Raw genomic sequence first — 57,671 nt, forward strand, 5'->3', positions numbered from 1 at the left:
GGGCGGCATCGGTGTCTGGGCGCGCGCCTGCCGGCGCCGCCGCCCGGGCGGTTCGGGGGGGGCCGGGGTCTGCCCGGGCGCTCCTGCGGCCCCCCGGCGGGCCCGCCGCCCCGCGGCGCCCCGGCAGGGCGTCCGGCATCCGTCCGCGCCCCGCCACGAGCCCGCGGACCCGTCTCCCGCGGACCGTCTCCCCCGTCAGAAAGGGCCTCTCCGATGGACCGTCCACCCCCGGCGCGCCCCGGCCGCATGCTGCGCTTCGGTCTGGCCGCGACCGCGCTCGGCGCCGTCGTGCTCTACAACTCGGTCGACGCCGCGCCGGTCGGGACGCCCACCACCACTGCGACCGCGACCACCGCCCCGGTGCCCGCACCCGCCGCGCCGATCCAGCCGACCGCCAGGGCCGCGCCCGGACTGCCGCGCTCCGCCCCCACCCGGGTCCGGATCCCCAGCCTCGGTGTCGACGCCCCGGTGACCGAGCTGACCGTGAACGCCTCCGGCCAGCTGAACGCCCCGCCCGTCGACGACAAGAACCTGGTCGGCTGGTACCGCGACGGCGCCGCACCCGGCCAGGCCGGCAGCTCGGTCCTGGCCGGCCACGTCGACACCAAGACCGGCCCGGCCGTCTTCCTGATGCTGCGGCTGCTGCTGCCCGGCAGCAAGGTCGAGGTGGAGCGCGCCGACGGGAAGGTCGCCGTCTTCACGGTCGACAGCGTCGAGACCTTCGCCAAGGACGCCTTCCCCGACGCCCGTGTCTACGCCGACACCCCGGACCCCCAACTCCGACTGATCACCTGCGGCGGCTCCTACGACCGCACCAAGAAGGACTACACCTCGAACGTGGTCGCCTTCGCCCACCTGGACGCCACCCCCTGACGCCCCGCCCCGCCGCCGCCCGCGCGCCGTGGTGGGTGGTGGGGGCCGCGCCCGCCGCCGACGGCCCGGTCGGCTCCTGACCCCGGCGGGCGTGCGCGGTCCGCCCGGGCGCCGGCGCCGCTCAGACGCGGATGCAGGGCCGGTCCGGCCGCGATGCAGCACGGATGCAGCGCGGATGCACCGGGAATGCACCGGGGATGCGGCCGCGATGCAGGACGGATGTTCGAGCGGTCGAGGCTGGGCGCCGTGACGACGACGACCCCCGCCGGGAACTCGACCGTGCTGTACGAGTACCGGCGCAGAGAGCTGATCGAGCCGGACTGGCGGCGATTCCCGCTGTGGAGCCAGGTCACCGCCGAGGAGTGGCGCGACCCGCAGTGGCAGCGCGCACACTGCGTGAAGAACCTGCGGCAGCTGCGGGAGGCGCTCGGCCCGGGGGCCGGGGAGACGTTCTTCGAGGACGTCGCCCGCGACCAGGAGCAGTTCGCGACCATGTCGCTGCTGCTGCCCCCGCACGTGATCAACACCATCAGCCCGCAGGCCCCGCCCACTCCGGACACCCTGTACGCGGACCCGGTGCGGCGCTACATGCTGCCGGTCGCCTCCGACCGCGACCCCGAGTGGCCCAGCCACCCGGTCGCCAGCCGGGACTCGCTGCACGAGGCCGACATGTGGGTGGCCGAGGGCCTGACCCACCGCTACCCCACCAAGGTGCTGGCCGAGGTGGTCGCCACCTGCCCCCAGTACTGCGGCCACTGCACCCGGATGGACCTGGTCGGGCCGGCCACCCCCGCCACCCCCAAGTACCGGTTCGCGCTCAAGCCCGGCGACCGCCTCGACCGGATCGTCGAGTACCTGCGGGCCACCCCGTCGGTGCGCGACGTGGTGGTCTCCGGCGGAGACACCGCCAACCTGCCCTGGCCCCGGCTGGAGGCCTTCCTGCTGCGGCTGCTCGACATCGAGAACATCCGCGACATCCGGATCGCCACCAAGGCCCTGGTCGGCCTGCCGCAGCACTGGCTGGCCGACGACGTGCGGGCCGGGATGGCCAGGGTCGCCGCGCTCGCCTTCGCCCGGGGCGTCAGCGTCGCCGTGCACACCCACGCCAACGCCGCCCAGCAGGTGACCGCCTCCGTCCAGGAGGCCGCCCGGGCGATGCTGGAGGCCGGTGTGCGCGACGTCCGCAACCAGGGCGTCCTGCTGCGCGGCGTCAACGACAGCGCGCCCGCCCTGCTCGACCTGTGCTTCGCCCTCCTCGACGGCGGCGGCATCACCCCGTACTACTTCTACCTCTGCGACATCATCCCCAACAGCGAGCACTGGCGGACCTCGCTCGCCGAGGCGCAGCGGCTCCAGGACGCCATCATGGGCTACCTGCCGGGGTTCGCCACGCCCCGGCTGGTCTGCGACGTGCCGTACGCCGGCAAGCGCTGGGTGCACCAGGTCGCGAGCTACGACCGCGAGTTGGGGATCTCGTACTGGCGCAAGCACTTCCTGACCGTGCTCGACGCCGACGACCCGCAGGCGCTGGAGCGGCTCCACGAGTACCACGACCCCATGCACAGCCTCCCGGAGTCCGGCCGGGAGCACTGGCGCAGCCGGTTCGACCCCGTCCTCTCGGTATTGGAGCGCAGCTCATGATGCTGTTCAACGACCCCACCGCCGGTGCGGCCTTCACCGCGGCGCACGGCCGGCTCCAGGAGCTGGAGGCCTCCGGGTTCGCTCCCGAACTGGTCCGCGAGGTGCAGCGGGAGAAGCTGGCCCTGCTGTGGGACCGCGCCGCCGAGGCGCCCTACTACCGGGACGCGCCGGGCGTCGCCGCCCGCGACCTGGAGGCGGTCGAACCGACCGCCAAGGACCGGCTGAAGGCGGGCCCCGCCGACTTCGAGCGCCCAGGCCTCGAACGGGTCGTCAAGTACTACGAGAGCTCCGGCTCCTCGGGCATCCCGACCCCGACCCCGCGGCTCGCCGAGGACGTCATCCACAACGTGGTGGGGGTCGCCCCGCTGTGGCGCCGGGCGCTCGGCGCCGACCCGCGCCGGATCGCCGTGCTGCTGCCCTCGGACGTCGTCCCGGTCGCCGACTTCGTCGCCGGGGTCTGCGAGTACCTCGGGCACGCCGCGCTGCGCTGCTACCCGTTCACCACCGGCATGTGCGACTTCGACCGGCTGGAGCGGCTGTTCGCCGGGTACCGCCCCGAGGTGCTGTTCGCCGCCCCCGGCGTGCTCACCCAGTGGACCCGGGTGCTCAAGGGCCGCGGCACGCTGGCCGGCGTCCGCGAGCACGTCAGGACCGTGATGCTGCTCGGCGAGGTCTCGCTGCCCGCCCAGCGCGCCAAACTGGCCGCCGACTGGCAGGCCGGGGTGTTCGACGCCTCCTACGGCAGCACCGAGACCGGCACCATCGCCGCGACCTGCGAGCGCGACCGACTGCACCTGCTCCCGCACGGGCACATCCTCGAACTGCGCGACGGCGACAAGCTGGTGCCCGCCGAGCCCGGCGCCACCGGCGAACTGGTCGACACCCCGCTGAACAACTTCGCCCGCCCGCTGCTGCGCCTCGCCACCGGCGACGTCGCCGACATCGCCGCCGAGCCGTGCCCGTGCGGACTGGCCCTGCCGACCGTGCACATCCACGGCCGCAGCTCCGACCGCGTCGAGATCGGCGGCACCGTCGTCGACGAACGCCTGATCGGCTCGATCGTCTACCAGGACCACCGGGTCACCGGCTACCTGATCCAGATCCAGGCTCCGGCCGCCCGGCTGGTCCTGGAACGCGACGTGGACGTGGAGGACGGTGACGACGCGCTGGCCACCGACGCCCGCGAGCGGTTCGCCGGCACCGGCATCCACTGGGACGACGTGCTGGTGGTCAGCCAACTGCCCGCCGTCACCAAGGCCGGCGGCAGCCAGAAGAACTGGAAGCGCACCAACGTGATGGTCGCCCGGTGATCCCCGCGACCCCGGGGCCGCTGCTCGCCGACGGCGGGGCCCGGCAGGGCGAGGCCGACCTGTGGTGCAGCTACGCCGCCGTGCGCACCCTGCACTGGCTCGGCGAGAAACCCGACCGGCCCGAGGACGCCGTCGCCTTCCTGACGTCCCGGCAGAACGCCGACGGCGGCTTCGCCTGGCAGCGCGGACTGCCCTCCGACGTCTGGGCGACCTACTACTGCGCCCAGGCCCTCGGCGACCTCGGCCACCCGCTGCCCGACCCCGACCGGCTGGCCGGCTGGCTGGCCGGCACCCGCACCACCGACGGCGGCTTCGCCATGACGCCCGGTCAGGGCGCCGACATCTGGGCCGTCTACTACGCCACCCGGGTGCACAGCGAGGTGCTCGGCCGCCCGGTGCCCGACCCCGCCGCGCTCGGCGACTGGCTCGCCGCCACCCAGCACCCCGACGGCGGCCTCACCTGGAGCCCGGGCGGCCGCGCCCCGGACGTGCGGGCCGGCTACTACGGCGCGCTCGCCTGGCGGGCCGCGGCCGGCTCCGCACCCGCCCCCTGGGACACCCCCGCGCTGGCCGGCTGGCTGCGGGACCAGCAGGACGCCACCGGCGGCTTCCGCTTCGCTCCCGCCTCGCAGCCCTGCGCCTGGGCGGCGTTCCGGGCCGTACGGGCACTGGAGGCGCTCGGCACCGCACCGCGCGACCCCGACGCGCTGCACCGCTGGCTGGACGGCCGCCGGCTGCCCGACGGCGGCTACGAACGCTGGCCCGGGTACGGACGGGCCGACGTGTGGTCCGCGTTCAGCGTGATCGGCGCGCTCCAGACGCTCGGCGAGCCGATCGGCCCGGACCACCGGGCCGAGATCGCCGACCAGGTCCGCGGCTGCCAGCTGCCGGGCTCCGGGTTCACCTACACCGAACCCGGCCGGGCCGGCGACAGCCTGGCCACCGCCGCCGTCACCATCCTCACCGCCCTGCGGCCCGCCACCGGCCCCGGCACCCCCGACAGCCTGGTGCGCTGGCTGCGCGGCGCCCACCTGCCGTACGAGGACGGCGTGATGTACATGCCCGGCCGGGGCGCCGAGGTGCGCTGCACGCTCTGGGCGGTGGAGGCGCTGGCCGCGGTCGGCGAGGGCCTGGACACCGCGCGGCTCGGCCGCTGGGTGCGCGGCCTGCAGAACACCGACGGCGGCTTCGGGTACTGGCTCGGCCGCGGCTCCGACCTGGTCTCCACGGTCAGCGCCGTCGAGGTGCTGGCCGCCGCCGGGCTCGCCCCCGCCGCCTGGACCGACGTCCCCGCGGTGCTGCGCTTCGTGGAGAGCTGCCGCCACCCCGACGGCTACGGCCAGGTACCCGGCGCCGAGCCCGCCCTCGCCGCCACCGCCCAGGCCGCCCGGGTGCTCGACCTGCTCGGCGAGCACGGCCCCGCCCGGGAACTCGGCGCCGGCCTCGCCCACCGGGCCGGACCGCTCGGCGGCTTCGGGCCGAGCGCCCGCGGCCTGCCCGACCTGCTGTCGACCTACCAGGCCGTGCTCACCCAGCGGGTCCTGGGCCTGCCGGTCGACCTGGACGGGCTGCGCCGCTTCCTGGCGAAGGTCCGGGTCGGCTCGGGCTTCGCCTGGAGCCCGCTCAGCCGGCAGCCGGCCGGCCTGCTGGCCGCCTGCCTCGGCGAGCAACTGGCCGCACTGGCCGCGAGCGACGCCGCCCCCGCCCGCCTATTGCGGCTCAACCTCTGACCCCGACGACCCGAAGGGGAGTCCCACCGTGCCGACCACCAAGGTCGAGACCCCGCTGTGCGATCCACTGTTCGAGCGGGAGGTCGCCAAGCGGCTGAGCTTCTGGTGGCGCCAGGAGGGCGCCGACCTCAACCACGTGCTGACCCGCTTCGCCGACCTGCCCGGCCACCGGGTGTTCAGCGGTCCGTTCCCGCTCGGCGGCGCCCCCGACGACGATTCGGCCGCCGCCCTGTTCGCCCTCGTCACCTGTGTGGTGTCGCGGGAGCGCGGCGCCGCCTTCCGGCGCCGCTACGCCCTCGCGGTCCGCGCCGCGCTGAGCACCCGCATCCCGGTCGACCGGATCTTCGTCTCGTTCGAACCCACCGACCCGGCCGACCACTTCACCCCGGGCACCGCCTGGGCCGAGCCCACCCAGGAGACCCCGTGAACGCCACCCCGGCCACCGGCACCGTCGCCCTGCGCGACAGCCTGCGCGCGGCACTCACCACCCTGCTGGGCCACCCGCTGGCGCCCGCCGACGACGAGGTCTCGCTCGCCGAGATCGTCCCCGAGCGCTACGACAGCCTCGGCGTGCTGGACGCCGTCGGCCTGGTGGAGAAGGAGTTCGGCGTCCCGGTCGACCTGGTCGTCGACGACCTGCGCTCCACCTTCTTCAGCGTCGCCACCATCGCCGCCCTCGTCGAACGCAAGCGGCGCGACGCGGCCGTCCTCGGACTGCTGCCGTGACCGTCCGCGAACCGGGCGCACCGGTCGCCTTCGCCACCTCCGGCTCCACCGGCCCCCCGCAGCAGTGGCTGCGCGACCCGGCCCAGATCGACGCCGAGGCACGCCTGCTGGCCGCCCTGTGCGCCGACGGCGGCACCGACGGCGTCCTGTCGTACGCCCCGCCGCGGCACCTGTACGGGCACCTGATGGGCCTGGCCGTGCCCCGGCTGCTCGACGTGCCCTGCCTACAGGCGGGGCTGACCGCGCCACTGGCCCGGACCGTGGCCCGCTGGCGCCGCCCGCTGATCGCCGCGGTGCCCGCCGCGTTCGCCGTCCTCGCCCGCTGCCTGCCCGAACTGGCCCGCGCCGAACGGGTCGTCCTGGTGCACAGCAGTGCGGTCCTGCCGGCCGGCGCCCGCGAGCTGGTCGCCGCACTGGGCGAACGGGCCCGGCTGGTCGAACTGTTCGGCTCCACGGAGACCGGGCTGATCGCCACCCGCACCGGCGGCGCGGGAGAGTGGACCCTCGCCGAGGACACCCGCTTCGCCCCCGGCCCACGGCGGCCCGGCCCAGGGCCGCTGCGGGTGGCCGGCCCCCGGCTGGCCCGCCGCCCGGGCGGGGAGGCCCCGGCCGCCACCGCCACCGGCGACCTGGTCACCGTGCTCGACGACCGGACCTTCCACTGGCACGGCCGGACCAACCGGCTGGTCAAGGTCAACGGCGTCCGGGTCGACCTCGACCGGGTCACCGCCCGCCTCGCCGAGGCCGTCCCCGGCGTCGCCCTCAGCTGCCGGGCCGAACCGGACCCGCTGCGCGGCGAGTGGTTCTCGGTGCACGCCGCCACCGACGACCCCCGGCTGCTGGCCGGGCTCGCCGCCGCCGTCCGCGCACTGCCCGCCGCCGAACAGCCCCGGGCCCTGCACCCGCTCCCCGCTCCCGCCCCACCCACCCGGGAGGTCCGATGAACGACACCGACGCCGCCCTGCGCGCCCTCGCCCGCGCCGCCACCAGGTTCCCGCACTTCCGCGACAAGTACCGGGCGCTCGACCTGAGCGGCGACTTCGACGTCACCGCGCTGCCCGAGATGACCCGCGAGGACGTCACGGTCGCCGCCGCCCAGGCCGCCGCCCAGCGCCCCCGCCCCGCCTCCGCCTACCTGTTCACCAGCGGCGGCAGCACCGCCGAACCCAAACTCGCCTGGATCCCCACCGAGATGCACCTCGGCGAGCTCACCCGGCACTGGCAGCCGCTCGGCCCCACCGACGTGCTCGCCAACCTCGCCAGCCCCGGCCGGCTCTGGTCCGCGCACTACTGCTACAACCGCCTCGCCGAACTGGCCGGCGCCGACGTGATCGGCCTCGGCCACATCGCCGACGAGGAACTCGGACAGTGGCTGGACTTCCTCACCCGGCACGGCACCACCGCCGTCGCGGGCACCCCTTCCCAGCTGCTGCGGATCCTGCGGTACTGCGAGCACACCGGCCACCGCTTCGCGAGCACACTGCGGGCCGGCATCTGGTTCGGCGAGCCCTGCGACCCGAGCCTGCCCGAACTGCGCGACCGCGTCGCCCCCGGCTTCGGTCTGTGGGGCAACTACGGCTCCACCGAGACCTGGGTGATCGGCCACAACGGGCCCGACTGCCCGACCGACACCTTCCACCTGGTGCCCTACCAGCACGTCGAACTGGTCGACGGCGCCGTCCTGGTGTCCACCCTGCACCCGGGCGCGGTGGCCCCCGTCATCCGCTACCGGATCGGCGACCGCGCCGAACCCGTGGTCTGCCGCTGCGGCCGCCCCGGCGACACCCTGCGGATCTCCGGCCGGGAGAGCTCCCTGGTCAAGTTCGCCGGCACCCTGGTCAGCCCGCAGCAACTGGTGCAGATCGCCAAGGAGCTGCCGGGCGTGCACGCCGCCCAGGTCGTGCTCACCGGCGCCGCCGGGATCGCCGAACAGCTGGAGGTGAGGGTCGTCGCCGACGCCGCCGTCACCGACGGCAGCGTCCGCGCCCACCTGCTCGCCTCCCAGATCGACCTCGGCTTCGCCCTGCGCGGCGACGACGAGGAGTTCCGGATCCGGCGCACCGACGCCCTCGGCACCAACCCGCGCACCGGCAAGACCCCGGACCTGCTGTGGGCGGCGGCCGGCTGATGCCCACCCAGGACCACCCGGCGCACGTCCCGCCCGCCCTGGTGCTGCCGCTCGCCGAACGCCGCCGCCGTCTCGACGCCGGCGCGCTCGATCCCGCCGGGTACCGCTCCACCCTGCTCGACCACATCCGCCGCACCGACCCGCAGGTCCGCGCCTTCACCGACTGGCGGCCCGCCGACACCGCCGACGCGCCCGTCCCCGAGCGCACCTCGGTCAGCTACAAGGACACCATCCACGTGGCGGGCCGCCCCACCCGGCTCGGCATCCGCAGCGGCTACCGCGACTACCCCGAGGACTCCGCCGAGATCGCCACCCGCCTCGCCGCCCGCGGTCTGACCTGCGTCGGCAAGGTCACCACCACCGAGTGCGCGCTCGGCACCACCAAACCCAGCAGCAACCCCCGCCACCCGCACGTGTCGACCGCGGGTTCCTCCTGCGGTTCCGCCGTCGCCGTCGCCGCCGGCTTCTGCGACGTCTCGGTGGGCAGCGACTCCGGCGGCTCCCTGCGCTGGCCCGCCGTCTACTGCGGCGTCACCGCCCTGCGCGCCACCCCGCACCCCGACCTGCTGGCCGGCGTCCACGCCGTCTCACCGAGCATGGAGTCCACCGGCCTGGTCACCCGCACCGCCGCCGATCTCGGCTGGCTCTGGCGCCACCACTCCCTCGCCGACTGCTTCGGCACGACCCGTGTCCCGTACCCCGGACAGCTGCGCCACGCCGTGGCCGCGCCCCCCGGCGAACCCCTGCACCCGCAGGTCGGCGCCCTGCTGACCGCCGTCGACCGGGTCCTCACCGACCACGGGCACCGGCCCGTCGCAGCCGACACGGACGGGATCTGGGCGCTGCGCGCCCCCGCCGGCGAACTCCTCGCCCGCGAGGCCCACGACAGCTACGCCCCCGTCCTGGACGCCCCCGGCGTCACCGTCGGCCCCGACACCATGGCCGCCATCCGCCGCGGAGCCGCCACCGACGACCGGCGCCACGCCGCCCTCAGGGACGGCCAGGACCGGGCCGAGGAACTGCTCACCGCCCTGCTCACCGACGAGCTCGACATCCTGGTCCTGCCCCTGGAGGCGGGCCTGCCCGACCTGGCCGGCCCGCCCGCACCGAGCACCCTCACCGGCACCGCCCCCGGCGGCGGCGAACTCACCCTGATCGCCAACTACGCCCGGCTGCCGGTGCTCGCCCTCCCGCTCGCCCTCAGCGAGCAGGACTCCCCGCTCGGCGTCCAGGTCCTGGCCGCCCCCGGCGCGGACGACCTGCTGGTCGCCGTCGCCGAAACCCTCGAAGACCTGGCCGGGGCGATCGCCCACACGATGAGACGGACGGCACACGCATGACGACAACACCGACCGAAGCCGGCGCGGTGGTCCTGCTCGGCGCGATGCTGGGCGGCCGCTACCCCGAACTGGTCCCCGCCGCGCTGCACCGGGGCCTGACCGTGCTCGGCATCGACGCCGACACCCCCCGCGCCCGGCGTTTCGACCGGGCCCGCCGCGAGCAGGCCGACCACCCGCTGGCCGGCCTCGCCGAGATGGCCTGGATCCCCGGCGAGCGGCACGAGGAGGTCGTCCAGCAGATCCTCGACTGGCAGGCGGCCGGACACCTCGTCCGCGCGGTCGTCCCGTTCGGCGAGGACTACGTCGAGGCGACCGCCGTCGTCGCCGACCTGCTCGGGCTGCCCGCCCCCGGCCTGCGGGCCGGCCGGGTCTGCCGCAACAAGCTGCTCCAGCGCCGCTACCTCGCCGACTGGAGCCCCCGCTCCGTGCTGCTGCCGCCCGCCGAACGCACCGAACGCGCCGCCGCCTGGACCCACTACCCGGCCGTCGTCAAACCCCTCGACGGACAGGCCAGCTCCGGCGTCGAACGGGTCGACGCCCCGGCCGCCCTCGCCGCCGTCCTCGCCGACCGCGACGCCGGCGAACCCCTGCTGGTCGAGGAACTCGCCCACGGCCACGAGGTCTCCGTCGAGTCCCTGGTCCAGCACGGCGAGCCGGTCTTCGCCGCCGTCACCGGCAAACGCACCAACGAGGGCACCGACGGCGCCGCCCGCTGGTTCGTCGAACTCGGCCACACCGTCCCCGACCCCGACCTCGACGACGCCACCCGCACCGCCCTGCTCGACGTCAACGCCGCCGTGCTGCGCCGGCTCGACTTCCGCGACGGCATCGCCCACGCCGAGTACCGGATCGCCCCCGACGGCACCGTCCGGCTGATGGAGGTCGCCGCCCGGGCCGGTGGCGACAACATCCTCACCCTCTACCACCTGGCCACCGGCGCCCCGTTGGAGGAGGCGGTGCTCACCATCGCCCTCGGCGAACCCACCCGCTACCCCGAACCGCGCCGCCACGTCCGCCAGGTCTACCCCGAGCACTCCCCCGGCATCCTGCGCGACGTCACCGCCCCCGGCCTGGACACCGAGGTCAGCTGGCTCGCCGAACGCTGGATGTGGCCCGCCGTCAAACCGCTCGACGACCAGCCCGGCACCATCCACATGATCGTCGCCGGCCGCTCCCGCGGCGACGAACTCTCCGTCATCCGCGCGTCCTCCGACCGCTCCGCGATGTACGTCATCGACGCCCCCACCCCCGCCGAACTCGACGCCCTGCAGGCCCGCGTCGACGCCGCCCTGACCGTGGAGGTCGAGCCCCTTGGCTGAATCCCGCGTCCAGACCCTGCGCGGCCTGGTCCGTGAACGGCTCGACCCGCTGCGCCCGCCCGGCTACCGCCGGATCGCCGCCGCCATGCTGGTCACCAACATCGGCAACGGCATGCAGTTCATCGCCAACTGCCTGCTGGTGCTCCAGATGACCGACAGTCCCCGGGCGGTCGCCCTGGTGCTGCTCACCGCGGCCGTCCCCGGCGTCTTCTTCGGCCCGCTGATCGGCGTGGCGATCGACAGGTTCGAACGGCGCTGGGTGTTCGTCTGCGCCGACGTGGTCTCCGTGCTCACCCTGGCCGCCACCGTCACCCTCCAGGCCACCGGCAACCTGCGGACCTGGCACGTGTTCGTGATGGTCTTCGTCCTCGGTCTCACCGAGTCCACCGCCGTGCCCACCGGCACCACCATGGTCCGCGAGATCGTCCCGGTCCAGAAGCTGCTCGCGGCCAACGCCACCACCGGCGTCGCCGTCCAGATCGGCAACGTCGTCGGCACCGCCGCCGGCGGCTTCCTGATCGCCGCCTCCTCGGTCACCTGGGTGCTCGGCATCAACCTGGTGTCCTTCACCGTCTCCGCGCTGTTCGTCTCCGGCGTCCGGAGCACCCGCACCATCACCAAGGACGGCGGCGACGGCTGGCGCGAGACCGTCCGCCGGGCCGCCGCCGGCTTCACCTACCTGCGTACCCACCCGGCGACCCTGCCCTCGTACACCATGCTGCTGGTGCTGTTCGCCGTGCTGTACATGATGAACACCCTGGTCGCGCCGTACGCCGAGAACGTGCTGGAGGTCGGCGCCAGCGGCCTCGGCTTCATCGACGCGATGTTCGCCGTCGGCGCCATCCTCGGCGGACTCGTGCTGCCGCTGCTGACCGCCCGCTTCAACCGCGACCGGCTCGCCTGCTACGGCCTGATCGGCATGGGCCTGACCCTGATCCTGCTCTGGCAGGCCGACGGGCTCGCCCAGCCGATGGTCTTCTACGCCCTGGCCGGCATCAACTTCCAGGCGTTCTACATCTTCCGCACCCGCGTCCAGGAACAGGTCCCGGTCGACATCCAGGGCCGGGTGATGGCCCTGCTGATCACCACCGTCGGGATCTGCCGGATGGGCGTGTACATCGTGCTCGCCGCCTTCGTCTCCACCCTGACGCTCCGTCTGATCTACCTCTGCTGCGGCCTGGGCGTCCTGGCCCTCGGCATCGTCATGACCACCAGCACCATCGTCCGGCGGGTCGAGTCCCGCCCCCCGGAGAGCGAGCCCGAACTCGCGCCGGCCGGCACCGGAAGGTAGACCCGCCCATGGCGAACCGACGCCCCGCCCTGCTGCTGCTCGGCGGACTCACCGTGGCCTGGAACCAGCGCTGGCTGGACGCCGCCGGCAGCCGCGGCCTCGACCTGCTGGTGCTGGACGCACCCGGCCCGCACGCCGCCGGCCTGCTGGCCGCCCGGACCACCCCGGACCACCCGCTCGCCCCGGTCGCCGACGCCGCCCTGATCGACGCCGACGACCACGCCGCCCTCGCCGACCGGGCCGCCGCCTGGGCCCGGGAGTACGACGTCCGCGGCCTGTGCTGCCTGCGCGAGGAGTACGTCGAGGGCGCCGCCGTCGTCGCCGACCTGCTCGGCGTGCGCTCGCCCGGGCTGCGGGCCGCCCGGGTCTGCCGCAACAAGCACCTCCAGCGCCGCTACCTCGCCGACTGGAGCCCCGCCTCCGCCCTGGTCCCCGCCGCCCGCCGCACCGCCACCGCCGCCGCCTGGGACGGCTTCCCGCTGGTCGTCAAACCGGTCGGCCGGCTCGCCAGCTCCGGGGTCCGGCTGGTCGCCGACCGCACCGCACTGCTGGACAGCCTGGGCGCGTACGGACCCGAGGAGACACTGCTGTTCGAACAGCGGGCGCAGGGCCCCGAGTACTCCGTCGAATCGCTCAGCCTGCACGGCGAGGTCCACTACCTCGGCGCCACCGAGAAGCGCACCACCGAGGTCAGCAGCGACTACTTCGTCGAGATGGGCCACACCACCCCCGCCCCCGGCCTCGACGACCCCACCCGCGAACGGCTGTACGCCGTGCACCGCGCCGTGCTGGACCGGCTCGCCTTCGACACCGGTATGGCCCACGCCGAGTACCGGATCGGCCCCGACGGGCGGATCGCCCTGATCGAGATCGCCGCCCGACCGCCCGGCGACAGCATCATGGCGCTGCACTGGCTCGCCACCCTCGCCCCGCTGGAGGACGCCGTCGTCGCCGTCGCCCTCGGCGAACGGCCCCGCCCGGCCCACCCGCAGCGCTACGCCCGGCAGGTCTACCTCCCGCACGCGCCCGGCGTCCTGGCCGGCCTCGACGTACGGCCCGACCTCGGCGCCGAACCGCAGTGGTTCGACCCGGCGGAGGTCCGCGCCCAGGTCGCCGGCTGCGCCGCCCCCGGCGACCCGTCCGCGCTGCGCTGCGTCGTCGCCCTCAAACCGGCCGGCACCCGCCTCGCCCCCATCCGCCAGTCCGGCGACCGGGCCGCGATGTTCGTGGTCGACGCCGACACCCCCGGCGCACTGGACGCGATCGAGGAGCACTGCCTCGCGGCGATCGCCCTGCGGACCCGAGACTGACCCGACACCGAACGGACGGCACCCGACTATGTCAGCACTGTTCACCGCCGAGACGGCGCCCGCCCCCGAGGCCGGGTGGCCCGACCGGTCGGCCGTCGACCAGGTCATCGCCCGGCTGCGCGAACAGCCCCCGCTGGTCGCCCTGGAGGACTGCCTGGACCTGCGCCGGCGCCTCGCCGAGGTCGCGGCCGGCCGCGCCCACCTGATTCAGGGCGGCGACTGCGCCGAGCTCTTCGCCGAGGTGTCCGCCCACACCGTCCGCCGCAAGGCCGCCCAACTCGGCGAACTCGCCGACCTGGTGGAGAGCGGCACCGGCCGCGAGACGGCCGCCGTCGGCCGGATCGCCGGCCAGTTCGCCAAACCGCGCTCCCAGCCCTTCGAACCCGGCCCCTACGGCGAGAGCCTGCCGGTCTACCGCGGCGACGCCGTCAACGACACCCGGCCCACCGCCGAGGCCCGCACCCCCGACCCGCAGCGGCTGCTCACCGCCCACCGGCTGTCCGCCGAGGTCCACCGCCACCTCGACGCCGAACGCACCGCCGGCGGCCGCCCGGTGTTCACCAGCCACGAGGCACTGCTGCTCGACTACGAACTCCCGCTCACCCGCACCGACGGCGGACAGCTCCACCTCGGCTCCGCGCACCTGCTGTGGATCGGCGAACGCACCCGCGACCCGGCCGGCCGGCACGTCGCCGCGCTCGCCGGCACCGCCAACCCGGTCGCCGTCAAACTCGGCCCCACCACCACCGCCGCCGACCTCACCGCGCTGGCCGCCGCCCTCGACCCCGAACGGATCCCCGGCCGGCTCTCCTTCATCCTGCGGTTCGGCGCCGACCTGGTCGAACCGGTCCTGCCCCGGCTGGTCCGGGCCGCCACCGAGGCCGGCCTGCAGCCCGTCTGGATCTGCGACCCGATGCACGGCAACACCGAACGCTCGCCGGCCGGCCGCAAGATCCGCCGGACCGACGCCGTACTCGCCGAGATCCGCGCCTGCGTACGGGTCCTGCGCCGGCTCGGACAGCACCCCGGCGGCCTGCACCTCGAACTCACCCCCGACGACGTCACCGAGTGCGTGGGCCCCCGGCAGGACCCCGCCGTCCAGCCCCGCTACTGGACCGCCTGCGACCCGCGGCTCAACCCCGAACAGGCCCGGCTCGCCGTCACCGCCTTCACCGAGGAGGCCGGATGATCCACCTCGGCACCGGCACCCTGACCCCCGCCACCGTCGCCCGGCTCTCCGACGGCCCGCTGCGCGAGCCGGTCGGCCTCGACGGACCCACCGCCGACCGGATGCACCGCTCGGTCGACCTGCGCGAGCGCCTGGTCGCCACCGGCGAGCCGCTCTACGGCGTCACCACCGGCTTCGGCGACCGCAACATCGGCCACATCCCCGCCGCCCACGCCGCCGAACTCCAGCACAACCTGATCCGCTACCACCTGGTCGGCAGCGGGCCGCAGGCGCCCGCACCGGTCGTCCGCGCCACCCTGCTGATCCGGGCCAACTGCCTTGCCCGCGGCTACTCGGGCGTGCGCCGCGAGGTGGTCGACCTGCTGCTGGACTGCCTGCGGCACGACCTGCTGCCCGCCGTCCCCGAACGCGGCTCGGTCGGCGCCAGCGGCGACCTCGTCCCGCTGTGCTACCTGGCCGCGCTGCTGATCGGCGAGGGCACCGCCGTCCACCGCGGCGAGCGGCGCCCGGCCCGCGAGGCGCTGGCCGCGGCCGGGCTGCGACCGCTCACCCTCCAGCCCAAGGAGGCCCTCGCCCTGATCAACGGCACTTCCTTCATGGCCGCCTTCGCCGTCCGGGCCGCCGCCGAGGCCCGCCGCCTCGCCGAGGTCGCCGAGGCGTGCACCGCGCTGGCCGTCGAGGTGCTGCTCGGCAACCGCGACCACTACCACCCGGTGATCCACCGGCAGAAACCCCACCCCGGCCAGGTCCGCTCCGCCGCCCGGATCCGCGCCCTGCTGGACGGCTCACGGCTCGCCCGCGACCACGCCCAGGTCCTCAGCGACAACCGGGACGAGCACGGCCGGGACGGCTACCGCCGCCTCGACCACCCCATCCAGGACCGGTACTCGGTGCGCTGCGCCCCCCACGTGATCGGCGTCCTGCACGACACCCTCGACTGGGTGGACCGCTGGCTCGACACCGAGATCAACTCCACCAACGACAACCCGCTGTTCGACCCGGACGGCGACCGCGTCCACAACGGCGGCAACTTCTACGGCGGCCACGTCGGCCTCGCGATGGACAGCCTGCGGGTCGCCGTCGCCAGCGTCGGCGACCTGCTGGACCGTCAACTCGCCTGCGTGGTGGACGAGAAGTTCAGCAACGGGCTCACCGCCGGACTGACCGCCCCGGCCGCCGCCGGCGACCCCGGGGCCGGCCTGCACCACGGCTTCAAGGGGGCCCAGATCGCCTGCTCCGCGCTGGTTGCCGAGGCACTCTCACTGGGCATGCCGGCCACCGCCTTCTCCCGCTCGACCGAGGCCCACAACCAGGACAAGGTCAGCATGGCCACCATCGGCGCCCGCAGCACCCGGACGGTCACCGGCCTGGTGCACGAGGCCGCCGCGATCCAGCTCGCCGCCCTGTGCCAGGCCGCCGACCTGCGCGGCGCCCGTCTGCTCGCCCCGGGCACCGCCGAGGTGTACCGCCAGGTGCGCCGCCACGTCGCCTTCATGCCGACGGACCGCCGGCTGGACACCGAACTCGCCGCCCTCGCCGAGGAACTGCGGACCTCGGGCACCGCAGCGGCACCGGACCGGGCCGATCCGCCCACCGGGGACCCCACCAGGACCGCCGCCGGCTCCCACCCCAGGACCAACGCCAGGACCCCGGAGGACACCCATGCCTGACGTCGCGCACGCCGTCGCCGCGTACTTCGCCGCCGACCGGCCCGCGGAGGACACGCCCGCCCCGGACGCCACCCCGGACACCGGGCCCGGCACCGGACCGGAGGCCGTACCGCCGCCGCTGCTCGCCCTGCCGCTGCGCGAACGCCTCGCCCTGCTCGACGACGGCTCCCTCCCCCTGCCCGAGTGGAACGCGCTCGCCGACGGCTGGGCCCGCGAGGCCGACCACCGCTACCGGGCCTGCGCCGAACTGCGGCCCGCCGGCCCGCACGCACCCGCGCTGCGGCTCGGCGTCAAGGACACCGTCGACGTGGCCGGCTTCGCGACCAGGCTCGGGCTGCGGCGCCACCGCCACCACCCCGCCCGCAGCGCGGCCGTCCTGACCGAGGGCCACCGCCTGGCCACCGTCGCCAAGGTGGTCACCACCGAACTCAACATCGGCATCGGCTCCGGCTGCGGCAACCCCTGGTTCCCGCGGATCGACCCGGCCGGCTCCAGCACCGGTTGCGGCGTCGCCGTCGCCGCCGGCATCTGCGACCTCGCGCTCGGCACCGACGTCCTCGGCTCGGTCCGCTGGCCCGCCGGCCGCTGCGGCGTGGTGGGCCTGCGGATGACCCACGACCCGGCCGCCCTGCGCGGGATGCTGCCGCTCAGCCCCGCGATGGACGCCCCCGGCTGGGTCGCCCGGACCGCCGACGACCTCGCCCTGCTCGCCGAGGTCTCCGGTCTGCCGATCCCCCGTGCCGAGCACCACCGGGGCCTGCGGATCGGCGTGGTCGCCGAGGTGTCCGAGGGCGGCGCCGAGCCCGAGGTGCTGGCCGCCCTGAGGACCGCCGGCGACCTGCTGGCCGCCCACGGCCACCGGGTGGCCACCGCCCGGCTCGGCGAGCTGTGGGACCGTCGCGGCGCCGCCTGGGAGCTGTGCGCCCGGCAGGCCTGGCAGGGCAGCCACGCCTGGGACCCCCGGATCGCCGACGAACTGTCACCCTCCACCCGGCGGGCCGTCGACTCCGGAGCCGCGGTCGACGACCGCCGCCTGCGCGAGATCGAGCAGCAGCTCGTCCGGGCCAGGGCCGCGGTGCCCCGGCTGTTCGCCGACGCCGGCGTGGACGTCTGGCTGCTGCCGCTCGACCCGGACGTGCCGCGCCCGATCGGGGCCCAGCGCCCTGCGTCCTCCCTGGTCACGCCCGGCCACCCGGACTACGACCGGGAGATCGGCTACACCCCGGTCGCCAGCTTCGCCGGACTGCCCGCCCTCACCTTCCCGGTCGGCCGGTCCGCGGACGGGCAGGCGCCGCTGGCCGTCCAACTGGTCGGGCGCCCGGGCAGCGAGGGGGTGCTGATCGCACTGGCCCGGGAGGCGGCCCGGACGGCCGGGGACCGGGCCCGGCCCTGAGCCACCGGCGGCGGGCCGCCCGGCAAGGACGGCCGCCCGTCACAGGGCACCGCTCGTCACAGGGCGCCGCTCGGCTCGGGGCGGCGTTCGCGGGCCAGGTCGGCCCGCAGCAGGTCGGCGCGGTGCGGGTGCATCCGGGCGAACAGGGCCACCGCCCGGTCGCAGTGGACCGCGGCCTCCTGCGGCTCCCCCGCGTCCAGCGCCAGCCGCGCCAGGCCCTCGCAGGCGACCCCCTGCTCGAACCGCAGCCCCAGTTCGGACGCCAGCGCCAGCGCCCGCTCGTGGCACTCCCGGGCCGACTCGGGGGAGCCGAGGGCGCGGTGCACCGAACCGATCAGGTTGAGGGTCTGGCTCTCCACGTCCCGGCTGCCGATCTCACGGGCCAGCACCAGCGCCTCCCTGGCCCGTTCCAGCGCCGCCGCCTGGTCGCCGCGGTGGTGCAGCAGGTCACCGAACGCCCAGCGGGCCTGCGCCTCCACCTCCCGGGCGCCCAGCTCCCGGGTCCTGGCCAACGCCTCCTCCAGGCAGCTCCAGGCCTCCTCGGTGTCGTCCAGCCGGGACAGCACCCAGCCGACGTTCAGCAGGTCGACCGCTTCCCGGAACGGGTTGTCCAGCTCCCGGCTGAGCTCCAGCGCGCGCCGGTGGTGGGCCAGCGCCTGCCGGTACTCGGCCAGGTAGCCGTACACCACGCCGATGTTGCCCAGCACGGCGGCCTGGTCCCGGGCCGCGCCGACCTGCTCGAAGATCTCCAGCGCGGCCCGGTACTGCTGAAGCACCGTCGGATAGTCGCCCCGCAGCAGGCCGACGTGCCCGAGCGTCCAGAGCGTACGGGCCTCACCGTACCGGTCCCCGGTGGTGCGGGACAGCTCCAGCGCGGTCTGCAGCGCCCGCACCGCACCGTCGTAGCGGCCCAGCGCCCGGTAGGCGAGACCGAGATTGGTCTGCACCTCGGCCTGGCCGCGCAGGTCCTCGGCGGCGCGGGCGGCGTCCAGGGCGTGCCGGTAGCCGGTCATCGCCTCCTCCACGTAGCCGTTGCGGACCAGTAACGGGCCCACCGCGACCGCCAGCCGCCAGACCTGCTCCAGGTCCTCGGCGCCCGGGGCGCAGGCCAGCACCGCGACGATGTTGGCCCGCTCTGCGGCCAGCAGGTCCGCCGCGTCGGCCACCGTCCGCAGGCCCGGGATCGCCCGCGGGGCCTCCGGGGCGCGCCCGGCGGGCCGGCCCGGGTCGGAGAGCTCGGCGACGCAGCCCGCCAGGTCGAGGTAGTGCCGGCGCAGCCGCCGCAGCGCCTGCTCCCGGCCGGCCTGCTGCTCCTCGTGCTCGGCCTTGGTCAGCGCGTACTGCCGGATCAGGTCGTGGAAGTAGTAGCGGCCCACGGTGTGCTGGCCGAGCAGGTGGGTGTCGAACAGTTCCTCCAGCATCACCTCCGCCTCGGCCACCGTGCAGCCGTTGAGCACGGCGGCGCCGACCGCGTCGAAGTCGTGCCCGGGGTGCAGCCCGAGCAGCCGGAACAGCCGCTGCTGGGCCTCGCCGAGTTGGAGGTAGGAGACCTCGAAGGCGGCGGCGACGCTGCGGTCGCCCGCCACCAGCTCGGCCAGCCGCCGCTGGCGGTCGCGCAGCCGGTCCGCGAGGTGGGCCACGCTCCAGGCCGGCCGGTGCCGCAGCCGGGAGGCGGCGATCCGGATGGCCAGCGGCAGGCAGCCGCAGAGCGCCACCACGTCCGCCACCTCGGCCCGCCGCCCCTCGGCGCGCTCGGCGCCGACGATGCGCACGAACAGCTCCACCGCGTCCTTCGGGGTGAGCACCTCCAACGACAGGTTGACGGCGCCGTCGAGCGCGGTGAGTCTTCGCCGGCTGGTGATCAGGACCAGGGCGCTGCCGGTGCCGGGCAGCAGCGGCCGGACGTGTCCGACGTCCCGGGCGTTGTCCAGCACGATCAGCACCCGCTGGCCGGCCAGCGCGGCCCGCCAGGCGGCCGCCCGCTGGTCGACGCCGTCCGGGATCCGCTCGGGACTGACCCCGAGGTGGCGCAGCAGCCGGTCGAGGGCGGCCGCCGGGGTGATGGGCTCCTGGCCGGGGGTGTGGCCGTGCAGGTCGACGAAGAGCTGGCCGTCCGGGTAGCGGTCGGCCAGCGCGTGCGCGGCCCGTACGGCGATGGTGGTCTTGCCGATCCCCGCCATGCCGTCGACGGCGGTCACCACCAGGGTCGAGCTGCCGGTGCCGTCCGGCCCGTCCGGCGCCGAGGCGTGCTCCGCGAGGGCCACCAGACGGTGGAACTCCTCCCCGCGCCCGGTGAAGTCGGTGACGTCGTACGGCAGGAAACGGCGCTGGTGCGCCCGGAAGACGCCGGCCCGCGGGGGCGTGGCGGGTGCGGGGCCGGCCGTCCCGGCCCGGGGAGCGGCGGGCGGGTCGGCATGCGGCGGGGCGGGCGGGTCGGCGGGCGGCGTGGCGGGCGGGGTCGCGTCGGCGGGCCGGTCCAGGGCCGGATCGCAGCGCAGGATCCGCTCGTGCAGCAGCCGCAGCTCGGCGCGGGTGTCCAGACCGAGGTCGGCGGCCAGCAGGGCGCGGCCCTGCTCGTACACCTCCAGCGCGTCGGCCTGCCGGCCGGCCCGGTGGAGGGCCAGCATCAGCTGCCGGCGGAACGGGTCGCGCAGCGGGTGGGTGGCGACGAGTTCGGCCAGCGCCGGGACCAGCTCCCCCGGTGCGTCGCCGTCCAGGCGCAGCTCGAACAGCCGCTCAAGGGCGGTGAGTCGCTGCTCGTCGAGCCGCCCCGCCAGGATCCGCACCGCGCGGCCGTCGAGGCCGGCCAGCGCCGGGCCGTTCCACAGCGCCAGTGCGTCGCCGAGCGCGGTGACGGCCTCGGCCCGGCGGCCGCCCGCGAGTGCCGTCTCGGCCGAGCGGACCAGGCACAGGAAGCGGTGGGCGTCGACCCGCTCGCGGCCACCCGCGGCGCCGAGGTCGGCGCGGTAGCCGCGTCCGTCGGTGACGATCAGGTCGCGGAGCGGGCCGAGGCAGCGGCGCAGGGTCGCGATCGCGTTGTGCACCTGACGCCGCGCGGTGTCCGGCGGGGCGTCGTCCCACAGCGCGTCGACCAGGGTGTCGAACGGGACCACCCGGCCGGCGTCCAGCGCCAGGACCGCCAGCACCTTCTCCTGGCGCGGTCCGCTCAGGTCCAGTTGCTGCCCGCCGACCTGGACCCGGAGCGGTCCGAGCAGCTGGATTCCCCACTCCTCGTCGGTCACGGGGCACTGTCCTTCGAGTAGCGGTGAACAAGTGGAAGCATGTATATCAGCAGTCGATAACACCGATCCGGAACTCCGATGAACCCGCCCGCAGTTGGCAACGGCACCACCGGGACCGGCGCACGGAAGGTACCGCGCCACCTGATGCACCACCGGGACACGGACCCGCAGACCACCGCCGAACGCGCGTTCCGCCAGACCCTCGCGCTGCTCGGCGCCGTCCTGCTGCTCACCCTGATCGCCCAACTCCCGCCCGACAGCGGCGGCACCGCCCCCGGCTCCCGCCCGCACGACGCGGCCTGGCTGCTGTGGCCCCAGGGCTGGAACCTCTTCGACAACGGCCAGTACGCCCCCGAGCTGGCCGCCTACCGCGCCGGCCCGACCGGCTGGACCAGCGCCCTGACCACCCCTCCGCCGGCCTCGCCACCCGCTGGGGGCCCGACCGCTCCCCCCGCACCCAGGCCCACGAACTCGAAGCCCTCGCCGACCTGCTGCCCGCCACCGCCTGGCAGCCGTGCCCCACCGCCACCCTCGCCGACTGCGCCCCGCCGGCCTCCGACCCGGGCCCGGCCACCGCCCCGACGCCGCCCACCACCACGGGCCCGGTCACCACCCCGACGTCACCCACCGTCCGCAACCCGGCCGCCCGCCCCACCCTGTGCGGCCCCATCGCCCTCACCCGCGAGACACTCGCCCGCTGGGGCACCGCCGGCGCCGGCCGCTGGCGGATCGACGCCGCCGCCGTCCTGCACGTGGAGTGCCCGTGAGGTGCGCGCCCGCCCCGCTGCGCCGACGGCTCGCCACCGGCCCGGCCGGTTTCGCCCCCGGCCCCGGCATCGCGGCCGGCCGCACGCTGCTCGCCCTCGCCCAACTGCTCACCCTGCTGTGCACCCCCGACGCGGCGCTCTTCGCCCACGGTGGCTACGGACCCCTCGCCCCGTACTGCGGCGGCTCCCGCGCCCTCGGCCTCTGGTGCCTCGGCCCGGCCGACGGCACCATGACGGCCCGTCGGGCCGTCGCCGCCCTCGCCCTCGCCGTCATCGCCTCCGGCTACCGTCCCCGCTGGACCTGCCTGCCGCACTGGTACCTCACGTTCAGCCTCACCACCGCCACCGGCCTCGCCGACGGCGGCGACATGGCCGCCCGCATCGCCACCCTGCTGCTGGCCGTGATCCTGCTCGGCGACCCCCGCCGCTGGCACTGGCGGCGCGCCCCCGGCGCCCTCCCGCCGCAGTGGCGCGGCGCCGGGTACGCCGCCCACCTCCTGCTGCGCGTCCAGGTCGTGCTCATCTACCTGCACGCCAGCTCCTCCAAACTGCTCGACCCCGTCTGGCGGCAGGGCACCGCGATGTACTACACCCTGCACAGCCACTACTGGGGCGCCCCGGCCGCGCTGCGCCCGTGGATCGATCCGGTCCTCGACCACGGCTGGTCGGTCCGGCTGCTCGGCTGGTCCGTCATCGTCCTCGAACTCGCCCTCGCCGCCGCGATGCTGCTGCCCGCTCCGGCCCGGCGGGCCGCCGTCCCGGGAGCGGTGGCCCTGCACGGCGGGATCATCGCCCTGATGGGCCTGTTCGGCTTCGGACTCACCATGATCGCGCTGGTGGTGGCGGCCGCCGCGGGGCGCCGATGCACAACCGATGTAACCGGCCGCCACACTGAGCACCGGTCGAGGGCCGCTCGCGCGGCGGCCCGACCCACACTCGACCGAAGCAGCGAACACATGCGGACACAAGGGGAAACAGCGGCATGGACCCGACAAGGCTCGTGATGGTGCTCATCGCGCTGGTGGCCACCGTCACCATCGTGTCCCAGCCCGGCTCGTCGCAGCCGGTCGTGCACCGGCAGCAGGCCTCGGACCCGTGCCCCTCGATCGGGCCCTGCTAGGTCCTGGAAGGAGAGCGGGGATGTCCCGACTCGTAGTGGTCTCCGGCGGCGGCAGCGGCATCGGCCGCGCGATCGCCGAACACTTCGCCAGGGCCGGCGACGACGTACTGATCCTCGGGCGCCGCGAGGCGACCCTCGCGGCAGCCGCCGGCGCGCTCAACGCGGAACTCGACACCGAACGGATCACCCACCGGGCCGCCGACCTCAGCGACCCGCAGCAGGTCGAACAGGTCGCCGCCCACCTGGCCCGAGCCGGCCGCACCGTGGACGTCCTGGTCAACAACGCCGGCGGCTTCTACGGCCTGGACCAGCCCGACACCCTGCAGGGGTACGCCGCCCAGTGGCGGGCCAACTTCGAGGGCAACGTCCTGCCGACCGTCCTGCTCACCGAGGCGCTGCTGCCGCAGCTCACCCGGCCGGGCGCCCGGATCGTCACGCTGTCCTCGATCGCCGCGCTGCGCGGACCCGGCACCTACGGCGGCGCGAAGGCGGCGCTCCACCCGTGGAACGCCGAACAGGCCACGGCACTCGGCCCCGCAGGCATCACCGCCAACATCGTCGCGCCCGGCTACATCGAGGCCACCGAGTTCTTCGGGGACCGGATGACCCCGGCCGGCCACGCGGCCCGGATCTCCCAGACCCTGGTCGGCAAGGCCGGCGAGGCCGCCGAGATCGCGGCCATGACCGGCTACCTCGCCTCACCCGAGGCCGGGTTCGTCACCGGCCAGGTCCTCCAGATCAACGGCGGCGCCCTGCTCGGCCGCGGCTGACCCGCCGGCCACGCGCCACCTCCGGCCCCCTCGACCGCCCCGGGGCCGCCGTCGGGTCTGACGGCGGCCCCGGGGTGCCGCCCCGCCACCGCGGTGGGGCTCTCCTGCCGGGAGACGCATCCGTCCGGACGGCACCCCGCACGACGCCGACCGCCGGGTGCACCCGGTACGCAGGGTCACCGGCGGGCCCGCGCAGCCGCGTCCCCCGCGACGGGGTGGGACGGGCCGGTCCGCCGGTCGGTCTGTCGGTGGGCCTCGCTACTGTTCCTCCCTGATCACCTGTGCGAGGAGAGGGCGGAGCTGTGCGGCGCTGGGAGTTCGTGGAGGGCGGCTCGGACAAGTTCTGGGAGGCCGCGGTCGACGGTGCCGTGGTGACCGTGCGCTACGGGCGGTGCGGCACCGACGGGCGGGAGCAGAGCAAGGAGTTCCCGACCGCGGAGGCCGCGCAGGCGCACTTCGCCAGGACGGTCGCGGAGAAGGAACGCAAGGGCTACCGCTCGACCGGCGACGGCACTGCACCGGCCCTCCGCGCGGCCGCCTCCGCGGCCGTCTCCTCCGCGGCCGTCTCCTCCCCGACCGACGCAGCCGGGGCGCCGGACGCCCGGACGGCCCCGCAGGCCCCGGTCGACGAGGACACCTTCGTGCTGCCGGACGCCTGGCGCCGGTCCCTGATCCCCCGGCGCGGTGGCGCGCCCAGGTCGACGACCGCGCCCACCAGGACCGCGCCGGAGAGGTTCCGCGCCGCGGTGGCGGAGCAGGCGGAGTGGGTGGAACAGGCGCTGGCCTCCCCGCAGAGCGGGGCCCACCTGGTCGAGGCCGCCCGGTCGTACCTGGACGGCGGCGCCGACCCGCTCGGTGCCGCCGTGATGGCGGCGCTGGTCGCCGATTCGGCGGAGGGGTACCGCCGGGCGGTGGACGCCTGGGTGGTGGAGCGCGGTCTGCCGTTCGCGGCGACGGCGGTCGTCGAACTGCTGCAGACCGCCGTGACCTGGGACTCGTCCGGTTCGCGGCGGTCCAGTCCGCGGCTCGGGCAGGGCAAGCGCCGGTACCGGACGTCCGTGACGCACCGTCCGGCCGCGGACCGGGTCCGCGCCCTGCTGGCCGTGTGCGAGGCGGACGTCCACCAGGCTGCCGTCGAGGCCCTGGCCGCCTGCCGGACCGACCTGGCCCGGAAGGTGGTGGTGAGCTACCTGGTGCCCTCCGAGCACGCCTGGACGGCGGAGTGCTGCTCGTCGGGCGGCGGCCTGGACTCGGACGCGTGGTCGATGCTGCTGTGCTCGCTCTCCTCGGTCGAACCGCTGGAGAAGCTCCCGCAGCTGCCGAACCTGGGCTGGGACGGCTGGTCGGCCGAGGTCATCGCGACCGTGGCGGACGGCCTCGGGACGGGTACCGCGCCGCTGCTGCTGCACGCCCTGGCCAACAACTACCTGTACAGCGACAGGCAGATGTCGCTGCTGAACGCGATCGCCGAGTTCCCCTCCGACGTGAGCTTCCGAGGGCTGCTGGCCCATCAGGACATCGGCAAGGCAGCACGCGGAGCCCTGGTGACGGCCATGCGCCGGTTCCCCCGGCGGGCGGTGCGGCTGCTCGCCGAGGCGGCCACCGCCCCCGCCGCGCCGGCCTCGATCCGTCAGCTGCTCACCTCCCACGTCGCCGCCCACCGCGCGGCCGCCCTCGAACTGCTGCCGGCGCTGACGCCGGAGCAGGCGGCGGTGGTGGAACCGCTCACCGAGGTCGGCGACCGGGTGCCGGAGGTCGCCCCCGACGCGCTGCCCGAGCTGTTCACGAGTCCGCCGTGGACGCGGCCGCGCTCCACGGCCAGGCCCCGCGTGCTGACCGGGCTCACCGCCCCGGACGGGCTGCGGCTGAGCTGGCTGCCGGGCGAGCGGGAGGCGTGGGCGGTCTCGGAGTCCTGGTACGCGCGCTGGGCGGACGGCGACTGGCAGCGGGTCGCCGACAGCGTCCGCGCCGCGAACGGCCGCTCCCCCGCGGATCGCCGCTCCAACCAGCACGAGGAGGTGGCGCTGTTCGCGTACGGCGACGAGGAGCTGGGCCGGCCGCTGATCGCGCAGTGGCGCGGCGGCGAGTACATCTGGGAGGCCACCGGCGCGCTGCGCCGGATCGCCGCCCGCTTCGGGGCGGACGCGTTCGGGCCGATGCTGGCCTCCGCGCTGCACAACCCGGCCGCCCACGGGGCACTGCTGCTGCCGTACCTGGACGTCCGGGTGGCCGAGACCATGGCGGACTGGCTGGTGCGGCTCAAGTCGGCCGGGGACACCGCCCGTTCGTGGTTCGCCCGGCACGGGCTGGACGCGGCCCGGTTGCTGGTGCCCGCCGCGGTCGGCCGGGCCGGGGTGGCCCGGCGCAACGCCGAGCACGCCCTGCGCCTCGTCGGTGCGGCGCACGGCACCGAGGCGGTGCGCGCGGTGGCCGGGGAGTACGGGCCGCAGGCGGCGGAGGTGGTCGACGCGCTGCTGTCCGCCGACCCGCTGGTGAACCTGCTGCCGGCGAAGCTTCCCCCGCTCGGCGACTGGGCCGAGCCGCTGATGCTGCCGCAGCTGCTGGTGCGCGGCGGCGGGGGCGCGCTGCCCGCCGAGGTGGTGCGGCACGTGCTCACCATGCTCGCGATGTCCAAGCCCGGCGCGTTCTACCCGGGCCTCGACCAGGTGGCGGAGGTGTGTGAGCCCCGGTCGTTGACGGACTTCGGCTGGGCGGTGTTCGAGCAGTGGCGGCTGGCCGGCATGCCGTCCCAGGACGGCTGGGCCCTGCACGTGCTGGCCCGGCTGGGTGACGACCGGACGGTCCGCCTGCTGACGCCGGTGCTCCGGGCGTGGCCGGGCGAGGGCGCGCACCACCGCGCGGTGGACGGCCTGGAGGTCCTGGCCGGGATCGGCAGCGACGTGGCCCTGCTCCATCTGCACGGCATCGCTCAGCGGGTGAAGTTCAAGGCGCTCAAGGCCCGGGCCGAGGAGAAGATCGCCGAGGTGGCGGCCGGTCTCGGCCTGTCCGGGGAGCAGCTGTCGGACCGCCTGGTACCGGACTTCGGGCTGGACGCCGGCGGGACCACCGTCGTCGACTACGGCACCCGGACCTTCACGGTGGGCTTCGACGAGCAGCTCAAGCCGTACGTACTGGATGCGGACGGCGTCCGCCGCAAGGACCTGCCGGCCCCGGGGGCGCGGGACGACGCCGAGCTGGCACCGGCCGAGCGCAAGCGCTTCGCCGCGCTGAAGAAGGACGTCCGCACGGTGGCGGGGGACCAGATCCGCCGGCTGGAGGACGCCATGGTCACCCGGCGGTCGTGGACGGCGGAGGAGTTCGGCCGGCTGTTCGTCGGGCACCCGCTGCTGTGGCACCTGGTGCGCCGGCTGGTGTGGCTGGCCGAGGCGGACGGCGCGCCGACGGCGTTCCGGGTCGCCGAGGACCGCACCCTGGCGGACGTCGAGGACGAGCTGTTCGTGCTGCCCGCCTCGGCGACCGTCCGGCTGGCCCACCCGCTGCTGCTCGGTGCCGACCTGGCCGCGTGGTCGGAGCTGTTCGCCGACTACGAGATCCTGCAGCCGTTCCGTCAGCTCGGCCGCCCGGTGTACGCGCTGAGCGACGAGGAGCGGGCGGGCCACCGGCTGACCCGCTTCGAGAACGGTCCGGTGCTGCCGACCGCCCGGCTGGTGGGCATGGAGCGGCGCGGCTGGCGGCGCGGCGCGCCGCAGGACGCGGGCGTGGAGCGCTGGCTGTCCCGCCGGGTCGGACCGGACCGGTACGTGGTGCTCGCCCCGGAGCACGGGATCGCGGTCGGCATGCACGACGTGTACCCCGAGCAGCAGGTGGAGACGGTGTGGCTCGACATCAGCCCGGGCGACTACCGGACCCACAACCGGACCTTCCCGACCTTCGCCGAACTCGACCCGGTGACCGCCTCCGAGGTGATCGCCGACCTGACCGAACTGACCACGCCGTGACGGCGCACCACCCCACCGACAGCCGTGCGAACCACCCCGGGAGGGCCGCCGTGACCACCACCGCCGAGGAGCGGATCCAGCGACCGCCCGCCGAGGTCCGGTACGCCGAGGAGCTGGCGGCGCTTCGCGCCGGTGACCGCGACCACCGCCCGCCGGGCTGGGAGCTGAGCCTGCGCGCCGCCCGCCGGTTCATCGTCGGCGACGAGGCGGCCGGCGTCGCCCGCAAGTTCGTCGGCGATCCGGCGCTGGTCGAACGCGCCCTGGTCACCCTGGCCACCAACCGCGGCCTGCTGCTGGTGGGCGAGCCCGGCACCGCCAAGTCGCTGCTGTCGGAGCTGATCGCGGCGGCGGTCAGCGGCACCTCCCGGTTGACCGTGCAGGGCGGTGCGGCGACCACCGAGGACCAGATCAAGTACTCCTGGAACTACGCCCTGCTGGTCTCCGAGGGCCCGTCCACCCGCTCGCTGGTGCCCGCACCGATGCTGCGCGGCATGGCCGAGGGCCGGGTGGTCCGGTTCGAGGAGATCACACGTTGCCCGCTGGAGGTGCAGGACTCGCTGCTGTCCCTGCTCTCCGAGCGGGTGGTGGCGATCCCCGAGCTGGACGGGCCGGAGGGCATGGTCTTCGCCCAGCAGGGCTTCAACGTGATCGCCACCGCCAACACCCGCGACCGGGGGGTGAACGAGATGAGCTCGGCGCTCAAGCGCCGGTTCAACTTCGAGACGGTCTTCCCGATCCCCGACCTGGACACCGAACTCGCCCTGGTCGAGGCCGAGTCCGGGCACCTGCTGCGGCGTTCGGGGGTGACCGCGGCGCCCGACCGGGACCTCTTGGAGGTGCTGGTCACGGCCTTCCGCGAGCTGCGGGCCGGTGAGGGCGGCGACCGGATCTCGGCGGTGATGAGCACCGCCGAGGCGGTCTCGGTCGCCCACGCCGTCGGGCTGCGCGGCTGGTACCTGCGCGGTGAGCCCGGCGACGCGGCCGACCTGGTCGCCAGCCTGGCCGGGACCGCCGCCAAGGACAGCCCGGAGGACCTGGCCCGGCTGCGCCGCTACCTGGAGCAGCGGGTCCCGCGGCGACGCGGCGCGCACTGGCAGGCCGTGCACGACGCCCGCCACCTGCTGGCCGGCTGATGCCCGCGGTCTTCCTCGGTGTCCGCCACCACTCGCCCGCCTGCGCCCGCCTGGTGGCGGACACCGTCCGACGGCTGCGGCCCGCGTACGTCCTGGTCGAGGGCCCGGCCGACCTCAACGGCCGGCTGGACGAGCTGACCCTCGGTCACGACCTGCCGATCGCCGTGTTCGGCCACTACCGCGACGCCGAGCGCACCGCCACCACCTGGGCGCCGCTGTGCGACTACTCACCCGAATGGGTGGCGCTGCGGGAGGGGCGGGCGGCCGGCGCGGAGGTGCTCTTCGTCGACCTGCCGTCCTGGCACCCGGCGTTCGAGCTGCGCGCCAACCGGTACGCCGACGCGGAGGCCGGGTACGCGGAGGCGACGGCCCGGTTGTGCGAGCGGTTCGGCACCGGCTCGGTGGACGCCCTGTGGGACGGGCTGTTCGAGGTGGCCCCGGCGGACGGGCTCGCCGAGCGCCTGGACGCCTACTTCGACCTGGTCCGCGGCGACGCCGAGGCGGACGAGGGCGACCGGGCCCGCGAGGCGTACATGGCCGCCTGGGTGCGCGCGGTCCTCGCCGAGGCGGGGAGCGCGACCGTGCTGGTGGTCACCGGCGGCTTCCACACGCCCGCCCTGCGCGCCCTCGCCGCGCGGCCCGCGCAGGCGCCCGGCCGGCCCGCGCCGCCCGAGCCGCCGCCCGGCTCCGTGCACGGCAGCTACCTGGTGCCGTACTCGTTCCGGCAGCTCGACGCCTTCGCCGGGTACCAGTCCGGGATGCCCTCGCCCGCCTACTACCAGCGGCTGTGGGAGGACGGTCCCGAGGCCGCCGGCGAGGACCTGCGGCGGTCCGTGGTCGCCCGTCTGCGCCGGCGCCGCCATCCGGTCTCCACCGCCGACCTGGTCGCCGCCGCCGCGCTCACCGGCAGCCTCGCCGCGCTGCGCGGCCACCGCGTGCCGGCCCGCACCGACGTGCTGGACGGTCTGGCCGGCGCGCTGGTCAAGGACGACCTGACCCAGCCGCTGCCCTGGTCCGAACGCGCCCCGCTGGCGCCCGGCAGCCACCCGGTCGTGGTCGAGATGGTCGCCGCGTGCAGCGGCACCCGCACCGGGCGGCTGCACCCCGCCACCCCGGCCCCGCCCCTGGTCCACGACGCCGCGGCCCGGCTCGCCGCCATCGGTGCCACCGGCACCCGCCCGCTGACCTGCGACCTCACCACCGAGGACGGTCTGACCGCGAGCCGGACCCTGCACCGGCTGCGCGTACTCGGCGTACCCGGCCGCCACCGCACCGCCGGACCCGCCCACGGCGCCGACCCGGTCACCGTCGAACGCTGGGAGGCCGGACCGGACGCCGGCCGCGACGCCGCCCTGATCGAGGCCGGCGCGTACGGCGCCACCCTCCACGAGGCGGCCGCCACCGTCCTCGCCGAACGCGCCCGCACCGCCGGACCGGCGGACACCGAACTGGCCGCCCTGCTCCTCGACACCGTCCTGTGCGGCGCCACCGCCCTCACCGACCGTCTCCTGGGCACGCTCACCGCCACCGTCGCCCGCCACCCGGACCCGGGCGCGCTCGGCGCCGTCCTCGCCACCGCGCTCGGCCTCTGGCGGCACGACCGCGTGTACGGCACCGCCCGCAGCCCGCTGCTCTCGGCGGTCCTGGACGGCGCCGTCACCCGCATCCTGTGGCTGGTCGAGGGTGCGCACGGCCGCTCCGGTTCCGACCCGGCCGGTCCGACGGCGCTCGCCGCCGTCCGCGACACCCTGCGCCACGCCCCCGGTCTGCTCACCGTCTCCGCCGAGGACGCCGCCGCCCTCGCCCTCCGCATCGCCCGTGACCCCCACGCCCCCGCCGACCTCCGCGGCGCCGCCCACGGCCTCCACCTCACCCTCGCCCCCGCCACCGAGCCCGGCCTCGGCTCCGCCGTCCTGGCCGTGGCGGGCGACCGCGGCACGCTCGGCGACTGGCTGGGCGGCCTGTTCGCCCTCGCCCGCGAGGAGGTCACCGCCGACTCCGGCGACGGTTCCCTGCTGGCCGCCGTGGACGCCGTCCTCGCCGGGCTCACGGACGCCGAGTTCCTGATCGCCGTTCCGGCCCTGCGCCAGGCGTTCGGCTGGTTCCCGCCGCGCGAGCGCGAGCGGATCGCGCGGCGGCTGATCGAACGCCGCGGTCTGCGCGGCTCGGCCCGCGGCCTGCTCCGCACCACCGCCGACCCACTGCAGCTGGCCGCCGCCCGTGCCCTGGAGGAGAACGTGACCGCCCTGCTCGACCGCCACGGCCTGCGGAACGCCCGGTGAACGCGCCCGGAACGACCCCGGACCGGGCCCCCGACCAGGCTCCCGCCCAGGCCCCCGACCAGGCCCTGGAGCGCTGGCGCCTGGTCCTCGGGTCCCCCGCCGAACCGTGGACCGGCCGCCCGAGCGCCGACGGCGCCGCCCGCGACGCCGCCCTGGAATGGCTGTACGGCCGCGACGAGGACCTCGACCGCCGCGGCATCCGCAGCGCCGGTCAGGGGCCGTCCCGGGTCACCGCGGTCGACTGGCTGGACGACGTCCACCGCCTGTTCCCCCGCGAGACCATCGAGCGGCTGGAGCGCGACGCGGTCGAGCAGTACGGCATCGAGGAGATCGTCACCGACCCGACGGTGCTGGAACGGGTGGAGCCGAGCGCGGCACTACTGCGCGCGGTGCTCCGCACCAAGCACCTGATGAACGAGCAGCTGCTCGGCCAGGCGCGCCGGATCGTGGCGGCGGTGGTCCGGCAGTTGACGGAGCGGCTCACCCCGGAGCTGCGCCAGGCGTTCACGGGTGCCCGGTCGGCGCGCCCGAGCCGGCGCCCGCTGGCCCGTGACTTCGACTTCCGCCGGACCGTCCGGGCCAACCTCGGGCGCTACCGTCCGGCCGAGCGGCGGATCCTGATCGAGCGGCCGCACTTCCACTCCCGTACCCGCAGGCACCTGGAGCAGTGGCAGCTGATCCTGCTGGTCGACCAGTCCGGTTCGATGGTGGGCTCGGTGATCCACTCCGCGGTGACTGCGGCCTGCCTGTGGAGCCTGCCGGGGCTGAAGACCCATCTGGTCGCCTTCGACACCCAGGTCGTGGACCTCACCTCCGAGGTGACGGACCCGGTGGAACTGCTGATGCGGGTCCAGCTCGGCGGCGGCACCGACATCGCCCGCGCGGTCGACTACGCGGCCGGACTGGTGGAGAACCCGCGGCGCACGGTCCTGGCGGTGATCAGCGACTTCTACGAGGGCGGCGACCCGTACCGGCTGCTGCGCACCGTCCGCTCGCTGACCGAACAGGGTGTGACGGTGCTGGGCCTGGCCGCGCTGGACGAGGAGGCCGCCCCGGCGTACGACCGGGAGCTCGCCGGGCGGCTCGCCGACGCCGGCGCGCACATGGGGGCGATGACACCGGGGATGCTCGCCGCGTTCGTCGCCGAGAGGCTCGGTCGGTGAGCGCCGGGTCCCGCGATGACCTGCTGGCCCTGGACGCGGAGACGCTGGCCGCGCTGGCCAACCGCGGCCTGGTCAAGCGCGCCACCCGGGAGGTCGCCGCCGGGGACGGGCCGGCACCGGCGCTCGACCCGGACGGCACGCTGCGCGGCACCTGCCCCGACGGCAGCACCGTCGCCCTGCCGCCCGGCACCGGGCTGGACGGCGGCAGCTGCACCTGCGGCGCGCCGGGCGTGTGCCGCCACCGGATCGCCCTGGTCCTCGCCCACCAGCGGGCCGCTGCCGCCGCCCCGCCGGGTCCTGACCCCCTCCCCGCCGCCTCCGATGCCCCCGCGCCCGCTCCCTGCTGGTCCCCCGGTGCGCTGGACGACGAGGCGCTGACCGCCGCGGTCGGGGCCCGGGCCGTGACCGCCGCGCGCCGCACGCTGGAACGCGGCTACACCGCGCGGCTGCACCACGCGCACCCGGACGATCCGCAGCCCGTCGCCGAACTCGCCGCCTGCGCGGTCCGGTTCCCCGTCCCCGGCGAGCTGGGCTTCGCCGTCACCGATGCCGCGCAGGACCGCCGCGGCGAGATGATCGCCCTCGCGGTCTGGGCGTTCCGGGCTGCCGACGGCCGCCCGACGGTCACGCTCGGCGGCCGTCGCGAGCCCGATCCGGGCGTCCCGCCGGTCCTGGACGCCGCCCTCGGTCTGGCCCGCGAGCTGCTCCTCGACGGCGCCGTCCACGCCGGGCCGGTCCTCACCGCCGATCTCCACCGGGTGCGCGGCGAGCTCGCCGACCGCTCCCTGCACTGGCCGGCCGGCCTGGTCACCGATCTGATCGGCCAGCTCGACGCGTACGCCGCCCGGGCCGCCGACCACCGGCCCGAGGAACTGGCCCTGCTCCTGGCCGAGCTGCACGCCCGGCACCGCGCCGCCGCCCACCCCGGCGCGTTGCGGGCGGAGGTGCTCGGCGTCCGGGAGGCCGCCGAGACCCCGCTGCGCCGGGTCCGCCTCACCGCACTGGGCTGCCGGATCCGCAGCACCGCGACGACCCGGTCCGCCGAGGTCTACTTCGCCCACCCCGCCGCCGGAACCGTCCTGGTCCTGCGCCACGGCTGGGACGTCCCCGACGACGACCACCCGCCCGCCGTCCACCTGCCGGCCGCCCGCCGGATCGCCGGGCACCGCCTCGACGCCCTCGCCACCGGCAACGTGGTCAGCGAGAGCGCCGTCCGCAGCGCCGCCCACGAACTCGGCCTCGGGCGGGGCCGGATCGCCGCCACCACCGTCACCCCCGTCGGCAGCTCCTGGACCGACCTGCCCGCCCCGCTGCTGCTCACCGACCTCGACGGCCACCTGCGCAGGCTCGCGGGCCGGCCGCCGCGGCTGATCCGGCCCAGGATCACCGCCGAGTCCCTGCACGTGGTGCGGCTCTCCGCCGTCGAGGGGATCCGGTACGACGCGGCCGCGCAGTGCCTGGAAGCCGAGGTCCGCGACACCGCCGGCAACACGGCCACCCTGGCCGCCACCCACGACCCGGCCTGCCCCGGCGCCCTCGACGCGCTCGCCGCGGCGCTCGGGGCGGGCACCGTCACCCACGTCAGCGCGACGGTCCGGCGCACCGGTGGGCGCACCGTACTGGAACCCGTCGCCCTCCTCGTGGGCGGCACCGTCGTGGTCCCGGACCTCGCCCCCGGCCCCGGCTCCACCGCCCTCGCCCCCGCCGCACCTCCGTCGGCCGACCCCGTCGCCACCGGCCTGACGGAGGCGCTCGCCACCCTCGCCGACCTCGCTCACCAGGGCCTGCGTCGGCCGGGCCACGCCACCCTCGCCCGTCTGGACCGCACCGCCGCCCGGCTGAACCGAAGCGGCCTGGCCACCACCGCCGAGCTCCTGCGCGCCCTCGCCCGCGCCATCCGTGCAGGCGACCCGGACACCGCGGCCCGGACCTGGCCGGACGCGGCCGTCCGGGTCGCCGTCGCCATCGAGGCACATCGGGAGACCGCCGGCCGCGCCTGACGGGAGCGCGCGGCGGCGGGGCCGAGGTCAGGGTCTCCCACGCCCGCCACCCGGCTCCCGGGGCTCAGGGCCCGCGACGGCCGGCAGCCAGCTCGACGAGGACCCGGAGGACGGCCCGGTCGAGGGTCCGCCGCAGGCCGGCGTGGTCCCGGCTGCCGTGGGGGTGCCAGCTCGTACCGGCCCAGACGAGCGGACCGTCGCACTCATGACACCGTCCGTCCAGCGGGATCCCGCGGCGGAGGGCTCCGCGGACCCGGCGGACCGCAGCGGGGACTGCCGGGTACGGGATGCCCGCGGTCCCGTCCACGAGTTCGCCGGCCAGGCCGAGTTCATCGACGTCCTCGCCGGGATCGGCACGGACGGGCTCCCCGTCCTGGTCGCCGCAGCACTCGACGCCCGGGCAGACGTGGTAGATCTGCGCGCCGGGCGGGTCCCGCTCCTCCGGCCTGCACAGTCTCCTTCGAGGGGGTCTCGTCACGGGCGTCCTCCTGACGCCCCATCATCCCGGGACACCGCCGGGTTGTCCGCCGTTCGGGAGAAGCCACCGGGCGGCCCGGTCCGGCGCGCACCTGCGCGGAACGCCGGATCGCCGCCCAGGACTTCCGGTCACCCGACCGGCGGACCGCCGGCCCGGCCCGGTCCGTCGGCCATCGGGCCGGCCCCGGTTCAGGCCGCCAGCAGCCGGTCGAGCAGCCGGTGGTAGTCCTGCATGGCGAGGCGGAGGCTCTCGGTGTCCGGGGCGCCGTCCTCGGCCGGGGAGTCGTCGGCGCGCAGGTCCCGGCGCTGTTCGGCGACCGCCTCGGCGACCAGGGCGGCGGCCTTCTCGACGAGGGCGTCCGCCTGGCGGCAGGCCTGGCCGGGGTCGTCCACGAAACCGCTCTGCACGACGTGCCACTCGGCCGAGAGCCGTTCCACCCGGTCGGTCGGGAGCCAGCCGGTGCCACCGATCGGGGTGCCGGGGTGCGCGCCGGGGGCGGGATGCGGTTCGCCGGGCAGGACCTGCTGCCCGGCGGCCGCCGGGCGGTGCCGCTCGCCGGGCTCGGCCTGGCGCGGGACGCTCGGCACCGGGCGGCCCTCGGCGGGCCCGCCCCCGTCGCCGCGGGACGGCTCCGCGTGCGGCCGTTCGCCCTCGGGGCGTTCGGCGTGCGGCGGCCGGCCGGGGCCGGCCGCCGCGGGATCGGTGCGCTTGTTCTCGGACATGGTCGTCTCCTCCTCGGGTGTACGGAACGAACGCGCGCGGGTGCGGCCGCGCCGCGGTTCAGCTGGTCCGCGGTTCAGCTGGTCCGCGGCTGAGCTGGTCCGCGGGGGCGGGCGCCTTGCGCAGCGCGGGCCGCGGCGCGCCGGCCGGCTCGGCGACGTCCGTCGCCAGCAGCCGCTGCGTCAGGTCGCGGACGGCCACCAGGGCGCAGCGCAGTTCCTCGGTGCCGACCTGCACGGCCTGGGCGCGTTCCAGGGTGCCGAGCGCCGTGCGGTAGGCCGGCAGTGCGGGGGCGTGGTGGACGGACAGGGCTTCCGGCCGGCCGTCGGCGGGGTAGCCGAGGCGGTCGAGCAGTTCGGTGAGCTGCCGGTCGGCCTCGCCGACGGCCCGGCCCGGGTCGTCGACGAACAGCTCCTGGACCTCGGTCAGCCGCGCGCGTGCGGCCTCCCGCTCGGCGGCGCCCAGCGGGCGCAGCGGCAGCGCCTCGGTCTGCCGGACGCGGGCGGTCAGTTCCCGTTCGGCCGCGCGGACGTCGTCGCCGTGTCCCCGCAGTGCGCGCTCGTACTCGGGGCCGAACCGCTCCCGCAGTCGCCTCGTGCGCAGCTGTGGCAGCACGAGGACGTACCCGGTGGCGGCGATGACCGCGAGGACGGCGATGATGACGATCACCCAGGCCATGCGAACCCTCCTGACGACAGGTCGGCCGGACCCCTGCCCGGCCAGGGCCTCGTCTCACCCCGCAGCCCAGGTTCAAACACCGCGGCCCGACGGATTCGTGCCGCTGGCACTCGGGCGAGCCGGGACAGCGGTAGGTTCGGGAGCGAGCGAGCAGGCCGGACCCACCCGCGCCGCGGTGAACGCCGTGGCGGGTGGCCGAACGACGGACCGGCCGCGTCACGAGCGCGGCCGGCGGACGAAGGGTGTCTGACGGATGGTTCAGCAGGTACAGGGAGTCGTCGCGTTGGAGAAGGGCGCGACGGTGCGGGTGGCGACCGTCAGGGTGCCCGACCCGGGCCCGGGTGAGGCCCTGGTCCAGGTGCAGGCGTGCGGGGTCTGCCACACCGACCTGCACTACCGGGAGGGCGGGATCAACGACGAGTTCCCGTTCCTGCTCGGGCACGAGGCGGCCGGGATCGTCGAGGCGGTCGGTCCGGGTGTCACCGAGGTGGCGCCGGGTGACTTCGTGATCCTCAACTGGCGTGCGGTGTGCGGTCAGTGCCGGGCCTGTCGGCGCGGGCGGCCCTGGTACTGCTTCAACACGCACAACGCCGTGCAGCGGATGACGCTGGCCGACGGCACCGCGCTGTCGCCGGCCCTGGGCATCGGGGCCTTCGCCGAGAAGACCCTGGTGGCGGCCGGGCAGTGCACCAAGGTCGACCCACGGGCGGCGCCGGCGGTGGCGGGCCTGCTGGGCTGCGGGGTGATGGCCGGGCTGGGCGCGGCCGTCAACACCGGTGCGGTGGGGCTGGGCGACACGGTCGCGGTGATCGGCTGCGGCGGGGTCGGCAGTGCCGCCGTGCTCGGCGCGCGGCTGGCCGGTGCCTCGCGGATCATCGCGGTCGACCTGGACGACCGCAAGCTCGCGGGTGCCGCGAAGCTCGGTGCCACCGACACCGTCAACGCCCGCTCCGACGACCCCGTCGAGGCGATCCGGGAGCTGACCGGGGGCAACGGCGCGAACGTGGTGATCGAGGCGGTCGGCCGGCCGGAGACGTACCGGCAGGCGTTCTACGCCCGGGACCTGGCCGGCACCGTGGTGCTGGTCGGGGTGCCGACGCCGGAGATGAAGCTGGAGCTGCCGCTGCTGGACGTGTTCGGCCGGGGCGGCTCGCTGAAGTCCTCGTGGTACGGCGACTGCCTGCCCAGCCGGGACTTCCCGCTGCTGATCGACCTCTATCTCCAGGGCCGTCTGGACCTGGAGGCGTTCGTCAGCGAGACGATCCCGCTGTCCGGGGTCGAGGACGCGTTCACCCGGATGCAAGAGGGTGACGTCCTGCGTTCGGTGGTGGTCCTGTGACCGCGGCGCGGATCGAGCGGGTGGTCACCTCCGGGACCTTCGACCTGGACGGCGGCAGCTGGGAGGTGGACAACAACGTCTGGATCGTCGGCGACGACGAGGAGGCGGTGGTGATCGACCCGGCGCACGACGCCGACGCCATCGCCGCGGCCGTCGGGGCGCGCCGGCTCACCGCGATCGTGTGCACCCACGCCCACAACGACCACATCGGTGCCGGTCCCGCGCTGGCCGCCCGCACCGGTGCGCCGATCCTGCTGCACCCGGACGACACCGCCCTGTGGAAGCAGACCCACCCCGACCGCGATCCCGACGGGCCGCTGGCCGACGGGCAGCGCCTGGCGGTGGCGGGCGTCGAGCTGACCGTGCTGCACACCCCCGGGCACGCCCCGGGTGCGGTCTGCCTGTCCGCACCGGCCCTCGGCACGGTGTTCACCGGCGACACCCTGTTCGCGGGCGGGCCGGGCGCCACCGGGCGGTCCTTCTCGGACTTCCCGACCATCGTCGACTCCATCCGGGACCGGCTGCTGACCCTCCCGCCGGACACCGTGGTGCGCACCGGGCACGGTGACGACACCACGATCGGCGCCGAGGCACCGCACCTGGAGGAGTGGGTCCGCCGGGGCCACTGATTCTCCTTGGAGTTCCCGCGGCCGGGTCTGTTACCGTCTCCGGGCCGGCCGCGGGACTCCGGTGCGACTTCCGGAACCTGCCTCTACCGCAATGATTCGCAGTTCGCGCCCCCATTCCCCGGCCGGCCTTCGCACCCCGGGGGAAGAGGAACCGATGGACTCGTACGGCGACCTGATCGCCGCCGACGACGTGCTGCTGTTCGTGAACGCGGCGATCACCGCCACCGGCCAGCGCGAGTTCCGTTCGGACGCCGCCGAGCAGCGGCTGTCGCTCGACTTCCTGCACGCGTACCTGCTGGGCAACTACCGCGACCTGTACGCGGCGACGCTCGCCCTGGACATCAACGACCACAACGCGGTGCTGATCGTCCGCAACCTGCTGGAGAACGCCGGCGAGGCCACCGCCGCCCAGCGCCGCACCGAGGGCCGGCTGATCGCCCGGCGGCTGTCGCTGCTGCCGCCGCAGCGGGTGTACGGGCTGTTCCGCGCGCTGCGCCGGGCCAGGGTGAACAACCGCCGCACCAGGGCGATCGTACGCGACTGGACCGCGGCCCGCCCGGACCCGGCGTTCGACGCCGTGAAGTACCGCAGTGGTGTCCGCATCGCCCTGCGGCACGCTCATCTCAGGCCCACCACCGACGAGTTGGGGCCGTTCCTGTTCGCTCCGCGGTCCGTGGCGCGGTACCGGACGCCGATCCTGGAGACCTGGCGGCGCGCCCACTACCAGCAGTCGGCGCTGTACGAGCTGCCGTACACCGTCGCCGAGGGCTTCGCGGCGCGCCACGGCGTCCCGCGGGTCGACTTCCTGACCCGGATCGCGCCCCGGCTGACCCGTCTGGAACAGCTGCGCCTCCAGGGTTCGGCGCACGCCGCGGGAGCCGACGCCGTCCGGGCGGACCTGGCCCGGATGCCGCTGACCCGGCTCGCCACGTACGTGCTCGCGCTGCCGCTGGACGAGCGGGCCCGGCGCCGGGACGAGCTGACCGGCGCCCTGCGGGCGGCGGCCGGGCGGGCGGCCGGCGAGCAGCGGGGCCGCTGGGGACGGGTGGCCGCCGTGCTGGACGACAGCTTCTCCAGCTACGGTTCCGGCACCAAGCGCCGCCGGCCGCTGGCCGCCGCCCTGGCCTGCCACTACCTGCTGGAGGCGCTCGCCGGGGAGTACACCGCGCTGTGGACCTCCGGACGGACCGACCCGCTGATGGCCCGTCCCGGCGGTCCGACGCCGCTCGGCCGGCGGATCCTGGACGCGCTGGACACCGCCCCGCAGCGGCTGCTGATCGTCTCCGACGGCTGGGACAACGCTCCGCCCGGGCTGGCCGGCGAGGTGCTGCGGATCTGGCGGACCAGGCTCGATCCGGAGCGCCGCGTCAGCATCGTCCATCTCAATCCGGTCTACGACGCGGACGACTTCGACGTGCGCCGGCTGGCGCCGGGCGTGCCCACGGCCGGGCTGCGGGACGCCGAGGACCTGCCCGCGCTGGTCGAGCTCGCCCAGTTCGCCGAGGGACGGACCGGGCTGGCCGAGCTCACCGCCCACCTCGACGCCCGGATCGACCGCTTCCTCGCCGGGACGCGCAGCACGACCGGACCGACCGATCGGGAGGAGTCGACGTGAGCACGCTCGACCTGACCGGCCTCACCACCCGGCCCGCCCAGGTCTGGGGCGGTGTCCGGCTGGTGCCGCTGGTGCGCGCGGAGCCCGTCGACGGGCTGCGGCTGCACCGCCTCGCACTCGGCGGCGAGGACGGCGAACTCCGCTACGTGCCGCACGGGTTCGTCGCCGACTGGGCTGCGGACGGGACGGTCGCGGCCGCCTACGGCACCCAGCTGGTGCGCTCCGGCGACGGGCCCGCGCAGCGGGTGTCGCTGCACTTCCCCGGCCGCGCCGACCGGCGGCGCGGCCGCTCCCGGGCCCGGTTCCTGCCGCAGCACCTCGCGGTGGACGGCTATCTGGCCCGGCATCTCGGCGGCCCGCCGATCGCCTGGGAGCAGTGGACCCGGCGGGCCGTCCGGCACGGGCTGCCGCCGCGCGCCGAGGAGGCGTACCTGGGTGCCGAGGTGCGCCAACTGGGCGGTGCGCTGCGGGTCTTCGAGCTGCACCCCGGCCAGTGCGGGCTGCTGGTGTACGTCGCCGACGCGCTCGCCGGTGCCTTCGTCGTGCCGCACCCGGACGACTACCGGGCCCTGCATCCGACCCTCGTCCAGGACCTCTTCGGCGAGCTCGTCCACCACTACGCGACGCTGGCGGCGCCGGTGCCGGAGTTCCGCGCCCGGATCGCCGACGCCGGGATCCGCTCGTCGGTCGATCTGCGGGCGGCGGCCGACCGGCAGGAGCGGGAGTGGGCCGCCTTCCACGACGCGTCGCTGGCCGGCGGGCTGCTCGGCGTGGACTACGGCGTGCGCGCCCTGCACCGGATGGGCCGGTTCACGCTCGCCCGGCTGCTGCCGCCGTTCCGGCTCAAGCAGGAGAACCACATCGGCGAGGCGATCACCGACGAGGACGGCCGGATCGCCTACCTGAAGACGTTCCGGCTGTCCGAGAACCAGGTCCGCCGCGGCCACCTGCTCGACCGGCTGGCCGCCCATGACTGGCACCCCGGCCGCACGGCGGCCGAACTCGGCATCACCGAGGCACAGTTGGGCCTGCGCCTGGAGTCGGCCGGTTTCGGATCGATGCTCCGGCAGGACGTTCTGGACGGCTACCGCAAGCGGGCCCAAGGCTGACGGCGGCCACTCAGCCCCCTCCCGCCGCGATCACCATCCGCCGGGAGCACTGCCAGAGCAGCACGTTGAGCAGGACGAAGGCCACGGCGAGCGACGTGGTCCGCAGGCCGCTGCCCAGCACGCTGACGCCGCGCACGATCGAGACCACCACGCCGACCAGCGCCAGCCCCTGGAGTCCGATCCCCCACAGCAGCATCAGGAGCCCGGAGGCGATCACCCCGAGCCCCACCGGCAGGCTGTCGGGGCGGAACAGGAAGCCGACGGAGGTGGTCAGCGCGAGCACCGCGCTGACCACTCCCGCCGCGCCGATCCACTCGCTGAACGGACCGCCCTGGACGGCGAACGCCCCCGCCGCGGCCGCGGTCGCGACGGCCATCGCCCCGTACGTCCAGGTGACGGCCGCGCTCCCGGGGATGACGTGCACGGTCACGGGCGGCCTCCGTACGGCGAGGGCGGACAGTACCGTGTTCACGCTAGCTGACGGCAGGCGTTTCTGACAGAGGGTCAGCTGAGGAGAGGTCCCTCTGCGACTGCGCCGCGTCAGCAGGTCCTGAAGACGTGCCCCGCCGTGCCGGCCGGCCGGACGTCCCGGTCGCGCTGGACGACCGAGAGCGTCCCGCCGAAGGCCTTGCAGGTCTTGGCGAAGTCCGCGGCACCGTACTCGATCACGAAGACCCGGTTCTGGTACGCCGACGCGAAACCGCCGCACTCGTCGTAGTGCCCGCACTCCTCGGAGACCGCGAAGTCGAAGCCGATCGCCGCCCGCTGCGCGGTCAGGTCGGTGGTGTTCTTCTGGCCGATCGCCAGACCGTCGGCGTGCGCCCGGGCGGCCAGCAGCTTTGCGAACGCGGCGTTGTGGGACTTGTCGAGGCGGCCGCCGGAGCGCTCGTAGGAGTCCAGGTTGTCCGGCTCGACCGCCTGGTAGCCCTTGGCGGCGCAGTCGTCGATCCAGCCGCCGACGACACCCGCCAACTGGGTGCGCTTGTCCGCCGTGGAGACGTCGAGCAGCGCCTCGCCCCAGTCCTCGTCCATCACCGGACGGCCCTGGGCGTCACGCAGCAGCAGCGCCGGGTGGTTGCTCTCCCACCACCCGGTGGCGTCCGGCTGGGCCTGGAAGGCGTTGACGTAGCAGACGTTGTAGAGCCCGGCGGCGGGCGGGGCGCTGCGGTCGCGGGAGACCGCGCCGACACCGGCCGACGGCTGGTAGGGGCCGCCGATCTGGTAGTCGAATCCGACGTGCGGGGTGGGCGGCACCACCTTCCGGGCACCGGTCTGCGCGGCGTCGGCGGAGGGCGCCGGGGCGCCGGTGGCCGGGCCCGGGGACGCCGTGGGGGGCAGCGGGTTCGGGCTCGCCGGGTTGGCTGTCACCGTGCCCGGCATGGCCGGGCCGGGCCGGTGACCGCCGTGCGAGGGCTTCGCGACGGGCCTGCCCGGCCGGGTGCCGGCCGAGGCGTCGGACATCGCGAAGCCGACCCCGCCGGCGGTGACCACACCGACGGCCAGGGCGGCCAGGACGGCCTTGCGACGCAGGACGGGGGAAGCGTGTCGGCGCACGTGCACTCCTGGAGAGGACGACCTGCCGGCGGCTGCCGGCACCTCGGTCATCCTTCCGGGACGGTCATGAGGAATCCGTGAGGACGCCCGGCCGCGGCTCCTGCGCCCACCGCCCACGCCGCCACCCGCGCCGCCATCCGGATCGCCGCGCCCGCGGCGCGGCCAGTTCGAGCGCGAAGACCGCCCCGCCGCCCTCCCGCGCCCCGGCCCGGCCGCCGTGCGCCCGGGCGACCCAGTGCACCAGGGACAGCCCGATCCCCGTCCCACCGCCGGGCGAGTGGAACCGGTCGAAGACGCCGGCGAGTTCGGCCGGGTCGACACCCGGGCCCCGGTCGGCCACCGACACCTCGGCCCCGGCGACCCGGACGGTCAGGTCGGCGACCCCGGTACCGGGCGTGACCCCGTGGCGCACCGCGTTGTCCAGCAGGTTGCGCACCGCCAGCCGGACCAGCCCCGGGTCCACGGCCGCCACGGCCGGTTCGGACTCGATGCGCAGCCGGTACGGCGGCTCGGCGGGGAGGTCCGCGCAGACCGCCTCCACCAGTTGGTCCAGCCGGACGGGCTCGCGCCGCGGCAGGTCGGCGCCGGCCTGGAGGCGGGCGCGCACCAGCAGGTTCTCGATCACGTCGGCCATCCGGTCGGAGGCCCGGCGCAGCCTCGGCAGGTGTTCCGGCAGCGCGGCCAGGCCGGACTCCACCAGGTCGACCGCGCCCCGCATCACCGCGACCGGGGTACGCAGCTCGTGCGCGGCGTCGGCCAGCAGCCGTTCCTGCTGCTCCAGCGCCCGCCAGGCGGGCCGCAGGCTGCGGCCGCTCAAGGCGTGCCCGGCGGCCGCGCCGACCGCGGCGAACGCGGCGCAGCCGAGGGCGAGGGTGACGGCCAGGCGGTGCCGTTCGGCGGAGCCGCGATCCGGGTCGCCGACCACCACGACCGCGCCGGCCTGCCGCTCGGTGCCGTCCTCGTAGAAGGGGACGGCGAGCAGGTACACCGGGTGGCCGGTGTCGTCGGCGCCGTCGGCGGTGGCGGTGTCGTCCTCCGCCAGGGCCCGGTCGGCGGTCGCCGCCAGCCGGGCCGGGTCGACCGGGAAGCGCGCCTTGCGGCTGCTGAAGACCGGCCGGTAGCGCTCCGCGGTGCCCACCTGCCGCAGCAGCACGGCGACCTGGGGGTTGCCGGTGGTGGCCTCGTCGTCCTGCAGTCCGTCGAGCTGGAGCCGCCCGTCCTGGTAGTAGATCAGGGAGGCGGTCACGGCGGCCCGCCGGCGCATCTCGTCGTACTCCCCGGACCGGCCCGAGCGGGCGTCGGTGCGGATCAGCAGGAAGGAGAGCGCGGCCAGCCCGATCACGATGATGCCGGTGTAGGCGGCGGTCAGCCGGAGCCTGAGCCGGGAGAGGTTGCGGCGGGCCTGGGCGGCCGGGCGGCTCACCGGGCCGGGGCCTCGGTGAGCCGGAAGCCCTGCCCCCAGACCGTGTGGATCAGCGGCGGGCCGCCGAGCTTGCGGCGCAGCCCGGCCACCACCGCCTCGACCACGTTGGAGGAGGGCTCGGCGAACTCGTCCCAGCAGTGGCTGAACAGCTCGCCCTTGGTGACGACCCGGTCGGTGCCGGCCAGCAGGTGGTGCAGCACGGCGAGTTCCTTGGGGCTGAGCGAGAGCAGCACCCCGGCCCGCCGGACCTCGCGGCGGGCCAGGTCGAGTTCGAGGTCGGCGCAGCGCAGGAAGACCGGGGTGCGCTGCTGTGCGCGGCGGGCCAGGCTGCGGACCCGCATCACCAGTTCGGGCAGGGCGAACGGTTTCACCAGGTAGTCGTCGGCGCCGGACTCGAAGCCGGCCAGCCGGTCGTCCAGGGTGTGCAGCGCGGTGAGGCAGAGCACGGGGAGGGACCAGCCCCGGCGGCGGCGGTCCTGCAGCTCGTCCAGGCTGTCGCCGTGCGGGAGCAGGCGGTCCAGCACGACGCAGGCGTAGGCGTTGCGGGCGAGGAGTTCGTCGGCGGTGGGCCAGTCGCCGGCCTGGTCGACGAAGAAGCCGGCCTCGCGCAGTCCGGATCCGATGATCGCCCGGAGGTCGGGTTCGTCCTCCACGAGCAGCACGCGCATCGGGCACCTTCCGGTCGGGCGGCGCCCGGGGCGACGGGCGGGGCGCGGACCGGGCGGGAGGAAGGTGCCATCCTAGACATGCCTCCCGCCGGTCCCTCCCCCGCACCCGTCGGCCCGCGCGCGGTCAGCGCAGCACCTCCAGGCTGTGGCAGGTCCAGGCGAGGCGGTCCGGCCCGGAGGAGCTCGGGCGGGCGTGGTACGTCCCGTCGGCGACCGAGAGGTTGACGATCAGGTAGGCGTGCCAGGACGGCCCGACCCCGCGGCGGTCGGAGTAGACCAGCCGGTCGCCGACGTACCAGTCGACCGACCGGGAGCCGAACTCGGTGCGCAGCGTGGTGGTCGAGCCCGGGGCGACCTGCCCGGGCGGCCCGAGCCAGTAGCGGTAGCCGCCGCGGACGTGGTTGGACAGCTCCAGGGTGTTGGGGTTGTCCGGGTGGTACTCGAAGACGTCGATCTCGTTGCCGCCGGCGCGCCAGGTCCAGATCGCGGGCCAGGCGCCGAGGCCGGTGGGCAGGGTGACCTCGGCCCGCAGGGCGTCCCCGGTGCGCAGTTGGAAGCCGTCGGGGCTGCCCTCGGTGGTCAGCAGGTCGCAGTCCCACAGGTCGCCGGCGCCCCGCCGGGTGGCGGCGAAGGTGCCGCCCTCGATCCGCCGCGGGGTCAGGTAGTCGAGCTTGTGGTCGCCCCGGTTGGTGGGGCCCATGCCCGGATAGGCGCTGCTGCGCCCGGCCACCCATTGACGGGTGGACGTGAAGTCGGCGGTGAAGACCGTGCGACGGATGTCGACGGCCAGTTCCGGACGCTCCTGCGGACTCCGACGTCGCTCCCACCAGGACACAGCTGTACGCCACCAGGTCACCACGGCATTCTCCTGACCCTCCGACCGGACGGAACGATTCCGCTCGCGTCCCTCCTGTGGAGTACCCGGCCGGACGCACTGTATGCGAATCCGTGACGGCCCGTTAGCGCTCCGTGACGGGGTGCCGCCACAGGCCCCGGGCGGCGAGCTCCGGCAGGACGCCCTCGCCGACCCGGTACGCCTCCTCCAGGTGCGGGACGCCGGACAGGACGAACTCGTCGACGCCCAGCGCGTGGTACTCCTCGATCCGGTCGGCCACCTCGCGGTGGCTGCCGACGAGGGCCGTTCCGGCGCCGCCCCGGACGAGCCCGATCCCGGCCCAGAGGTTCGGTGAGACCTCCAGCCGGTCGGTGGCGCCGCCGTGCAGCTCCCGCATCCGGCGCTGCCCCTCCGACTCGCTGCGCGCCAGCGCCTCCTGGGTCCGCCGGACCCGCTCCGGGTCCATGCCGGCGAGCAGTCGACCGGCCTCCGCCCAGGCCTCGGCGGAGCTGTCCCGGGTGATGGTGTGCAGCCGGATGCCGAACCGCGGGGTGCGGCCGTGGGCGGCGGCCGCCGCCCGGATCCGCGCGATCTTCCCGGCGACCTGCCCGGGCGGCTCGCCCCAGGTCAGGTAGACGTCCGCGTGGCGGGCGGCGACCCGTTCGGCGGCGGCCGAGGAGCCGCCGAAGTACACCTCCGGGACGGGCTCCGGCAGCCGGGTCAACTCGGCTCCCTCGACGCGCAGATGGGCACCGTGGTGGTCGACCCGCTCGCCGCGCCAGAGCCGGCCGGTGATGTCCAGGAACTCGTCGGTCCGGGCGTAGCGGCCGTCCTTGTCGAGGAAGTCGCCGTAGGCGCGCTGTTCCGCGGACTCCCCTCCGGTGACCACGTTGAGCAGCAGCCGGCCGTGCGACTGGTTCTGGTAGCTGGTGGCCATCTGGGCGGCCAGGGTGGGGCTGAGCTGGCCCGGGCGGAAGGCGACCAGGAACTTCAGCCGCTCGGTGACCCGGGTCAGCATCGCGGTGGTCAGCCAGGCGTCCTCGCACCAGGCCCCGGTCGGGGTGAGCGCCCCGGCGAAGCCCAACTGCTCGGCGCTGCGGGCGATCTGGCCCAGGTACTCGACGGTCGGCGGCCGGTCCGCGCCGGCCGTGCCGGGGGTGGACCCGTGCCCGCCGCCCACCACGTGCCGGCTGTCGCCGGTGGTGGGCAGGAACCAGTGCGCGGTGAGGGTCATCCCCGGTCCGCCCCGGCCGGGCTGAAACCGCCGAAACCGCCGTCGTGGTACAGCAGCGGCGCGCCCTCGTCGGCGCCGGCGGCGAGGACCTCGCCGACCACCAGCAGGTGGTCGCCGACCGGCTGGAACAGCACCGGGCGGGCCGTCAGCCAGGCGGCCACACCGTCCAGCAGCGGGGTGCCGTGCTCGCCCGGCTGCCAGGACGTGCCGGCGAACCGGTCGATGCCGCTGCGGGCGAACCGCCGGGCCAGTTCCTCCTGGTCCCGGCCGAGCAGGTGGACGGTGAACGCGTCGGCGGCCCGGACGGCCGGCGCGGCGGAGGCGGTGGCGGACAGGTAGAAGGAGACCAGTGCGGGATCCAGGCTCACCGAGGTGAACGAGGTCGCCGTGAACCCGGCCGGGCCCGGGACGGTGATCACGGTGACGCCGGTGGCGTGCCGCCGCAGGGTGCGGCGGAGCAGATCGGCCGGCGGCGCGGTGCGGGTGGCGGCGGTGCCGGTGGTGCGGGTGGCGGCGGGCCGGGTGGCGGCGGTGGGGCGGTCGTCGACGGCGGTCACGGTCGGGTTCCTTCCTCGGCGGCGGGCACTTCGGTCAGCAGGTGCGGCAGGTGCGGGCCGATGCGCAGGCGCTCCAGCCACTGGACGATCCGCGCGGCGACGCTCCGGTGGGTGACGTCGTTGAGCACGTCGTGCAGCCCGTCGGTGACCAGCACCAGCCGGGCGCGGGGCAGCCGGGCGGCGAGCCGGCGGGCGGCGGCGGGCGGCGCCACCGGGTCGGCGGCGCCGTGCAGCAGCAGGACCGGCAGGTCCGGGGCGGCGGCCGCAGCGGCCGCCGCCAGTTCGCCGGGCACCTCCTGGGCCAGCCGGCCGGCCCGGAAGCCCGGATCCTCCGCCAGCAGGCCCCGGTGGACCGGGCAGGCGGTGCGGGCGGCCAGTTCGTCCGTCCAGTCGCAGGCCGTGCCCGGGCTCCCGCCGTCCACCGGGACGGCGGCGAGCAGCAGGGCGTCGGGCCGGGTGGCCGCGGCCGCGGCCAGCGCGAGCAGCGCGCCGGTGTCGGATCCGGCCAGCACCAACGGCCCCGGGTCGGCCCGGGCGGCGGCGACCCGCTCGGCCAGGGCGTCGGCGGTGGCGAGGGCGTGCACGCTGTAGCCGTCGAAGGCCAGGCGGCGCCCGAACCGGGCGTACACGCCGGGGTGTTCGCCCCGGCCGGGGAGCAGCAGGACGGTCCCGCGCCGGGTGACGCCGGCGGCCGGGTGCCAGGTCTCGGCGGGGCGCAGCGGGGTGGGGGCGGTCGCGCTCACCGGCCGGCGCCCACGGCGTCGGCGGCGCGGGAGGCGTCCTCGGCGGCGCGGGAGGCCCCGGCGGCCTCGGCGGCGCGGTCGGCGGCCAGGCGCGCGGCGTCGCGCCGGGCGACCTCCTGACGGACCAGCGGGAGGACCTCGCGCCCGTAGTCGAGGGCGTCGTCGAGCGGGTCGTAGCCGCGGATGAGCAGGGTGGTGACGCCGAGGTCGACGTAGTCCAGCAGGGCCTGGGCGACCGTCTCGGGGGTGCCGACCAGGGCGGTGGAGTTGCCGGCGGCGCCGGTCGCGGCGGCGGGGGCGGTCCACAGCGCGCGGTCGTGCCGGTCGGCCTTGGCGGCGGCGGCCAGCAGGCGCTGGGAGCCGACGTTCTGCGGCGCGGCGCCGGGGCCGGTGGGCAGGATCGCGCGCCGGCCGCCGAAGGCGTCGGCCCTCGCGCGGATGGTGTCCAGGATGCCGTGCGCGCGCTCCCAGGCCTCGTCCTCGGTGCGGCCGAGGATCGGCCGGAAGGAGACGCTGGTGCCGGGCTGCTCGACCCGCCCGACGGCCGCGGCGGCGGCGCGCACGGAGGCGATCTGCTGGGCCGTCTCGGCCAGCGGTTCGCCCCACAGGGCGAAGGTGTCGGCGTGCTTTCCGCCGACCCGGTAGGCGGCCTCGGAGGAGCCGCCGAAGAACACCGGGATCCGGCCGACCGGGCGGACCTCGGACCGGAAGTCGGCGAACCGGTAGTACGGCCCGTCGTGGTCGAACGGCGCGTCGGCCGTCCAGGCCTTGGCGAGCACGGTGAGGTAGTCGTCGGAGCGGGCGTAGCGCTCGTCCTTGCCGAGGTAGTCGCCGTCGCGGCGCTGTTCGGCGTCGTGGCCGCCGGTGATGATGTGGACGGCGACCCGGCCGCCGGAGAACTGGTCGAGGGTGGCGAGGGTGCGGGCGGCCAGGGTCGGCGCGATGAAGCCGGGGCGGTGGGCGATCAGCAGGCCGAGCCGCTCGGTGTGGGCGGCGGCGTACGCGGCGACCTGGAGCGGGTCGGGGCTGGCGGAGGAGTGGGCGACCAGGATCCGGTCGAAGCCGGCCTCCTCGTGGGCCTGGGCGAAGCGGCGGGTGTAGTCGCGGTCGACGACCGGGCCGGTGGCGGGGCGGGTCTCCGAGACGTCCTGGGTGGAGATCATTCCGATGAACTCGACGGGCATGGTTCAGTGGCCTTTCGGGGCGGAGGGGTCGGGCGCGCCGCGGTCGAGGGCGGCGCCGCCGAGGGCGAGCAGGACGGAGTCGTCCTGCGGGGTGTGCACCCGGCTGCAGAGCACGTCCCTGAGGTGGCGCTGGAGCGGGTGGTGGCGGGTGAGTCCGTGGTTGCCGACGAGGGCGACGGCCTGCTGGACGGCGTCGATCGCCGCCCGGGTGCCGAGCAGCTTGGCGCCGGCGGACTCCCGGGCGGCGCCGGGCTCCCCGGCGTCCACGGCGGCGGCCAGCGCGGCGACCAGGCGTTCGGCGCCGCCGAGGGCGATCTCGATCTCGCCGACGGCGCTCCGGAAACGCGGCAGGGTGGCGAGCGGCGCGCCGAGCGCGGTCGGGGTGCGCTCGTGCAGGAAGCCGGTCAGCCAGTGCTGGGCGGCGCGGGCCACCCCGAGGTACAGGGCGGTGAGGCCGAGGGAGTTCCAGGCGCCGGCGACCGGGTCGCGGCCGCCGTCCGCGCCGGGGGCGGTGAGCCGGGCGACGTGGTCGAGCGGGACGGGCACCTCGTCGAGCAGGACGTCGTCGCTGCGGCTGGCGCGCAGGCCGAGGTGGTCCCAGGTCGCCTCGACGGTGATCCCGGGCCGGTCGGACCGGACCGGGAAGAATCCGACCCGGGGTACGAGCTCGTCGGTGCGGGCCCAGACCAGCAGCCAGCGCAGCGCGGGGGCGCCGGTGGAGAAGATCTTGCGACCGGTCAGCTCCCAGTGGTCGCCGCGCCGCCGGGCGACGGTGGCGGGCAGCCCGCCGCGGACGGGGGAACCGAGGTCGGGTTCCACCCGCAACGCGTTGACCAGGGTGGGCCGTCGGGCGGACTCCGCGAGCAGGTCGGCCAGCGGTTCGGCGGGCCAGTGCGGGTCCCGGGCCTGCGCCGCGTGGGTGAACAGGGTCATCGCGGTGACCAGGGCGACGGCGGGATCGCCGGCGCCGAGGGCGCGCAGGATCCGTACGGTGTCGGTGAGGCCGGCTCCGGCACCACCGTGCCGGGGGTGCACGGTGGCCGTCAACAGGCCTGCGGAGTGGACGAGTTCGATGCCGTCGGACGGGAAGGCGGCGTCCCGGTCGTGGTCGGCGGCGCGGGCGGCCAGGGCGGCGGTCAGCTCGGGCAGCCGGGCCAGGTCGGGCGGGGCCAGGGCCGGAGCGGCCGGGGCGGGCGGGGCCTGGGTCATGCAGCGATCTCCCGTGGTTGCGGTGGGGCCTGCGGTACGCACGCGATACAACTGAGCTGACTGCCGGAGGAGCATCCTCCTCCTCAGCTGACGGCACGTCATCACATCTGTCAGGGCCGGATCAGGAACGGCGGAGCATCGCGCAGGGTGACCGGCGGCCGTTCGCCGCCGGACCGCCCCCGGTCACGGCCGGCCGGCCCCGGCGAGCTCACCGGCGTCGGCCTGCTCGCGGACCAGGCGGACGAGTTCGCCGTAGTCGCGGGCGTCGGCCAGCGGGTCGAAGCCGCGGATCAGCAGGGTGGAGACGCCGAGCGCGGTGTAGTCCAGCAGCGATTCCGCGACCTGCTCGAAGGAGCCCACCAGTGCGGTGGAGTTGCCGGCCGCGCCGGTGGCCTTGGCGATGGCCGTCCACAGCCGCTTGTCGTGCACCTCGGCCCGGTCGGCGAACTCCAGCAGCCGCCGCGAGCCGTGCTGGGCGGCGTGATCCAGGTCGAAGGCCTTCCTGAACTCGCCCGCACGCTCCTTGGTGAGCCGCAGGATCTCCTCGGCGCGCTGCCAGGCCTCGGCCTCGGTGGCGGCCGGGATCGGGCGCAGGCTGACACTGAACCGGGGGTCGCGGCCGTGCGGGGCGGCCGCCTCCCGGACCTCGCGGATCCGGGCCGCGATGCCGGCCAGCGGCTCGCCCCAGAAGGCGTACACGTCGGCGTGCCGGCCGCCGACCCGGACGGCGTCGGGCGAGGCGCCGCCGAAGTAGACCGGGATCGGCCGGGCCGGGCGCACGGCCGACCAGCCACCGCGGACGGTGTAGAACTCCCCGCCGTGGTCGAAGGGTTCGGCCGACTCCCAGCTCTTCCTGACCACCTGGAGGAAGTCGTCGGTGCGGCGGTAGCGGGTGGGTTTGTCGCTGAGGTCGCCGTCCCTCGCCTGGTCGGCGTCGTCGCCACCGGTGATCACGTGCAGGGCGATCCGGCCGGGGTGGAAGGCGTCCAGGGTGGCGTACTTGCGGGCGGCGAGGGTCGGCGCGACGAAGCCGGGGCGGTGCGCGAGCAGCACGCCGAGCCGCGCGGTGTGGGTGAGGATCTGGTCGGCGACGGTGAAGCCGTCCGGGCTGGCGGAGGAGTGCGCGACCAGGACCCGGTCGAAGCCGGCCTGCTCGTGGGCGTCGGCCAGCGCCTTGAGGTAGCCGGGCTGGACGGCCGGACCGGCCGGGTCCCCGACCTCGCGACGGGGGCGGGCGGCGGCCGGGGAGGGCGTGCCGGGGGCTGCGCCGGTCTCGCTGAGGGGCTGGGTGGCGGCGATGCCGATGAACTCGACGGCTGACATGGAACGGCTCCAGGAGGCGGGGTCGGCAGGGGATCAGCGGGGTCGGCGGGTGCGCCAGTCGGGCGCGTGGTGGCAGGCGGCGCTGTGGCCGGGGCCGTGCGGCCGGCTCGCCGGGAGGGCGGCGCAGTCGGCGTCCGCGAACGGGCAGCGGTGGGCGAACACGCAGGCCGCGCCGGGCGGGGAGGCCTGCGCCGGGGTGCGCAGCAGGGCGAGGTCGGCCCGGCGCCGCCGGTCGAGGCCGGGAGCGGAGGCCGCGAGCAGCGCGCTGTACGGGTGCAGCGGCCGGTCCAGAACGGGTTCGGCGGGGCCCTGTTCGACCAGCCGGCCGCGGTACAGGACGGCGATCCGGTCGGCGATCCCGGCCAGCGAGTCGAGGTCGTGCGAGATGACCACGATCGCGAGGTCGAGCTCGCGGCGGAGCCGGTCCAGCAGCCGCAGGACGTGGTTGCGGTTGGAGGCGTCCAGGGCGCTGACCGGTTCGTCGGCGAGCAGCAGCCGGGGCCGGGTGACGATCGCGCGGGCCAGGGCGACGCGCTGGCGCTGACCTCCGGAGAGCCGCCCGGGGGTGCGGTCGGCCAGCGCGCGGTCGAGCCCGACCCGGTCGAGCGCGGCGAGCACCTCCGGCTCCCGACCCTGCCGGGCCACCCCCGCCACCGCGAGCGGCTCGCCGATGAGTTGACGGACCGTCAGGTCTGGGTCCAGGGAGCGCAGCGGGTCCTGGAACATGTACTGGACGAGGCCGCCGCGCCGGGCCTCGCGCAGCGCCCGGCCGCGCAGGGCGGTGCGGTCGTGCCCGTCGACGGTGATCCGCCCCTCGACCACCGGGGCGAGCCCGACGACCGCCCGGGCCAGGGTGGTCTTGCCGGAACCGGTCTCACCGATCACGCCGAGGATCTCACCGGCCCGGGCGTCCAGGTCGACCCCGGTCAGCACCCGGGCGCCGGCGCCGTACGAGACGCCGAGGCCGCTGATCCGCAGCAGGGGCTCGCCCGGCGCGGGGGCCGTGCCGGTGCGGGCGGGCAGGTCGGTGGTGAGGGTCATGCGGGCACCTCCGTTCGGTCGGTGGCTCCTTGCAGGGCGAGTTCGGCGGCGCGCAGGCAGCGGACCAGGCGTCCGTCGGGGCCGGCCGGCCGCAGCGGGACCGGGCCCGTGGTGCAGGCGTCGGTCGCGTAGGTGCAGCGGTCGGCGAACCGGCAGCCGGGCCCGGCGGCGCCGGCCTCGGGCGGGCGGCCGGGGATGACGGCGAGCTCGCGCCGGTGGCGGTCGCCGAGCGCGGCGACCTTCAGCAGCGCCTCGGTGTAGGGGTGCGCCGGGGCGGCCACCACCTCGGCGGTCGGGCCGTCCTCGACGATCTCGCCCGCGTAGCAGACCAGGATCCGGTCGCAGACCTCGGCGACCACCGCGAGGTCGTGGGTGACCAGCAGCAGGGCCAGGCCGCGGGCGGTGCGCAGGCGGTCGAGCAGGTCCAGCACCTCGGCCTGCACCACGGTGTCCAGGGCGGTGGTCGCCTCGTCGGCGATCAGCAGGTCCGGCTCGCCGCTGACCGCGATCGCGATCAGGACGCGCTGGAGCATGCCGCCGGACAGCTCGTGCGGGTAGCGGTCGTGCACCAGCTCGGGGCGGTGCAGGCCGACCGAGGCGAACAGTTCCACGGCCCGGGCGCGGGCGTCGGCACGGCTCAGGCCGAGTCTGGTCCGCAGAGGTTCGGCGAGCTGGCGGCCGACCGTGAGCGCGGGGTTGAGGTACGAGCCGGGGTCCTGGAAGACGGCGCCGAGCCGGCTGCCGCGGATCCCCTGCCACTGGCGGTCGGTCAGTGCGGTGAGCGCGGTGCCGCCGAGGGCGATCCGGCCGGCCGCGATCCCCACCCCGGGGGCGGGCAGGCCGAGCACGGACCGGCAGATGAGGGTCTTCCCGCTGCCCGACTCGCCGACCAGGCCGACGGCCTCGCCGGGGTGGACGGTGAAGGACACGTCCCGGACGGCCTCGGCGCGGCCGTGCCCGACCGTGATGTGCAGGCCCTCGACGGTGAGCGCGGGGCGACCGGGCGTGGTGCGGCGCTCAGCGGGTGAGGGACTCATCGGCGCTCTCCTTCCGGGCGGTGTCCGGTGCGGCGGCAGTGTCCGGGACGGCGGCGGTGTCCGGGACGGCGGCGGGGGCGCCCGCTGCGGCACGGTCGGCCCCGCCGGCACGGTCGCCCGGTTCGGCGTCGCGGACGGCGTCGGCGAGCAGGTTGAGGGCGCCGACCGTGAGCATGATCAGGACGGCGGGCAGGGCCGGCGCCCACGGCTGCTGGGCGAGGAAGCCGAGGTCACTGGCGAGCATGCCGCCCCAGGTCGGGGCGGGCGGCTGGACGCCGATGCCGAGGAAGGTCAGCGAGGAGACCGCGAGCAGGCTGGTGGCCAGTGCGTGCGCGGTGGTGACGGCGACGGTCGGCAGCACCTTGCGCCAGATGTGGACGCGCAGGATCCAGCTCCGGGAGGCGCCCATCAGCTCGGCGGCCTCCACGTACTGGGCGCGGTCCAGGCCGAGTGCGGCGGCCCGGGTGACCCGGAAGAACAGGGGTGCCAGCAGCACCCCGAGGGCCAGCATGGCCTGGTGCAGGCCGTTGCCGAGCACCCCGACGGCGGCGATCGCGAACAGCGTGAACGGCAGCGTCATCAGCGCGTCCACCGCGCGCAGCGAGATCCAGGTGAAGGCCGCCGTGAACCGTACCGACGCCAGCCCCGGCAGCACACCGAGCACCAGGGCCGCGCCGACCGCCTCGACCGCCGTGAGCACGGACAGGCCGGTGCCGGCCAGCAGGCGGCTGAGCACGTCCCGGCCCAGGTAGTCGGTGCCCAGCAGGTGGGCGGCGCCGGGGCCCTGGAGGATCCGGGCGGTGTCCTGGGCGAGCGGGTCGAGCGGGGCCAGCCGGTCGCCGAACAGGGCGAGCAGGGCGACGGCGGCGAGCACCGCGAGGGCGGCCCGGGCGATCGGTACCCGGACGGTGGAGCGCAGGATGTTCATCGCCCGCCGCCCTCCCCTGCCGGTCCCGAACGGCCTCGCCGGGCCGCGGGGTTGAGCGCGAGGAGCCCGGCGTCGACGGCCAGGTTGGCGATCAGCACCACCGCGACGGTGACCAGCAGGGTGCCCTGGATCACCGGGACGTCGTGCTGCTCGGCGGCGCGCAGCGAGAGCTGGGCGATCCCGGGCAGGTTGAAGATCCGCTCGGTGACGACGGCCCCGCCGATCAGCATCGGCACGCTCATCCCGAGCACCGTGACGGCGGGCCCGGCGGCGTTGCGCAGGACGTGGCCGAAGAGCACCCGGCGCCCGGACAGGCCCCGCATCACCGCGCCGGTGGCGTAGTTCTCGCGCAGCGCTCCGACCAGCGAGGTGCGCAGCTGGCGGGCGATCCCGGCGGCGGCGTCCAGGCTGAGCGCGAGGGCCGGCAGCAGGGCGAACCGCAGCCACTGGCCGGGGTCGCGGCCGAACGGCACGTACCCCCCGGACGGCAGCAGCCGCAGCTGGACGGCGACCAGGGTGATCAGTCCGATGGCGATCACGAAGGCCGGCAGGGTGCCCAGCACGGTGCAGACGGCGGTGACCGCGCGGTCGGTGCGCCCGCCGTTGCTGAGCGCGGCGGCGATCCCGGCCGCCCCGCCGAGCAGCACGGCGAGGACCAGGGCGAGTCCGGCGACGGAGAGGTCGACGGGCAGGGCGGCGGTGATGGAGTCGGCGACCGGGACGGTGGTGAACCAGGAGCGTCCGAGGTCGCCGCCGAGCGCGTGACCCAGCCAGCTGCCGTACTGCTCGGGCAGCGGGCGGTCCAGGCCGAACTCGTGGTCGAGCCGGGCGATGTCGGCCGGGGTGGCGGTCTCGCCGAGGACGGCGGCCGCCGGGTTGGCGTCGGAGACCGCGCCGAGCCCGAAGGTCAGCAGTGAGGAGAGCAGGAACACGGTGACGGTCCCGGCCAGCACCCGGCCGGCCGCCCGGGGCGCCCGGGCGGCCCGCCGGGCGAGCGGACCCGCCACGGCGATCCGTCCGGGCGCGAGTACGGCGCTCACGACGCGGTCACTCCCTCGAAGCGCTGCACCACGGTGAACGAGGGGATGGTGGAGACCGAGCGGCGCCGGGCGAGCAGCCGCGGCACGCTGTAGAGGAAGACGTTGGGCATGGTGCGGACGGCGACCGCGGTGGCGGCCTGGAGCGCCGCGGGGTAGTCGGGCGAGTCCAGCGGCGTCCGGGAGACCTTCTCGACGGCCTCCTTGAGCTCCGGCGGCGTGGTGCGCCCCGGGTTCATCAGGCCCTGCTCGCCGAACAGCACCTGGAAGGCCTGCGGGGCGGAGTCCCGGCCGGCGAACTGGTCGGTGAACAGCGCCTTGGAGTGCTGGATGTAGACGATCTGGGTGGCCTGGGCCGCCGGGATCACCTCGATGGTGGTGCGGATGCCGACCTCCTTCAGCTGCGCCTGGAGCTGCTCGGGCAGGCCCTGGGCGGCGGAGGTGGTGATGGTCAGCTCGACGCCGTCGGCGTGGCCGGCCCTGGCGAGCAGGGCGCGGGCCCGGTCCGGGTCGTGGCGGAACAGGTCCTCCGACCCGGGGTCGTGGCCGACGTAACCCTTGGGGAAGGGCTGGTAGTTGACCTCGCCGTAGCCGAACAGCTGGGTCTTCACCAGGGCTTCGCGGTCGATGGCGTACTTCAGCGCCTCGACCACGTCGGGGTTGTCGAACGGCGCCTTGGTGGTGTTGACGTCGAGCACCGCCACCACCAGCGAGGGGATCACCTGGACGTCGAGCCCGGCGGCCTTGGCGGCGGCGACCTGGCTGCCGGGGATCTGCGCGACGTCGAACTGCCCGGACTGCAGCCCGGCGACCACGGTGGCGGCGTCCGGTGTCGGGTAGAGCTCGAAGTTCTCCAGCTTGATCGAGGCCGCGTCCCAGTAGGCGGGGTTGCGGCGCAGCACGGCCTTGGTGTTGAGGGTGTACGAGGTGAGGGTGAACGGGCCGGCGCCGGCCGGCTGGGTGGCCAGGGCGGTCGGGTCGGCCTCGAAGGCCTTCGGGTTGACGATCATGCCGGTCTTGCCGGCCAGCAGGTTGGGGATCTGGTAGTCGGGCTGGGTGAGCTGCAGGACGACGGTGGCCGGGTCGGGCGCGGTGACCTCCTTGACGTGCACCAGCTGCGGGGCGACCAGCGACTTGGGGTCGGTGCGGCCGCGGTCCAGGCTCTTCTTGACGGCGGTGGCGTCCAGCGGGCTGCCGTCGCCGAAGGTGAGGCCGGGCCGGAGCCGGAAGGTGACCGAGGTGCCGTCCGCGGTGTACGTCCAGCCGGTGGCCAGGGCCGGGACGGCCGCGCCCTGCTCGTCGAGCTTGGTGAGGCCGGCGTAGACCAGGGAGAGGCTGTGCACGTCCCAGCCGGCCGAGGAGAACACCGGGTCCCAGGAGGTGGGCAGGGCCCAGCCCCACCGGAGGGTTCCGCCCGTGCCGCCGGCCCCGGCGGCCGACGGGCCGGTGTCGCCGCAGGCGGCGAGCACGAGCGAGGCTCCGGCGCCGAGGCCGAGGCCCAGGAAGGAGCGTCTGGCCAGCGTCGAACGGCCTTCGGACAGTGCGTTCATGAGTGAGCGTCACCTTTCGGGGACGCGCCCCGGCCACCCCCGGACCGGGCGGTCCGCGGGACGGCGCACAGGGCGCGGCGTCGGCGTGCGCCGACGGTTCAGGGCGTGGGGAGGCGGGCGGCCGGCTCGGATCCGAGGGGAGAGCACGGCCACCGGTCGGGGCGGAAGGCGGGCCGGCCCGCAGGGCGGGCGGCAGCGGGCCCGTCGGGCCGCACGGCGGCGGGGACGGGCGGGGCGGTCGGGCCGCCCGAGGGGGGACGCTCAGCGACAGAGGTCGCTGCTGGTGCGCCGGAGATCCACGTAGCGGCACACCACGTTGGGGTGCGTGGAGAGCATGCGCTCATCCTGGCGAGAGCCGACCCCCGCTGTCAATGGACACAAAAAGGTGTCTCATTCGGCGATACGGCCCCACAACCGGCCGCCC

At 75.8% G+C, this 57,671-nt stretch carries 48 protein-coding genes; 28 read left to right on the forward strand and 20 right to left on the reverse strand.

The window, feature by feature from the left end; translation table 11 throughout:
* The first annotated feature begins 213 nt into the window (after nucleotides 1–213).
* From ACIOFR_RS09385 to ACIOFR_RS09455, 15 genes are all read left to right on the forward strand, one after another.
* A complete protein-coding gene (locus ACIOFR_RS09385) occupies nucleotides 214–873 on the forward strand; it encodes a class F sortase (protein ID WP_400994032.1) in 660 nt (219 codons plus the stop codon).
* A gap of 246 nt (nucleotides 874–1,119) precedes the next feature.
* Nucleotides 1,120–2,514, forward strand: a complete 1,395-nt coding sequence (locus ACIOFR_RS09390) for a KamA family radical SAM protein (protein ID WP_400994035.1) — start codon at nucleotides 1,120–1,122, stop codon at nucleotides 2,512–2,514.
* Complete coding sequence (locus ACIOFR_RS09395) at nucleotides 2,511–3,824, forward strand: phenylacetate--CoA ligase family protein (RefSeq protein WP_400994037.1); 1,314 nt, start codon at nucleotides 2,511–2,513, stop codon at nucleotides 3,822–3,824. Before ACIOFR_RS09390 ends, ACIOFR_RS09395 begins: the two co-directional genes overlap by 4 nt.
* On the forward strand, nucleotides 3,821–5,554 hold the full coding sequence (locus tag ACIOFR_RS09400; protein ID WP_400994040.1) for a prenyltransferase/squalene oxidase repeat-containing protein: 1,734 nt from the start codon (nucleotides 3,821–3,823) through the stop codon (nucleotides 5,552–5,554). The genes ACIOFR_RS09395 and ACIOFR_RS09400 overlap by 4 nt, the downstream gene beginning before the upstream one ends.
* Nucleotides 5,555–5,582: 28 nt before the next feature.
* Nucleotides 5,583–5,981: a hypothetical protein gene (locus ACIOFR_RS09405; RefSeq protein WP_400994043.1), complete on the forward strand. Its 399-nt coding sequence runs from the start codon at nucleotides 5,583–5,585 to the stop codon at nucleotides 5,979–5,981.
* Entirely contained in the window at nucleotides 5,978–6,280 is a 303-nt protein-coding gene (locus tag ACIOFR_RS09410) for a hypothetical protein (protein WP_400994045.1), read from the forward strand. Before ACIOFR_RS09405 ends, ACIOFR_RS09410 begins: the two co-directional genes overlap by 4 nt.
* The gene (locus ACIOFR_RS09415) at nucleotides 6,277–7,224 is read left to right on the forward strand and encodes an AMP-binding protein (protein ID WP_400994048.1); all 948 of its coding nucleotides are present in this window, start codon (nucleotides 6,277–6,279) and stop codon (nucleotides 7,222–7,224) included. Before ACIOFR_RS09410 ends, ACIOFR_RS09415 begins: the two co-directional genes overlap by 4 nt.
* Nucleotides 7,221–8,408, forward strand: coding sequence for an AMP-binding protein (locus ACIOFR_RS09420; protein WP_400994050.1), 1,188 nt, complete (start codon nucleotides 7,221–7,223; stop codon nucleotides 8,406–8,408). Before ACIOFR_RS09415 ends, ACIOFR_RS09420 begins: the two co-directional genes overlap by 4 nt.
* Nucleotides 8,408–9,748 (forward strand): amidase family protein, encoded by a 1,341-nt coding sequence (locus ACIOFR_RS09425; protein WP_400994052.1) that lies wholly within the window; start codon nucleotides 8,408–8,410, stop codon nucleotides 9,746–9,748. The genes ACIOFR_RS09420 and ACIOFR_RS09425 overlap by 1 nt, the downstream gene beginning before the upstream one ends.
* On the forward strand, nucleotides 9,745–11,067 hold the full coding sequence (locus tag ACIOFR_RS09430; protein ID WP_400994054.1) for an acetyl-CoA carboxylase biotin carboxylase subunit family protein: 1,323 nt from the start codon (nucleotides 9,745–9,747) through the stop codon (nucleotides 11,065–11,067). The genes ACIOFR_RS09425 and ACIOFR_RS09430 overlap by 4 nt, the downstream gene beginning before the upstream one ends.
* Complete coding sequence (locus ACIOFR_RS09435) at nucleotides 11,060–12,358, forward strand: MFS transporter (RefSeq protein ID WP_400994056.1); 1,299 nt, start codon at nucleotides 11,060–11,062, stop codon at nucleotides 12,356–12,358. Before ACIOFR_RS09430 ends, ACIOFR_RS09435 begins: the two co-directional genes overlap by 8 nt.
* A gap of 8 nt (nucleotides 12,359–12,366) precedes the next feature.
* Complete coding sequence (locus tag ACIOFR_RS09440; protein WP_400994058.1) at nucleotides 12,367–13,668, forward strand: acetyl-CoA carboxylase biotin carboxylase subunit family protein; 1,302 nt, start codon at nucleotides 12,367–12,369, stop codon at nucleotides 13,666–13,668.
* Between the two features lie 28 nt (nucleotides 13,669–13,696).
* The gene (locus ACIOFR_RS09445; RefSeq protein ID WP_400994060.1) at nucleotides 13,697–14,857 is read left to right on the forward strand and encodes a 3-deoxy-7-phosphoheptulonate synthase; all 1,161 of its coding nucleotides are present in this window, start codon (nucleotides 13,697–13,699) and stop codon (nucleotides 14,855–14,857) included.
* Nucleotides 14,854–16,527, forward strand: a complete 1,674-nt coding sequence (gene hutH, locus ACIOFR_RS09450; protein WP_400994062.1) for a histidine ammonia-lyase — start codon at nucleotides 14,854–14,856, stop codon at nucleotides 16,525–16,527. Before ACIOFR_RS09445 ends, hutH begins: the two co-directional genes overlap by 4 nt.
* Nucleotides 16,520–17,920 (forward strand): amidase, encoded by a 1,401-nt coding sequence (locus ACIOFR_RS09455; protein WP_400994065.1) that lies wholly within the window; start codon nucleotides 16,520–16,522, stop codon nucleotides 17,918–17,920. Before hutH ends, ACIOFR_RS09455 begins: the two co-directional genes overlap by 8 nt.
* A gap of 56 nt (nucleotides 17,921–17,976) precedes the next feature.
* Here the strand turns inward: ACIOFR_RS09455 and ACIOFR_RS09460 are convergent, their stop codons facing one another.
* The gene (locus ACIOFR_RS09460) at nucleotides 17,977–21,162 is read right to left on the reverse strand and encodes an AfsR/SARP family transcriptional regulator (protein ID WP_400994067.1); all 3,186 of its coding nucleotides are present in this window, start codon (nucleotides 21,160–21,162) and stop codon (nucleotides 17,977–17,979) included.
* A 308-nt stretch (nucleotides 21,163–21,470) separates the two neighbouring features.
* On the opposite strand from ACIOFR_RS09460, the gene ACIOFR_RS09465 reads away from it, so the two are divergent.
* The 9 genes from ACIOFR_RS09465 (at nucleotide 21,471) to ACIOFR_RS09505 (ending at nucleotide 34,356) form a co-directional block, all read left to right on the forward strand.
* Nucleotides 21,471–21,929, forward strand: a complete 459-nt coding sequence (locus ACIOFR_RS09465; protein ID WP_400994070.1) for a hypothetical protein — start codon at nucleotides 21,471–21,473, stop codon at nucleotides 21,927–21,929.
* Nucleotides 21,926–22,933 carry a sporulation-delaying protein SdpB family protein gene (locus ACIOFR_RS09470; RefSeq protein WP_400994072.1) on the forward strand — a complete coding sequence of 336 codons (1,008 nt, stop codon included), beginning with the start codon at nucleotides 21,926–21,928 and terminating at the stop codon, nucleotides 22,931–22,933. The genes ACIOFR_RS09465 and ACIOFR_RS09470 overlap by 4 nt, the downstream gene beginning before the upstream one ends.
* Nucleotides 22,912–23,049: a hypothetical protein gene (locus tag ACIOFR_RS09475; protein WP_400994074.1), complete on the forward strand. Its 138-nt coding sequence runs from the start codon at nucleotides 22,912–22,914 to the stop codon at nucleotides 23,047–23,049. Before ACIOFR_RS09470 ends, ACIOFR_RS09475 begins: the two co-directional genes overlap by 22 nt.
* A 20-nt stretch (nucleotides 23,050–23,069) precedes the next feature.
* Nucleotides 23,070–23,819, forward strand: a complete 750-nt coding sequence (locus tag ACIOFR_RS09480; RefSeq protein ID WP_400994076.1) for an SDR family NAD(P)-dependent oxidoreductase — start codon at nucleotides 23,070–23,072, stop codon at nucleotides 23,817–23,819.
* Between the two features lie 302 nt (nucleotides 23,820–24,121).
* Nucleotides 24,122–27,778: a WGR and DUF4132 domain-containing protein gene (locus tag ACIOFR_RS09485; RefSeq protein ID WP_400994078.1), complete on the forward strand. Its 3,657-nt coding sequence runs from the start codon at nucleotides 24,122–24,124 to the stop codon at nucleotides 27,776–27,778.
* Nucleotides 27,779–27,828: 50 nt separating this feature from the next.
* Complete coding sequence (locus ACIOFR_RS09490; RefSeq protein WP_400994080.1) at nucleotides 27,829–28,911, forward strand: AAA family ATPase; 1,083 nt, start codon at nucleotides 27,829–27,831, stop codon at nucleotides 28,909–28,911.
* On the forward strand, nucleotides 28,911–31,193 hold the full coding sequence (locus ACIOFR_RS09495) for a DUF5682 family protein (protein WP_400994083.1): 2,283 nt from the start codon (nucleotides 28,911–28,913) through the stop codon (nucleotides 31,191–31,193). Before ACIOFR_RS09490 ends, ACIOFR_RS09495 begins: the two co-directional genes overlap by 1 nt.
* Nucleotides 31,190–32,356, forward strand: coding sequence for a VWA domain-containing protein (locus ACIOFR_RS09500; RefSeq protein ID WP_400994086.1), 1,167 nt, complete (start codon nucleotides 31,190–31,192; stop codon nucleotides 32,354–32,356). The genes ACIOFR_RS09495 and ACIOFR_RS09500 overlap by 4 nt, the downstream gene beginning before the upstream one ends.
* Nucleotides 32,353–34,356, forward strand: coding sequence for a hypothetical protein (locus tag ACIOFR_RS09505; protein ID WP_400994088.1), 2,004 nt, complete (start codon nucleotides 32,353–32,355; stop codon nucleotides 34,354–34,356). Before ACIOFR_RS09500 ends, ACIOFR_RS09505 begins: the two co-directional genes overlap by 4 nt.
* A 64-nt stretch (nucleotides 34,357–34,420) precedes the next feature.
* On the opposite strand, the gene ACIOFR_RS09510 is transcribed toward ACIOFR_RS09505, so the two are convergent.
* The 3 genes from ACIOFR_RS09510 to ACIOFR_RS09520 all read right to left on the reverse strand — a co-directional run bounded on the left by ACIOFR_RS09510 (nucleotide 34,421) and on the right by ACIOFR_RS09520 (nucleotide 36,232).
* Nucleotides 34,421–34,834 (reverse strand): hypothetical protein, encoded by a 414-nt coding sequence (locus ACIOFR_RS09510; RefSeq protein ID WP_400994091.1) that lies wholly within the window; start codon nucleotides 34,832–34,834, stop codon nucleotides 34,421–34,423.
* Between the two features lie 188 nt (nucleotides 34,835–35,022).
* Nucleotides 35,023–35,556: a hypothetical protein gene (locus tag ACIOFR_RS09515; RefSeq protein ID WP_400994094.1), complete on the reverse strand. Its 534-nt coding sequence runs from the start codon at nucleotides 35,554–35,556 to the stop codon at nucleotides 35,023–35,025.
* Nucleotides 35,557–35,614: 58 nt separating this feature from the next.
* A complete protein-coding gene (locus ACIOFR_RS09520) occupies nucleotides 35,615–36,232 on the reverse strand; it encodes a hypothetical protein (RefSeq protein ID WP_400994097.1) in 618 nt (205 codons plus the stop codon).
* A 253-nt stretch (nucleotides 36,233–36,485) separates the two neighbouring features.
* Between ACIOFR_RS09520 and ACIOFR_RS09525 the strand changes: the two genes are divergently transcribed.
* The 4 genes from ACIOFR_RS09525 (at nucleotide 36,486) to ACIOFR_RS09540 (ending at nucleotide 40,924) form a co-directional block, all read left to right on the forward strand.
* Nucleotides 36,486–37,571, forward strand: a complete 1,086-nt coding sequence (locus ACIOFR_RS09525; protein ID WP_400994100.1) for an S-(hydroxymethyl)mycothiol dehydrogenase — start codon at nucleotides 36,486–36,488, stop codon at nucleotides 37,569–37,571.
* Nucleotides 37,568–38,200, forward strand: a complete 633-nt coding sequence (locus ACIOFR_RS09530) for an MBL fold metallo-hydrolase (protein WP_400994103.1) — start codon at nucleotides 37,568–37,570, stop codon at nucleotides 38,198–38,200. The genes ACIOFR_RS09525 and ACIOFR_RS09530 overlap by 4 nt, the downstream gene beginning before the upstream one ends.
* Nucleotides 38,201–38,354: 154 nt before the next feature.
* A complete protein-coding gene (locus ACIOFR_RS09535) occupies nucleotides 38,355–39,815 on the forward strand; it encodes a hypothetical protein (RefSeq protein WP_400994106.1) in 1,461 nt (486 codons plus the stop codon).
* A complete protein-coding gene (locus ACIOFR_RS09540; RefSeq protein ID WP_400994109.1) occupies nucleotides 39,812–40,924 on the forward strand; it encodes an ARPP-2 domain-containing protein in 1,113 nt (370 codons plus the stop codon). Before ACIOFR_RS09535 ends, ACIOFR_RS09540 begins: the two co-directional genes overlap by 4 nt.
* Before the next feature lie 10 nt (nucleotides 40,925–40,934).
* Here ACIOFR_RS09540 and ACIOFR_RS09545 read toward each other — a convergent pair whose 3' ends face one another.
* From ACIOFR_RS09545 to ACIOFR_RS09620, 16 genes are all read right to left on the reverse strand, one after another.
* Entirely contained in the window at nucleotides 40,935–41,354 is a 420-nt protein-coding gene (locus ACIOFR_RS09545; RefSeq protein ID WP_400994112.1) for a hypothetical protein, read from the reverse strand.
* Nucleotides 41,355–41,464: 110 nt separating this feature from the next.
* Entirely contained in the window at nucleotides 41,465–42,478 is a 1,014-nt protein-coding gene (locus tag ACIOFR_RS09550) for an endo alpha-1,4 polygalactosaminidase (RefSeq protein ID WP_400994115.1), read from the reverse strand.
* Nucleotides 42,479–42,542: 64 nt separating this feature from the next.
* Nucleotides 42,543–43,901: a sensor histidine kinase gene (locus ACIOFR_RS09555; RefSeq protein ID WP_400994118.1), complete on the reverse strand. Its 1,359-nt coding sequence runs from the start codon at nucleotides 43,899–43,901 to the stop codon at nucleotides 42,543–42,545.
* Nucleotides 43,898–44,569 carry a response regulator transcription factor gene (locus ACIOFR_RS09560; protein WP_400994122.1) on the reverse strand — a complete coding sequence of 224 codons (672 nt, stop codon included), beginning with the start codon at nucleotides 44,567–44,569 and terminating at the stop codon, nucleotides 43,898–43,900. Before ACIOFR_RS09560 ends, ACIOFR_RS09555 begins: the two co-directional genes overlap by 4 nt.
* A gap of 124 nt (nucleotides 44,570–44,693) precedes the next feature.
* Nucleotides 44,694–45,425 carry a beta-glucanase gene (locus ACIOFR_RS09565; RefSeq protein ID WP_400994125.1) on the reverse strand — a complete coding sequence of 244 codons (732 nt, stop codon included), beginning with the start codon at nucleotides 45,423–45,425 and terminating at the stop codon, nucleotides 44,694–44,696.
* A gap of 103 nt (nucleotides 45,426–45,528) precedes the next feature.
* Complete coding sequence (locus ACIOFR_RS09570; RefSeq protein ID WP_400994128.1) at nucleotides 45,529–46,638, reverse strand: LLM class flavin-dependent oxidoreductase; 1,110 nt, start codon at nucleotides 46,636–46,638, stop codon at nucleotides 45,529–45,531.
* Nucleotides 46,635–47,195, reverse strand: coding sequence for a flavin reductase family protein (locus tag ACIOFR_RS09575; protein WP_400994131.1), 561 nt, complete (start codon nucleotides 47,193–47,195; stop codon nucleotides 46,635–46,637). The genes ACIOFR_RS09570 and ACIOFR_RS09575 overlap by 4 nt, the downstream gene beginning before the upstream one ends.
* Nucleotides 47,192–47,938, reverse strand: coding sequence for an alpha/beta hydrolase (locus ACIOFR_RS09580; RefSeq protein ID WP_400994134.1), 747 nt, complete (start codon nucleotides 47,936–47,938; stop codon nucleotides 47,192–47,194). Before ACIOFR_RS09580 ends, ACIOFR_RS09575 begins: the two co-directional genes overlap by 4 nt.
* Nucleotides 47,935–49,122, reverse strand: a complete 1,188-nt coding sequence (locus ACIOFR_RS09585; RefSeq protein ID WP_400994137.1) for an LLM class flavin-dependent oxidoreductase — start codon at nucleotides 49,120–49,122, stop codon at nucleotides 47,935–47,937. Before ACIOFR_RS09585 ends, ACIOFR_RS09580 begins: the two co-directional genes overlap by 4 nt.
* Nucleotides 49,123–49,125: 3 nt before the next feature.
* Nucleotides 49,126–50,331, reverse strand: coding sequence for an acyl-CoA dehydrogenase family protein (locus tag ACIOFR_RS09590; RefSeq protein WP_400994140.1), 1,206 nt, complete (start codon nucleotides 50,329–50,331; stop codon nucleotides 49,126–49,128).
* A gap of 183 nt (nucleotides 50,332–50,514) precedes the next feature.
* Nucleotides 50,515–51,654 (reverse strand): LLM class flavin-dependent oxidoreductase, encoded by a 1,140-nt coding sequence (locus tag ACIOFR_RS09595; protein WP_400994143.1) that lies wholly within the window; start codon nucleotides 51,652–51,654, stop codon nucleotides 50,515–50,517.
* 33 nt (nucleotides 51,655–51,687) lie between these two features.
* A complete protein-coding gene (locus ACIOFR_RS09600; protein ID WP_400994145.1) occupies nucleotides 51,688–52,695 on the reverse strand; it encodes an ABC transporter ATP-binding protein in 1,008 nt (335 codons plus the stop codon).
* On the reverse strand, nucleotides 52,692–53,732 hold the full coding sequence (locus tag ACIOFR_RS09605; protein WP_400994148.1) for an ABC transporter ATP-binding protein: 1,041 nt from the start codon (nucleotides 53,730–53,732) through the stop codon (nucleotides 52,692–52,694). The genes ACIOFR_RS09600 and ACIOFR_RS09605 overlap by 4 nt, the downstream gene beginning before the upstream one ends.
* On the reverse strand, nucleotides 53,713–54,660 hold the full coding sequence (locus ACIOFR_RS09610) for an ABC transporter permease (protein WP_400994151.1): 948 nt from the start codon (nucleotides 54,658–54,660) through the stop codon (nucleotides 53,713–53,715). The genes ACIOFR_RS09605 and ACIOFR_RS09610 overlap by 20 nt, the downstream gene beginning before the upstream one ends.
* The gene (locus ACIOFR_RS09615; RefSeq protein ID WP_400994153.1) at nucleotides 54,657–55,700 is read right to left on the reverse strand and encodes an ABC transporter permease; all 1,044 of its coding nucleotides are present in this window, start codon (nucleotides 55,698–55,700) and stop codon (nucleotides 54,657–54,659) included. The genes ACIOFR_RS09610 and ACIOFR_RS09615 overlap by 4 nt, the downstream gene beginning before the upstream one ends.
* Nucleotides 55,697–57,247 (reverse strand): ABC transporter substrate-binding protein, encoded by a 1,551-nt coding sequence (locus tag ACIOFR_RS09620; protein WP_400994155.1) that lies wholly within the window; start codon nucleotides 57,245–57,247, stop codon nucleotides 55,697–55,699. The genes ACIOFR_RS09615 and ACIOFR_RS09620 overlap by 4 nt, the downstream gene beginning before the upstream one ends.
* Between the last annotated feature and the right edge of the window lie 424 nt (nucleotides 57,248–57,671).

Source organism: Kitasatospora sp. NPDC088346 (assembly GCF_044740765.1).
GTDB lineage: Bacteria > Actinomycetota > Actinomycetes > Streptomycetales > Streptomycetaceae > Kitasatospora.

Bases quoted from the DNA above. Each gene is read 5' to 3' on its own strand.
- ACIOFR_RS09385 (WP_400994032.1), top strand. From the start codon at position 214: ATGGACCGTCCACCCCCGGCGCGCCCCGGCCGCATGCTGCGCTTCGGT.
- ACIOFR_RS09395 (WP_400994037.1), top strand. From the start codon at position 2,511: ATGATGCTGTTCAACGACCCCACCGCCGGTGCGGCCTTCACCGCGGCG.
- ACIOFR_RS09420 (WP_400994050.1), top strand. From the start codon at position 7,221: ATGAACGACACCGACGCCGCCCTGCGCGCCCTCGCCCGCGCCGCCACC.
- ACIOFR_RS09425 (WP_400994052.1), top strand. From the start codon at position 8,408: ATGCCCACCCAGGACCACCCGGCGCACGTCCCGCCCGCCCTGGTGCTG.
- ACIOFR_RS09430 (WP_400994054.1), top strand. From the start codon at position 9,745: ATGACGACAACACCGACCGAAGCCGGCGCGGTGGTCCTGCTCGGCGCG.
- ACIOFR_RS09440 (WP_400994058.1), top strand. From the start codon at position 12,367: ATGGCGAACCGACGCCCCGCCCTGCTGCTGCTCGGCGGACTCACCGTG.
- ACIOFR_RS09445 (WP_400994060.1), top strand. From the start codon at position 13,697: ATGTCAGCACTGTTCACCGCCGAGACGGCGCCCGCCCCCGAGGCCGGG.
- hutH (WP_400994062.1), top strand. From the start codon at position 14,854: ATGATCCACCTCGGCACCGGCACCCTGACCCCCGCCACCGTCGCCCGG.
- ACIOFR_RS09455 (WP_400994065.1), top strand. From the start codon at position 16,520: ATGCCTGACGTCGCGCACGCCGTCGCCGCGTACTTCGCCGCCGACCGG.
- ACIOFR_RS09475 (WP_400994074.1), top strand. From the start codon at position 22,912: ATGGACCCGACAAGGCTCGTGATGGTGCTCATCGCGCTGGTGGCCACC.
- ACIOFR_RS09480 (WP_400994076.1), top strand. From the start codon at position 23,070: ATGTCCCGACTCGTAGTGGTCTCCGGCGGCGGCAGCGGCATCGGCCGC.
- ACIOFR_RS09495 (WP_400994083.1), top strand. From the start codon at position 28,911: ATGCCCGCGGTCTTCCTCGGTGTCCGCCACCACTCGCCCGCCTGCGCC.
- ACIOFR_RS09515 (WP_400994094.1), bottom strand. From the start codon at position 35,556: ATGTCCGAGAACAAGCGCACCGATCCCGCGGCGGCCGGCCCCGGCCGG.
- ACIOFR_RS09520 (WP_400994097.1), bottom strand. From the start codon at position 36,232: ATGGCCTGGGTGATCGTCATCATCGCCGTCCTCGCGGTCATCGCCGCC.
- ACIOFR_RS09525 (WP_400994100.1), top strand. From the start codon at position 36,486: ATGGTTCAGCAGGTACAGGGAGTCGTCGCGTTGGAGAAGGGCGCGACG.
- ACIOFR_RS09535 (WP_400994106.1), top strand. From the start codon at position 38,355: ATGGACTCGTACGGCGACCTGATCGCCGCCGACGACGTGCTGCTGTTC.
- ACIOFR_RS09560 (WP_400994122.1), bottom strand. From the start codon at position 44,569: ATGCGCGTGCTGCTCGTGGAGGACGAACCCGACCTCCGGGCGATCATC.
- ACIOFR_RS09570 (WP_400994128.1), bottom strand. From the start codon at position 46,638: ATGACCCTCACCGCGCACTGGTTCCTGCCCACCACCGGCGACAGCCGG.
- ACIOFR_RS09585 (WP_400994137.1), bottom strand. From the start codon at position 49,122: ATGCCCGTCGAGTTCATCGGAATGATCTCCACCCAGGACGTCTCGGAG.
- ACIOFR_RS09590 (WP_400994140.1), bottom strand. From the start codon at position 50,331: ATGACCCAGGCCCCGCCCGCCCCGGCCGCTCCGGCCCTGGCCCCGCCC.
- ACIOFR_RS09595 (WP_400994143.1), bottom strand. From the start codon at position 51,654: ATGTCAGCCGTCGAGTTCATCGGCATCGCCGCCACCCAGCCCCTCAGC.
- ACIOFR_RS09600 (WP_400994145.1), bottom strand. From the start codon at position 52,695: ATGACCCTCACCACCGACCTGCCCGCCCGCACCGGCACGGCCCCCGCG.
- ACIOFR_RS09605 (WP_400994148.1), bottom strand. From the start codon at position 53,732: ATGAGTCCCTCACCCGCTGAGCGCCGCACCACGCCCGGTCGCCCCGCG.
- ACIOFR_RS09610 (WP_400994151.1), bottom strand. From the start codon at position 54,660: ATGAACATCCTGCGCTCCACCGTCCGGGTACCGATCGCCCGGGCCGCC.
- ACIOFR_RS09620 (WP_400994155.1), bottom strand. From the start codon at position 57,247: ATGAACGCACTGTCCGAAGGCCGTTCGACGCTGGCCAGACGCTCCTTC.